Source organism: uncultured Dokdonia sp. (assembly GCF_947492815.1).
Classification (GTDB): Bacteria; Bacteroidota; Bacteroidia; order Flavobacteriales; family Flavobacteriaceae; genus Dokdonia.
On sequence record NZ_CANLOB010000013.1, the window covers coordinates 1 to 57,671 of the forward strand.

Annotated in this window: 59 protein-coding genes (1 of these 59 running past the window's edge); 33 read left to right on the plus strand and 26 right to left on the minus strand. The window is 33.6% G+C overall.

Features of this window, described 5'->3' with window-relative positions:
• Nucleotides 1–706: 706 nt before the first annotated feature.
• A complete protein-coding gene (locus Q1A01_RS12825) occupies nt 707–913 on the minus strand; it encodes a hypothetical protein (RefSeq protein WP_299681344.1) in 207 nt (68 codons plus the stop codon).
• A gap of 240 nt (nt 914–1,153) precedes the next feature.
• Here Q1A01_RS12825 and Q1A01_RS12830 point away from each other — a divergent pair, with 240 nt between their 5' ends.
• Nucleotides 1,154–1,276 carry a hypothetical protein gene (locus Q1A01_RS12830; protein ID WP_299681347.1) on the plus strand — a complete coding sequence of 41 codons (123 nt, stop codon included), beginning with the start codon at nt 1,154–1,156 and terminating at the stop codon, nt 1,274–1,276.
• A gap of 109 nt (nt 1,277–1,385) precedes the next feature.
• Entirely contained in the window at nt 1,386–2,012 is a 627-nt protein-coding gene (locus Q1A01_RS12835; protein ID WP_299681350.1) for a hypothetical protein, read from the plus strand.
• Between the two features lie 84 nt (nt 2,013–2,096).
• Here Q1A01_RS12835 and Q1A01_RS12840 read toward each other — a convergent pair whose 3' ends face one another.
• The 7 genes from Q1A01_RS12840 to Q1A01_RS12870 form a co-directional block, all read right to left on the minus strand.
• A complete protein-coding gene (locus Q1A01_RS12840) occupies nt 2,097–2,471 on the minus strand; it encodes a hypothetical protein (protein WP_299681353.1) in 375 nt (124 codons plus the stop codon).
• Between the two features lie 187 nt (nt 2,472–2,658).
• The gene (locus Q1A01_RS12845) at nt 2,659–2,856 is read right to left on the minus strand and encodes a hypothetical protein (RefSeq protein WP_299681356.1); all 198 of its coding nucleotides are present in this window, start codon (nt 2,854–2,856) and stop codon (nt 2,659–2,661) included.
• Nucleotides 2,857–3,196: 340 nt separating this feature from the next.
• Nucleotides 3,197–3,904, minus strand: a complete 708-nt coding sequence (locus Q1A01_RS12850) for a DUF4369 domain-containing protein (RefSeq protein WP_299681359.1) — start codon at nt 3,902–3,904, stop codon at nt 3,197–3,199.
• 50 nt (nt 3,905–3,954) lie between these two features.
• Nucleotides 3,955–5,256, minus strand: coding sequence for a DUF819 family protein (locus Q1A01_RS12855; RefSeq protein WP_299681361.1), 1,302 nt, complete (start codon nt 5,254–5,256; stop codon nt 3,955–3,957).
• A gap of 59 nt (nt 5,257–5,315) precedes the next feature.
• Nucleotides 5,316–7,508 (minus strand): DUF5916 domain-containing protein, encoded by a 2,193-nt coding sequence (locus Q1A01_RS12860; protein WP_299681364.1) that lies wholly within the window; start codon nt 7,506–7,508, stop codon nt 5,316–5,318.
• A 41-nt stretch (nt 7,509–7,549) separates the two neighbouring features.
• Nucleotides 7,550–9,445 (minus strand): peptidase M61, encoded by a 1,896-nt coding sequence (locus Q1A01_RS12865; RefSeq protein WP_299681367.1) that lies wholly within the window; start codon nt 9,443–9,445, stop codon nt 7,550–7,552.
• Nucleotides 9,446–9,517: 72 nt separating this feature from the next.
• A complete protein-coding gene (locus Q1A01_RS12870) occupies nt 9,518–10,450 on the minus strand; it encodes an alpha/beta hydrolase (RefSeq protein WP_299681370.1) in 933 nt (310 codons plus the stop codon).
• A gap of 128 nt (nt 10,451–10,578) precedes the next feature.
• On the opposite strand from Q1A01_RS12870, the gene Q1A01_RS12875 reads away from it, so the two are divergent.
• Entirely contained in the window at nt 10,579–11,352 is a 774-nt protein-coding gene (locus Q1A01_RS12875; RefSeq protein ID WP_299681373.1) for a S1/P1 nuclease, read from the plus strand.
• 3 nt (nt 11,353–11,355) lie between these two features.
• Here Q1A01_RS12875 and Q1A01_RS12880 read toward each other — a convergent pair whose 3' ends face one another.
• Nucleotides 11,356–12,237, minus strand: coding sequence for an AraC family transcriptional regulator (locus Q1A01_RS12880; protein WP_299681376.1), 882 nt, complete (start codon nt 12,235–12,237; stop codon nt 11,356–11,358).
• Nucleotides 12,238–12,410: 173 nt separating this feature from the next.
• Between Q1A01_RS12880 and Q1A01_RS12885 the strand changes: the two genes are divergently transcribed.
• Nucleotides 12,411–12,812 carry a hypothetical protein gene (locus Q1A01_RS12885; RefSeq protein WP_299681379.1) on the plus strand — a complete coding sequence of 134 codons (402 nt, stop codon included), beginning with the start codon at nt 12,411–12,413 and terminating at the stop codon, nt 12,810–12,812.
• Between the two features lie 138 nt (nt 12,813–12,950).
• Here the strand turns inward: Q1A01_RS12885 and Q1A01_RS12890 are convergent, their stop codons facing one another.
• Both Q1A01_RS12890 and Q1A01_RS12895 read right to left on the minus strand, forming a co-directional pair.
• A complete protein-coding gene (locus tag Q1A01_RS12890) occupies nt 12,951–13,553 on the minus strand; it encodes an alpha-ketoglutarate-dependent dioxygenase AlkB (RefSeq protein WP_299681382.1) in 603 nt (200 codons plus the stop codon).
• A gap of 9 nt (nt 13,554–13,562) precedes the next feature.
• Nucleotides 13,563–13,913, minus strand: a complete 351-nt coding sequence (locus Q1A01_RS12895) for a MauE/DoxX family redox-associated membrane protein (RefSeq protein ID WP_299681385.1) — start codon at nt 13,911–13,913, stop codon at nt 13,563–13,565.
• A gap of 285 nt (nt 13,914–14,198) precedes the next feature.
• Between Q1A01_RS12895 and rpsA the strand changes: the two genes are divergently transcribed.
• A complete protein-coding gene (rpsA, locus tag Q1A01_RS12900; protein ID WP_299681388.1) occupies nt 14,199–16,028 on the plus strand; it encodes a 30S ribosomal protein S1 in 1,830 nt (609 codons plus the stop codon).
• Between the two features lie 520 nt (nt 16,029–16,548).
• Here the strand turns inward: rpsA and Q1A01_RS12905 are convergent.
• Together Q1A01_RS12905 and Q1A01_RS12910 are read right to left on the minus strand one after the other, a co-directional pair.
• Nucleotides 16,549–17,208: a hypothetical protein gene (locus tag Q1A01_RS12905; RefSeq protein ID WP_299681391.1), complete on the minus strand. Its 660-nt coding sequence runs from the start codon at nt 17,206–17,208 to the stop codon at nt 16,549–16,551.
• Nucleotides 17,189–17,941 carry an OmpA family protein gene (locus Q1A01_RS12910; protein WP_299681394.1) on the minus strand — a complete coding sequence of 251 codons (753 nt, stop codon included), beginning with the start codon at nt 17,939–17,941 and terminating at the stop codon, nt 17,189–17,191. Before Q1A01_RS12910 ends, Q1A01_RS12905 begins: the two co-directional genes overlap by 20 nt.
• 287 nt (nt 17,942–18,228) lie before the next feature.
• Here Q1A01_RS12910 and hisG point away from each other — a divergent pair, with 287 nt between their 5' ends.
• The 12 genes from hisG (at nt 18,229) to hisIE (ending at nt 27,350) form a co-directional block, all read left to right on the plus strand.
• A complete protein-coding gene (hisG, locus tag Q1A01_RS12915) occupies nt 18,229–19,089 on the plus strand; it encodes an ATP phosphoribosyltransferase (RefSeq protein WP_299681397.1) in 861 nt (286 codons plus the stop codon).
• On the plus strand, nt 19,089–20,378 hold the full coding sequence (gene hisD, locus Q1A01_RS12920) for a histidinol dehydrogenase (protein WP_299681400.1): 1,290 nt from the start codon (nt 19,089–19,091) through the stop codon (nt 20,376–20,378). The genes hisG and hisD overlap by 1 nt, the downstream gene beginning before the upstream one ends.
• Nucleotides 20,379–20,383: 5 nt before the next feature.
• On the plus strand, nt 20,384–21,430 hold the full coding sequence (gene hisC, locus Q1A01_RS12925) for a histidinol-phosphate transaminase (RefSeq protein WP_299681403.1): 1,047 nt from the start codon (nt 20,384–20,386) through the stop codon (nt 21,428–21,430).
• Nucleotides 21,431–21,486: 56 nt separating this feature from the next.
• Nucleotides 21,487–22,623, plus strand: coding sequence for a bifunctional histidinol-phosphatase/imidazoleglycerol-phosphate dehydratase HisB (gene hisB / locus Q1A01_RS12930; protein WP_299681405.1), 1,137 nt, complete (start codon nt 21,487–21,489; stop codon nt 22,621–22,623).
• A 61-nt stretch (nt 22,624–22,684) separates the two neighbouring features.
• Nucleotides 22,685–22,957: a four helix bundle protein gene (locus tag Q1A01_RS12935; RefSeq protein ID WP_299681408.1), complete on the plus strand. Its 273-nt coding sequence runs from the start codon at nt 22,685–22,687 to the stop codon at nt 22,955–22,957.
• Between the two features lie 142 nt (nt 22,958–23,099).
• Nucleotides 23,100–23,681: an imidazole glycerol phosphate synthase subunit HisH gene (gene hisH, locus Q1A01_RS12940; protein WP_299681411.1), complete on the plus strand. Its 582-nt coding sequence runs from the start codon at nt 23,100–23,102 to the stop codon at nt 23,679–23,681.
• Nucleotides 23,682–23,688: 7 nt separating this feature from the next.
• Nucleotides 23,689–24,027, plus strand: a complete 339-nt coding sequence (locus tag Q1A01_RS12945; RefSeq protein ID WP_299681413.1) for a cupin domain-containing protein — start codon at nt 23,689–23,691, stop codon at nt 24,025–24,027.
• A 41-nt stretch (nt 24,028–24,068) separates the two neighbouring features.
• A complete protein-coding gene (locus Q1A01_RS12950; protein WP_299681416.1) occupies nt 24,069–24,422 on the plus strand; it encodes a four helix bundle protein in 354 nt (117 codons plus the stop codon).
• A gap of 35 nt (nt 24,423–24,457) precedes the next feature.
• Nucleotides 24,458–25,213, plus strand: coding sequence for a 1-(5-phosphoribosyl)-5-[(5-phosphoribosylamino)methylideneamino]imidazole-4-carboxamide isomerase (gene hisA / locus Q1A01_RS12955; RefSeq protein WP_299681419.1), 756 nt, complete (start codon nt 24,458–24,460; stop codon nt 25,211–25,213).
• 2 nt (nt 25,214–25,215) lie between these two features.
• Nucleotides 25,216–25,746: a DinB family protein gene (locus Q1A01_RS12960; RefSeq protein ID WP_299681421.1), complete on the plus strand. Its 531-nt coding sequence runs from the start codon at nt 25,216–25,218 to the stop codon at nt 25,744–25,746.
• A 227-nt stretch (nt 25,747–25,973) separates the two neighbouring features.
• The gene (gene hisF / locus Q1A01_RS12965; RefSeq protein ID WP_299681424.1) at nt 25,974–26,729 is read left to right on the plus strand and encodes an imidazole glycerol phosphate synthase subunit HisF; all 756 of its coding nucleotides are present in this window, start codon (nt 25,974–25,976) and stop codon (nt 26,727–26,729) included.
• An 18-nt stretch (nt 26,730–26,747) separates the two neighbouring features.
• Nucleotides 26,748–27,350, plus strand: a complete 603-nt coding sequence (gene hisIE / locus Q1A01_RS12970) for a bifunctional phosphoribosyl-AMP cyclohydrolase/phosphoribosyl-ATP diphosphatase HisIE (protein ID WP_299681428.1) — start codon at nt 26,748–26,750, stop codon at nt 27,348–27,350.
• A gap of 76 nt (nt 27,351–27,426) precedes the next feature.
• On the opposite strand, the gene Q1A01_RS12975 is transcribed toward hisIE, so the two are convergent.
• The 3 genes from Q1A01_RS12975 to Q1A01_RS12985 all read right to left on the minus strand — a co-directional run bounded on the left by Q1A01_RS12975 (nt 27,427) and on the right by Q1A01_RS12985 (nt 31,095).
• The gene (locus Q1A01_RS12975; protein WP_299681430.1) at nt 27,427–28,725 is read right to left on the minus strand and encodes a S41 family peptidase; all 1,299 of its coding nucleotides are present in this window, start codon (nt 28,723–28,725) and stop codon (nt 27,427–27,429) included.
• Between the two features lie 90 nt (nt 28,726–28,815).
• Complete coding sequence (locus tag Q1A01_RS12980) at nt 28,816–29,610, minus strand: LytTR family DNA-binding domain-containing protein (protein WP_299681432.1); 795 nt, start codon at nt 29,608–29,610, stop codon at nt 28,816–28,818.
• A gap of 45 nt (nt 29,611–29,655) precedes the next feature.
• A complete protein-coding gene (locus tag Q1A01_RS12985; protein WP_299681434.1) occupies nt 29,656–31,095 on the minus strand; it encodes a hypothetical protein in 1,440 nt (479 codons plus the stop codon).
• 176 nt (nt 31,096–31,271) lie between these two features.
• On the opposite strand from Q1A01_RS12985, the gene Q1A01_RS12990 reads away from it, so the two are divergent.
• A complete protein-coding gene (locus Q1A01_RS12990; RefSeq protein ID WP_299681436.1) occupies nt 31,272–32,126 on the plus strand; it encodes an SPFH domain-containing protein in 855 nt (284 codons plus the stop codon).
• Between the two features lie 3 nt (nt 32,127–32,129).
• On the plus strand, nt 32,130–32,309 hold the full coding sequence (locus Q1A01_RS12995; RefSeq protein ID WP_299681438.1) for an Arc family DNA binding domain-containing protein: 180 nt from the start codon (nt 32,130–32,132) through the stop codon (nt 32,307–32,309).
• A gap of 31 nt (nt 32,310–32,340) precedes the next feature.
• On the opposite strand, the gene Q1A01_RS13000 is transcribed toward Q1A01_RS12995, so the two are convergent.
• The 4 genes from Q1A01_RS13000 to Q1A01_RS13015 form a co-directional block, all read right to left on the minus strand.
• Nucleotides 32,341–33,147: a DUF1853 family protein gene (locus Q1A01_RS13000; RefSeq protein ID WP_299681440.1), complete on the minus strand. Its 807-nt coding sequence runs from the start codon at nt 33,145–33,147 to the stop codon at nt 32,341–32,343.
• Between the two features lie 24 nt (nt 33,148–33,171).
• On the minus strand, nt 33,172–33,612 hold the full coding sequence (locus Q1A01_RS13005; RefSeq protein ID WP_299681442.1) for a hypothetical protein: 441 nt from the start codon (nt 33,610–33,612) through the stop codon (nt 33,172–33,174).
• Between the two features lie 107 nt (nt 33,613–33,719).
• Complete coding sequence (locus Q1A01_RS13010; RefSeq protein ID WP_299681444.1) at nt 33,720–34,160, minus strand: hypothetical protein; 441 nt, start codon at nt 34,158–34,160, stop codon at nt 33,720–33,722.
• 164 nt (nt 34,161–34,324) lie between these two features.
• Entirely contained in the window at nt 34,325–35,755 is a 1,431-nt protein-coding gene (locus tag Q1A01_RS13015) for a DNA/RNA non-specific endonuclease (RefSeq protein ID WP_299681446.1), read from the minus strand.
• A gap of 116 nt (nt 35,756–35,871) precedes the next feature.
• Here Q1A01_RS13015 and Q1A01_RS13020 point away from each other — a divergent pair, with 116 nt between their 5' ends.
• Both Q1A01_RS13020 and Q1A01_RS13025 read left to right on the plus strand, forming a co-directional pair.
• Entirely contained in the window at nt 35,872–36,651 is a 780-nt protein-coding gene (locus Q1A01_RS13020) for a tRNA pseudouridine(38-40) synthase TruA (protein WP_299681448.1), read from the plus strand.
• Between the two features lie 61 nt (nt 36,652–36,712).
• A complete protein-coding gene (locus Q1A01_RS13025) occupies nt 36,713–37,396 on the plus strand; it encodes a DUF2461 domain-containing protein (protein WP_366520099.1) in 684 nt (227 codons plus the stop codon).
• Here the strand turns inward: Q1A01_RS13025 and Q1A01_RS13030 are convergent.
• The 5 genes from Q1A01_RS13030 to Q1A01_RS13050 all read right to left on the minus strand — a co-directional run bounded on the left by Q1A01_RS13030 (nt 37,393) and on the right by Q1A01_RS13050 (nt 43,636).
• Nucleotides 37,393–37,536 (minus strand): adenylosuccinate synthetase, encoded by a 144-nt coding sequence (locus tag Q1A01_RS13030; protein ID WP_299681450.1) that lies wholly within the window; start codon nt 37,534–37,536, stop codon nt 37,393–37,395. The two genes, Q1A01_RS13025 and Q1A01_RS13030, sit on opposite strands and share 4 nt — an antisense overlap.
• Nucleotides 37,536–37,955, minus strand: coding sequence for a glyoxalase (locus tag Q1A01_RS13035; RefSeq protein ID WP_299681452.1), 420 nt, complete (start codon nt 37,953–37,955; stop codon nt 37,536–37,538). Before Q1A01_RS13035 ends, Q1A01_RS13030 begins: the two co-directional genes overlap by 1 nt.
• A gap of 241 nt (nt 37,956–38,196) precedes the next feature.
• Nucleotides 38,197–39,480: an OmpA family protein gene (locus tag Q1A01_RS13040; protein ID WP_299681454.1), complete on the minus strand. Its 1,284-nt coding sequence runs from the start codon at nt 39,478–39,480 to the stop codon at nt 38,197–38,199.
• A 224-nt stretch (nt 39,481–39,704) separates the two neighbouring features.
• Nucleotides 39,705–42,776: a hypothetical protein gene (locus tag Q1A01_RS13045; protein WP_299681456.1), complete on the minus strand. Its 3,072-nt coding sequence runs from the start codon at nt 42,774–42,776 to the stop codon at nt 39,705–39,707.
• Between the two features lie 95 nt (nt 42,777–42,871).
• The gene (locus Q1A01_RS13050) at nt 42,872–43,636 is read right to left on the minus strand and encodes an outer membrane lipoprotein-sorting protein (RefSeq protein WP_299681458.1); all 765 of its coding nucleotides are present in this window, start codon (nt 43,634–43,636) and stop codon (nt 42,872–42,874) included.
• A 277-nt stretch (nt 43,637–43,913) separates the two neighbouring features.
• Here Q1A01_RS13050 and Q1A01_RS13055 point away from each other — a divergent pair, with 277 nt between their 5' ends.
• The 11 genes from Q1A01_RS13055 to Q1A01_RS13105 all read left to right on the plus strand — a co-directional run bounded on the left by Q1A01_RS13055 (nt 43,914) and on the right by Q1A01_RS13105 (nt 56,117).
• Nucleotides 43,914–44,816 (plus strand): DUF72 domain-containing protein, encoded by a 903-nt coding sequence (locus Q1A01_RS13055; RefSeq protein WP_299681460.1) that lies wholly within the window; start codon nt 43,914–43,916, stop codon nt 44,814–44,816.
• Entirely contained in the window at nt 44,816–45,304 is a 489-nt protein-coding gene (locus Q1A01_RS13060; protein ID WP_299681462.1) for a gluconokinase, read from the plus strand. Before Q1A01_RS13055 ends, Q1A01_RS13060 begins: the two co-directional genes overlap by 1 nt.
• A 49-nt stretch (nt 45,305–45,353) precedes the next feature.
• Nucleotides 45,354–46,700, plus strand: a complete 1,347-nt coding sequence (locus Q1A01_RS13065; protein ID WP_299681464.1) for a gluconate:H+ symporter — start codon at nt 45,354–45,356, stop codon at nt 46,698–46,700.
• 186 nt (nt 46,701–46,886) lie between these two features.
• Complete coding sequence (locus tag Q1A01_RS13070; protein ID WP_299681466.1) at nt 46,887–47,285, plus strand: hotdog domain-containing protein; 399 nt, start codon at nt 46,887–46,889, stop codon at nt 47,283–47,285.
• 102 nt (nt 47,286–47,387) lie between these two features.
• Nucleotides 47,388–48,344 carry a hypothetical protein gene (locus Q1A01_RS13075; protein ID WP_299681468.1) on the plus strand — a complete coding sequence of 319 codons (957 nt, stop codon included), beginning with the start codon at nt 47,388–47,390 and terminating at the stop codon, nt 48,342–48,344.
• A 93-nt stretch (nt 48,345–48,437) separates the two neighbouring features.
• Nucleotides 48,438–49,418 (plus strand): hypothetical protein, encoded by a 981-nt coding sequence (locus tag Q1A01_RS13080; RefSeq protein ID WP_299681470.1) that lies wholly within the window; start codon nt 48,438–48,440, stop codon nt 49,416–49,418.
• Between the two features lie 85 nt (nt 49,419–49,503).
• On the plus strand, nt 49,504–50,496 hold the full coding sequence (locus Q1A01_RS13085; RefSeq protein WP_299681471.1) for a hypothetical protein: 993 nt from the start codon (nt 49,504–49,506) through the stop codon (nt 50,494–50,496).
• 106 nt (nt 50,497–50,602) lie between these two features.
• Entirely contained in the window at nt 50,603–51,553 is a 951-nt protein-coding gene (locus tag Q1A01_RS13090; RefSeq protein ID WP_299681473.1) for a hypothetical protein, read from the plus strand.
• 18 nt (nt 51,554–51,571) lie between these two features.
• Nucleotides 51,572–52,531 (plus strand): hypothetical protein, encoded by a 960-nt coding sequence (locus Q1A01_RS13095; RefSeq protein ID WP_299681475.1) that lies wholly within the window; start codon nt 51,572–51,574, stop codon nt 52,529–52,531.
• 17 nt (nt 52,532–52,548) lie between these two features.
• Nucleotides 52,549–53,493 (plus strand): hypothetical protein, encoded by a 945-nt coding sequence (locus tag Q1A01_RS13100; protein WP_299681477.1) that lies wholly within the window; start codon nt 52,549–52,551, stop codon nt 53,491–53,493.
• Between the two features lie 113 nt (nt 53,494–53,606).
• Nucleotides 53,607–56,117, plus strand: a complete 2,511-nt coding sequence (locus tag Q1A01_RS13105; protein WP_299681480.1) for a zinc-dependent metalloprotease — start codon at nt 53,607–53,609, stop codon at nt 56,115–56,117.
• A 74-nt stretch (nt 56,118–56,191) separates the two neighbouring features.
• Here Q1A01_RS13105 and Q1A01_RS13110 read toward each other — a convergent pair whose 3' ends face one another.
• Complete coding sequence (locus tag Q1A01_RS13110; protein WP_299681482.1) at nt 56,192–56,806, minus strand: M15 family metallopeptidase; 615 nt, start codon at nt 56,804–56,806, stop codon at nt 56,192–56,194.
• A gap of 78 nt (nt 56,807–56,884) precedes the next feature.
• On the opposite strand from Q1A01_RS13110, the gene Q1A01_RS13115 reads away from it, so the two are divergent.
• Nucleotides 56,885–57,671 carry the 5' portion of a class I SAM-dependent rRNA methyltransferase gene (locus Q1A01_RS13115; protein ID WP_299681485.1) on the plus strand. 425 nt of this gene lie beyond the right edge of the window, so 787 of the gene's 1,212 nt are visible here — the first part of the coding sequence; its start codon is at nt 56,885–56,887; its stop codon lies beyond the right edge, outside the window.

Here is a 57,671-nt window from a genome sequence, read left to right on the forward strand (position 1 = left end):
GACAATTGTAAAATGAGTAATTAATAGCTCAGGTAGAATTAACTTTAATAAGTCTAAGGACAGTTCCATTTTTTTTTTACAAAAATCCAACTTCTATTTTAATTCACACACAACTTTTAGGAATGATCCGTGATCCAATTCTAAAAAGTGTAGCTTCCAGCACACTTTTTAGAATTGGATCGTTCCTACGAACCCTCATCGGCTTCCTTTTGTTTTAGAGTTATATAGTGTTTTTTAGTTTCTAGCACACTTTTTAGAATTGGATCGTTCCTACGAACCCTCATCGGCTTCCTTTTATTTTAGAGTTATATAGTGTTTTTTAGCTTCCAGCACACTTTTTAGAATTGGATCGTTCCTACGAACCCTCATCGGCTTCCTTTTGTTTTAGAGTTATGTAGTGTTTTTTAGTTTCTAGCACACTTTTTAGAATTGGATCGTTCCTAAGCAATAACACAGATTCTTTATAAGAGGCTTCAAAATTAACTAGTTGTCGTCCTGAGCGTGTCGAAGTAGATTTGATAACTAAAATGCTTATAAACTTCGATAGGCTCAGTTTTACAAATAAAAATGACTTTTTAAAACAAGACTAACTCTGCGAATCTCTATGAGCTTCCTGTAATATATAGTTGTATTATTGATTTATAATGAAAATAAATGCGATTGTAACATGAGAGTAATAGAGTTCAATACAAGTGCCTCTAAGAATTTAACTGAAAAGATAAAATATAATTAATAGAATGATGCCAATAATCCAGAATACAAAATGATTCAAACAACTTTGTAATAACACCTCAAAGCACCCATTTCCGTTTCCATCATCAATACTAAGATTGAATACATCAAAAAAATCACCAATTGAAAAAGATGAATCATTTTTTGATGTATTCTTTTTCGGATCATTCTTTTTTTTCATCAAACAAAAATATTAATACTAATACTAGCAGTAGTTAGCGTTTTCTATTTCTTCGAATCAAATAGATAATTAATCCAATGAAACTAATAACTATTAGAAATAAAACGATAAGTATAAGAATTTGCCAAGGACCAATAGTTGAAGACATAGAGAAATATTTTAATTAAATATAAACAAACTAAAATCTGTAGTTATTTATACTTTTTAAATATTGTTCTAATAGCAAGTACAAGTAATAATATGCAAATTGCAATAATAAAAAAGGCACTTGGTGTAGAAAAATCTAGAGTAAACCCTGATGTAGTATTCACAGGACCACTGGTAGGTGTTCCTTTTTGTAAATGTAAAAAAATCATCAATTAAATATAAACAAACTAAGATCTAGAATTAATTTTCCTCTTCAAAAACATATGAGACTAAAAGTCATTTTTTTTTCATTAATTAGCAATTCTTAATATTTAGTTAACCATTTATGAAAAACATACTTTGCACTTTAATCTTCTTGGGAAGTTTTACCATGAGTGCACAACAAAAAGCAGTTACAGAATTAGGAGAAGAAGTATTTTTGTATCAGAATGGGACTTGGAAATATGCAAATGTAGAAGATGAAGCTGCTAGAGTAACCCCTGTTAATCCGGATCCTTTTTTTAAAGATGAAGACGCAACTTTTTTACTTAAAAGTAAAGTTACAAACGTTGGTTTCTGGCTAGATCCAACAGAATGGAGCTTCCAAAAAGCAAAAGATAATCCTGAAGCTGAGTATGAACTTCAATTAAAAGGGGAAGATTTATACGGGATGATCATCACAGAAAAACTAGAAATTCCTATTGAAAACCTAAAAGAAATTGCTTTGGAAAATGGGAGGGAAGCCGCACCAGATTTAGAAGTAATCCAAGAAGAATATAGAACTGTAAATGATCAGAAAGTATTATTTTTACAACTTAACGGTACTTTACAAGGCATTAAGTTTACATATTATGGCTATTATTATTCAAGTCCTGAGGGAACTGTACAATTTATAATGTATACCTCACAAGGACTTTTAAAAGCGTATATTGAAGATTGTGAAAAAGCCTTAAATGGATTTGTAAAAATATAGACATACCAGCATAAATAACCAACCAACCAACTAGAGAATTCCCCATCTTAAGACCATTAGATGGGGAATTTATAATAGAAGGGGTTAATCTAAATAAAGTGTAAAATCATTTACATTTATAGACGTATAATTACATCCTACATTAGAATCTCTATAAGGTCTCGCTATTATTATATTACTTAACGATATATTTAATGGAGTAAGTATAGTAGGTGTTGCAGCCATGTATCCAGTGCATATGGTAATTTTAGGTTTTCCAGGATATATTTTCCATCCAGTTCCTCCAGAAGTTTGATCAGTAAGTGGGTGTGCACCTATAACATATGTAGCAAAATCTATACGGTCATCGTCATTCAGTAAGTATGAAATATTAGGCGAAGGTCCATAATTAATTCCATTTGGAATGAATACCTCAACACAATTTGATCTATATAAAATGTAGTGAAATTTTCTGCCCATTCGTAGTAGACTTCTGATGTTTCAGGGGCTGTTGGAGGCGGAGGATTGTCACTTGTTAATGCATTATTAGGTGGTCGTTGTACTCCAATATTAGGTTTACAGTTTCCTACATAGTATTGGAGAGATTTGTATCTAAATGCCGATCTGAAGTTTGGATAATTAGTACTTACACCTATAATAATTTATTTTAAAATGTAATACATCTATTGGATCCACATCTTCCAAGACAATTATAATTATCTGATGCATAAAAACGTGCTCCATGACCTAAACCAGCACATCCTACTTGGCAAGCAATAGGAATAGGATTTATACCTCCTTTGATTTGTTTTTGCTCTTGAGTATTTAATGTGTTTGCGCCTTTTAAATTCATTAATTTTTTCATGATAATAAGTATTAAATTAATTAGCTCTCGAATAATTTAGAGACATTCAGGTTTATGTCTTTATTTATAGGATGTGTATCGTTATTTTTAAAAATGGTTGCTTTCTATTTTGAATAACTATTTTACAAAGTACTGTAAATAAATAAGTTGAATATATGATAATGAGTGAATGAGGTCATTTATTTATCAAACGTAAGAAGTGATTTCGTAAACGTTTATTAAATTATTTATAAAAAAAATTATCCTTAAATAATTTATTATGCACGGTATTCCATAATAAAAAAATCCTACTAGTTTTTACTAGTAGGATGTAATACTTATAATACCAAAGAAAATTTATTTATTCTTGCTCTTTAGATGTTCGTTCTTCAATCAATTTTTTAAGTTGTTTACCATATTTAGAACGCTGTATTTTATTTGGAAAACGATTATATAATGTATCTAGGTACGTAATATTCGCATCTGGAATTTGGCTTAGTATCAGAAAAGGAGCCATTTCTAGGTTTGCATTTGTAGAAGCAAACTGTCCAGTGTACCTATATTTAGATTTTAATAAACGCTGTAATGAGTCATCATATTTCAAAATATCTTCTTGAATTCCAGATATCTGAGCATCATATGACCCTTTAATAAGGTCAAGATTTTTATCATTAAACTTCTGATTCATTTTTTGAAACTCAGTCCATCTCATCTGATTTTCTGCGCCAATCACAGCTGCAAATCCTTCAAAATTCTTTAGAGAAGTTGTAATATTCATTTCACCAGGTTCTGCAAAAAACATGATACGATCATCATATCCAGATGCATCTACTTTATCTAAGTGTAAATACAATACTTCGGTTTCTTTTAGGTCAAGTGAAAATTCAAATTCTGGATCACCATCTACTACGAGAGAATCTATATTGGTTAATATTGTATCCTGAATACGTTGTAAATATAGGGTTCCTTTCTTAAGACCTTTTACGGTTCCAGAAACAGTAAAGTTTTTTGATTCAGAACAAGAAACTACAACACAAGTTAATACTAAAAGGACAAAAAATCTTCTCATTAATATGGTTTCAATTAAAGCACAAAGATGCTATTAATTTTATTGAAATACTAGCCTACAGATGCCATTTCCATTAAAATTGTACACAATATGGCTCCATAGGTTCCAACAACATATCCAAAAACAGCTAGTAATACACCCACACTCGCTAGTGAAGGATGAAACTCTGCTGCTACAACTGGAGCAGAAGCAGCGCCACCTACATTAGCTTGACTTCCTATAGCTAGGAAAAAATATGGAGCTTTAATTAATTTTGCTACAAGGACTAATAAACCTGCATGAATCGTCATCCATATAAGCCCTATAGCAATAAGGCCAGGGTTTTCAAAAATAGATGCTAAATCCATTTTCATTCCAATTGTCGCTACAAGTATGTAAATAAATACACTTCCTATTTTACTCGCACCAGCACCTTCATAAGTCTTAGCTTTGGTATATGATAAAATAATACCAATAGCTGTAACAATTGTAACCATCCAGAAAAATTTACCTGTTAATGAAGCTAAAGCAGAGTCTTTATTTCCAAATGCTTCAAAAGAAGATAGCCAATTAGACATGCCAGTGGCTCCCCAATGTGCAATGGCAACAGCCCCAAAAGCTAATCCTAGCATAATCATAATGTCAGAAAGCGTTGGGTTACGTTTTATGCTTGCCGCATATGTAGATACTTTTTCTTTTAGAGCTTCTATAGCACTATTATCAGCTTTAAACCACCTATCTATTTTTGCAGATTTTCCTATACCTAATAATAAAATAGCCATCCATAGATTTGCAACAAATATATCTATGAGTACCATTCCTCCATATTTAGCTTGATTGTATTCATATATTTCCAGCATAGCTGTTTGATTGGCGCCACCACCTATCCAACTTCCAGCTACAGTGGCGAGCCCTTTCCAAATAGCATTAATACCTTCGCCTTCCAATGTAGAAGGACTAATCCAGCCTACTATTAGTATGGCAATAGGACCACCAATAATAATACCTACTGTTCCCGTAAAGAACATGATTATAGCTTTAGAACCTAAATTACGAACAGCTTTTATATCTATACTTAATGTCATTAAAAGCAGTGCAGCTGGGAGTAAATATCGTGATGCCACATGATACACCTGAGACCCTTCTTCTATAAAATCACATTCATCAGTACAGTATGACCATTCAGGACTTATAATATTAAAAGAATTTAAAATTGCAGGAAGCAAATAGCACATGAGAAGCGCTGGAACATATTTATAGAATTTTTTCCAGAAACCCTCTTTTTTACTAGAGGTGTAAAAAACAAAAGCTAATATGATTAATAATATTCCAAAGACTATGGCGTCGTTTGTAAATAAAGGTCTTGTATCCATAAAAATTTAGTTAATGTTTTATACGCTTTCGCGAAAGCGTACTCAGCACCACAATATAGTTATAAATATAACCAATACGTTACTTTAAGATTAATAGAGCGCACACGTGGAGCAAAAACATTATCTGTAAAATAGTTGTCATTATACACCAGGAAAAGATCCGAAAGTGGTGCAAAACGCCATTGTAATCTTGAATTAATACCAAGATTGTCTTGCAACGAACTGTATTGAATCAATGTATTCCAGAATAATGATTTATTGAAAGTTACTTCCATACGCGGACTAATGAGCCAGATATCATTATCTGAAAATGGATCGGGTAAATCAATACGGTCATAACGAGCATTTAACCCAAAAACCAAATGTGGTTGTAATCGTAAATTTATGCCTCCTCGCAGTGTGAGTAAATCACCATTAAAAAACTCTCCATAGGTAGTATTTAGATTGTACGAAAAAATACTACGCATGTCTGATCTGTATTCTGCTTCTACACTTTCGTAATAATACTCTGTGCCAGCAGCGAGTTCTAATCCATCTGATCTTGAAGGATCAAAACCATCAAAAAGTAATGTGTATCGAGAACGTGCCGTAATACTAAGATTACTGGTGTTTTTAAATTCTGCTTGCCAACGAGGCGCAAACGTATGGTCTGCTTTTTGAAAATCTAATTCTGGGCGAAAAACAAAGAAAGTTCCTAATGAGAAAATATGTCTGTTTATTTTTCCGCTTTTGGGAAAAATAAGACGTTCCACTCTATTAAAAGATCTAAAAATATCTTTACGAGGGATGAATCCTAAATCAGAATTAAAATTTTCACCAACAAAAATATTAGAAGTAAGGACACGCCAGTTATTACGATTGTATTCTAAGCGTGCTCCGCCAGAAAAATCATTGCTAGTGGTATTGGGTGTAAAGGACTTGTGAATAAAGAATTTTCCATTCCAACTATTGTCTTTATTTGCTAAGTTATAATCTAGTCCTATCAGTCTGTTATATTCTTCATCTGGTGTGACAAAACTTTCGTTACTCGTATTTTGTCGGTTTACAAAAATAACGCCTAGGTTAGAGCGACTAAATACTTTGTGTTGTAACGCTACAACCGTATTGTTATTTCCTGCAATCTCTTGCTGGGCATCATTTGCGGTTTGTATATTAAGTAAGCCTATTCTAAAATTATTATTTAATTTTCCGCTTAATCGAGCACCTGCGAGAATATCATTTTGTGTAGTGTTTCCATCTATATCTGTAGCGATACCTATACGTCTAGAGAAGAAAGGGTTTGCTGCGCGAGAATCTCCAAAATCTGCAAATAGATCATTATTTTCAATAAAGAACTGACGTCGTTCAGGTAAATTTACTTCAAAACGACTCAAATTTGTAATGACGTTATCTACTTCTACCTGAGAGAAATCAGGATTTATAGTGACATCTAAGTTAAGGCTGTTTCCTATCGTGAATTTTGCATCACCACCTACTTTGATATCTGTAGTTTCTTCATCTGTTTCAAAATCTTTCCCAACTAACCCATTTACATATGGAATAACTGATATAGGACTACGCGGACTTCCTAATGGTTTTTCAAAAACCATATCGCCCATATAGGCCAGATTAAAAATAAACTGGCTTTGTGGAATTTGAATCCACGTATTTCGTTCGTTTCCTTGGGTATCAAATTGATAAGAGTTAAAACGCCATCGAGTTTCGCCTTCTCGAAACTTTAATGCAGAAAAGGGGATGGCCCATTCGCATATATAATAACCATCGTATTTCTCAGTTTCTCCTACCCATTTTGTATCCCAACTGGTAGTAAAGCCTCGTAGGTCTGTACCTCCACCAGAAACTAAAGCTTCTCGTAAAACACCTTCTGGATTTGATCCAAAAAGAAAGGCATTGGCACCATCATTAAATGTATCAAACATTAAGGTGATATTATCACTTCCCCCAGCTCTAAAATCACGACGTAATGAAGGAACAATGTAATCATTCCCAGGAGCGTATACTTTAATTCCTACATATAGTTTTTGATCGTCATATAAGAATCTAATTTCTGTTTGGCTTTTAGCTTGAATCGTATCTGTAGGGAAGTACTGCCAGAAATTTTTAGCTGGCTCTACTTGACTCCATACCTTTTCATCTAGTTTGCCATCTATTATTATATCTGAATCAATATATTTTACAAAGACCTCCTTTTCCTGAGAGAAGGATAGAAAAGTCACATGCAAGATGGCTAGCAAGAGTATTTTTTTGCACATGATCGCAAATATATATCTAATGAATAGTTAAAATATCGATTTTAAGAACCTTTTAACCAACTTTTACGGAGTCTTAATTCTGGCCCTTCTACAAAATATTGTAATTCCGTAATAGTTGCTTTACTAATTTCTGCTTTAGTTATCGTTCCTTCTAAAGTTATTTCCTCTCCATCTCTTTCTACTATAAAAGAAATAGCTTCTCCTTCCTTCCAAGAATTAGATTGAGACATCAATGCGTATATATTTGAAAGATCATAGGCAGTTCCATTAATTTTCTTCAGAATATCGCCTCCTTGTATACCTATTTCTTTAAAAAATGAATGAAGCTGAATTCCTTTTCTTATGAAAACAGTATTGTCTACTTGCGATGCATCTATATATGGAGTGCTTGTAGCCATATCAATTAAATATCCAGTAGGAGCAAGTGTTGTATTATATTCTAATCCAACTTTATCAAAGAAAGCACTATAGTTAATAGGAATAGTTCCTATAACATGTTTTTCAAAAAAATCTCCAATGGCTGGATACGTCATTTCTGTTATTTGAGGAATGATTGCAGCATCTTCAAATGGACGATTTGGTCCATAACGTTCTGTAAGTTCTTTCATTAAGCTTAATAAACCTCTTTTACCATTACTATTCTCACGCATTAAGATATCTAAACACATGCCGATCAGTGCTCCTTTTTCATAAACATTTCCGTAATCTGATGCATAAGGCTCTTCTAAAATATTTTGGCTCATTTTAGTAAACGATAAAGAGTCATTATAACTTTTTGAATTAGTAATTTTAGAAACAATCGTATTGTAAAACTCAGCATTATTTACTAAACCTTCGTGTACCTGAAAGTGCTGTGCAAAGTATTCGGTAATACCTTCATACATCCATAAATGCTGACTCATTTCTGGGTCATTGTATTTAAACTTATGAATTTCTGTAGAGTGTAGGTTTAATGGAGTTACAATATGAAAAAACTCATGAGCGACTACATCTATAATAGCAGCATCCATAGCATCTTGAGGTAACATTTCTGGTAAAACAACCACCGTTGATTTATGGTGTTCTAAGGCCCCAAAACCTTGTGCATCTTCTGGTCCAACAGTACTTAGGTATAATAATATGCTATAACGATCTGTTGTATTCATAGCTCCTAAGTATGTTTTTTGTGCCTTCATCATTTTCTCAATATTTGGTTTGAGATTGGATGCTTTTACAACATTATTAGGACTGTATACACTTACTTCTATGGTGATACCTTCTATGTCAAAAACTTCTTTGTTAGGAGCATTGTACATAATAGGATTATCTATAACTTCAAAGTAACGTTTTGCTAGATAACTATCTATCTGTTGTGTGTTTTCAAAAGTTGCTTTAGTATATTCTGTATTACTTTGTGTCGCTAATGATGTTGTTGGCTCTAAAGTTGTCGGTCTATTAATATCTATATAATAAGTATACTCTTCTTGATTTTTAATATAGCCTACTATTCCATGAAGATTAAGCATAAACTGCTCATCTTTTTTAAAATTGGTTCCGGAAGGAGAGAATATATCATGTTCTGATTCTATATCGTAAGTGTCGTTTACTTGATATTGAATGTATCCTAGTTTTAAAGCTCCTTGAATTCCCCATGTGTTTGGAGAGGTTCTCTCTACATTAAGTTTAGCACCTGTCTTAGAATATACTTCTAAGTTGTCTATATAGGTTCCATAATCATCATCAGCGTATGTTCCTGGGACTGTTTCAGGAATATAAAATGTAATGTTGTCAGTAGTTATTGTGCCTGGTTGAATACGTACCGTTACTTTATCGTCTATAACATTTACTAAATCTATAGCGACTTGTACTGTTGTATTTTTTGAAATATTTAGGTTTTGTGTTGAACCACAGGAAAATAAGAACGCCCCGAAGAAGGCGTAAAAAAATATCTTTTTCATATAGGAATTTTCTAAAGATGTAAAAGTAAGAAAACAGATACTTATTTTTCTATATTATAACAAAGTGTTAAGTTACTTTGTTACAAAATCTGTAATCACACGTATAAGTTCTTCTGAAATAGGACGCTTAGGTTCGTTATATGATTTTGTGTTTTCTAAGCTGTCAGTACCTTCTATAATGCGTAGTACATGATTCATGTTTTTTATCAAAATAAGGGAAGCATCTGGTTTAGCTTCCTTTAATGTTTTAGCTTCTTTTGTATCGACTTGAATATCATTAGTTCCTCCTATAACTAAAACAGGAATTTCTAACTTTTTAAGCTCTGCTTTCGGATCATATTGCATCCAACTAGCCATAAATGGTTGTGTTTCTGGTCTAAAGATAGAAGACAATGCAGGGCTGTATTTTTTTACTTTACCGTTTTCTTTTAATTGCATAAAAGCTTCTTTAGCCTTGTCTTTAAGGTCTGGCATTTGTAATGCTATTTGACTTAAAATAGTCTGATCTATGGCTTGTCCAGGACCAGCAAGCGAAATAAAACCAGTAATATTTAATTTTTGAGCAGCAATCATTCCTACTAATGAACCTTGGCTATGACCTATAATATATATGTTTTTATACTTATTTCTACTAGAAAAATAGGTGACTGTAGCTGTAGCGTCATCAACAAAATCATCAAAGCGTAATTTCTCTTCTTGTAACGCTCCTTTCTTTAATAATGTAAGTACACGTTTATCATATCTAAAGGTAGCTATTCCAGCTGCTGTTAACTTTTCTGCAAGAATACGTAACGAATTATTACGTGTTAATTGTTGATTTCCATTTCTATCTGTAGGTCCAGATCCAGGAATGATAATAATTAAATTTTCAGCCCCTTCTTTAGGCTGTAGTAAAGTACCATATACATATGGATTTACTTTTACATCTTTTTCTATAGAAGCATTTTGACTATATATAGCGTTTGAGGTTAAAAAGGCTAGTATAAATAAATGTACGTATTTCATATAACAAATGTTGAGACCTAATTTGTAGGTAAAGGTAATGATTATGTGTGGTTACTAATGAAACGATTCTTACTACTATTATAACAGTATGTCTTCAATTTCATTGTATTTTTGAAAAAAAATAAATAATGAAATATATTTTCATCATACTATTTTTCTCAAGTACTACGATACAAGCGATAGGTTTTGAATGGGGAAAAACGGGACATCGTACTACAGGTGCTATCGCAGAACAATACCTTTCACGAAAAGCAAAAAGAGAAATAGATAAACTATTAGATGGGCAATCTTTAGCATTGGTTTCTACGTTTGCAGATGAGATTAAAAGTGATCAAAAGTATAGATCATTTGGATCTTGGCACTATGTAAATATTCCTTTTGATAAAACATACGATACACATGCCAAAAGTGATAGAGGTGATGTGATACAAGGGGTGACAAAATGTGTCGAAATTATTAAAAATGAAAATAGCACAAAAGAAGAGAAAGCTTTCTATCTTAAAATGTTAGTGCATTTTATAGGAGATTTACACCAACCTTTACATACAGGAATTGGGGAAGATAAAGGAGGAAATGATTTTCAGGTACAGTGGTTTAGAGATGGTACTAACTTACACAGAGTCTGGGATACACAAATGATAGAACATTATAATATGTCGTATTCTGAACTAGCGACTACTATGCCACGTTTATCAAAAAAACAAGTATCGCTTTTGCAAGAAGGCACCGTACTAGATTGGGTAGAAGATAGCAGAATGCTTGTTAAAGATATATATAAGAATACTAAAGTAGGAGAGAAGTTAGGATATAAATATATGTATCAATACTTTGACCCTTTACGATCTCAACTACAAAAAGGCGGGATACGTCTTGCGGGCTTACTAAATGAATTGTTTGGCTAGTCGTTAATCGTTGAGTAGGTTATTACTTTCCTGCAGTACCTTATTTTTATATTGCTTAGGAGTCATATCATTATATTTTTTAAAAATGCGAGTAAGGTGGCTTTCATCAGTAAAACCTAGTTGATATGCAATTTCAGAAACTGTAAAATCAGTGTTTTTTAACCGATACTTTATAAGGTGTAGTTTATACATTAATATATAATGATGAATAGATTCTCCTGTTTTCTTTTTAAAATATAAACTTATAGCGCTATTTGTCATATTAAAATGAGAAGCAAGCGAACTTACCTTCATAAGATCTGTTTCATATACATGCTGTCTTATATAGGATAGTATTTGATCTATAGTAGTAGGTACATCTTTATTCGGAATTTCTTTGACAGGCTGGAAATCTCTTGTAATATTTCTGGCGATTACACTTAAAGTAGTACTGACCATATTAGAAATATTATGTTTATAAAATTCTTTTTCACCTATATACTCTTGATTGATAACATCATGAATATGCCATATAAGCTTTCGATCATATTTTTCTTTTATAATATCTCCAGGTAAAAGGTTCGGGTGATGTATGATTCTTTCTATACGATGTAACCAATAGGATCTATCTGGTAAATTCATTTTACTAGAGAAAAGTAATTCTGTAAACTGAAAGTAACAAAAAGTAGTTTCTTCTTCTATTTCAAAATGATGTTTGTCTTCTGGGGCAACTAAAAATATGTCGCCCTTCTCATATGTCACTATGAATTCATTTATAAAGTGTCTCCCTTTACCTTCTTCTATAAAAATAATTTCAAAATAATTTCTAGGCCCAGGATCTTTGTGAAGTCCAGTTTGTGTAAACTGCTTTATCAGAAATGTGTCATGTAAGCTGAAACTCTTCACAATGATATTTTAATTTTTTACAACTAATTAGAATCTTTTAATACTCACGAAAACGTTATAGTTCTCTTAATAATCAGTAAGTTACGAATTTTGTACAATTTTTAGTGAAAAAAATACAAGAATTACTATGCATGCTTAGTATAATTTTGTCCTCGGTTAATAAAGTGATTTTCATGAGATTAGAGGTGCTGTCACATATTGTTATAAAATTCTTAATAGGATTATTTATGTTAGCGCAATCATTATATCACATTGTAATATATGGTATGTACGTTTCAAATTTAGGAATGTATTTAAGAAGTACTAAGATATTAAACAATGAACTTTTCCAACTGATAGCACCTCTTTTTCCTTTTATAGAATTTGCTTTAGGACTAATGCTTATACTGGAAGTTTATTATAAAGAAACAATGATGATTACTACAATTATATTTTGTAGCGTAACAATTACATACTTCTTTACAGACTATCAAATAAGTAATTCATTATTAATGCTATTAGTTTCGCTACTTTCTATATGGCTTTTTGTAAATAGATCGTATGTGTATAAACATAAGAAATTGAGCTACTTGTAACAACCCCCCAACGTATATGTTTTGATTAGAATATATACACAACGATCTGGGACGAATGTTGACTTTTTTAAATAGAATGCCCCCTAATGTTCTATTTAATAAGCTTCGTTCTAGATCTTTATATAAAACGAATGGCTTTCACCCCTTGATTGTTCGGAACGTAAGATTTATTCTTGGTTCTACAAATTTTGAAGTCTTTGGAATTTGATGTTGCCAGTTATGCTGTGTCTCATCTTTCATAAGTAATAGACTTCCATGTTCTAAAGACATGGAATGTACAGAAGACTTAGCCTTTTTATCCCTTAATTTAAATACTCTACTAGCGCCCAAACTTACCGAGGCGATAGTAGGGTTTTTACCTAGCTCTTTTTCATCATCAGCATGCCAACCATTACTATCTTTGCCGTCTCTATAGAGATTTAATAAGCAGGTTGTAAACGTTGTGTTTGTAATAATTTCTACCTTTTTTTTTATTTCGCTTAAAGCGAAAGTAAACGAATGAGGATGCATTGTTATATTAGAGTAGGAGTAAGGGATGTTATTCGTTGCATATAAAGCTGTAAGACGTGGTTGTGGGTGTACTTTCCCAAATACCTTTATATCATCTTGTTGCCAAGGTGTTTCCTTATATAATGTTGTAAAGTAAAGAGTCGCTTCTTCTGAAGTCAGGAAATCTGGATAATACATCACGTTTGCCCCAGATAATTTTAATTGATACGGTTCTGATGGAAATAACGACATTGTAAAATATTAAAGATAAAAATAAGCCCAATACATCAATCCAAATTGTAGAAAAAATCGAAACCATAATACAGGTTTAGGAAACTTTTTATGAAATTTCTCATCTACAATCATATACCAATGTACTATTAAGAATACAATAAGCATTACTATAATTCCCCAAATTGCATAGGTTCTGGTTGCTTCAAAACATAGGGCAACACCAAGTCCAATTTCTACAAGACCACTTAGATACACCATGGTTAGTCCTGCTGGAATGTATCGAGGCATCACACTTAAAAATGCTTTAGGTTTTATAAAATGCATACATCCTATTAAGATGTACATACCAGCCATTACATATAGATGCCAAGGGGTCATAAAAAGGAGTTTTATATTATTTTTTAAAGTTAAATCTAAATTCTTAAACGATAAAGTATATCAATGTATTTAGTTTCTTTGTTAGAGTCTTTGAAAATCAGAAAACAATACGTACTTTTGCACTCCTTTTTGACAACCTTTAGAAAGCCGTCATGAAAGGAAATAACTAAAACAATAAAAACCACTTTTACGGTTTTGAGGTTGAAAGAGCTTTCGCGAAAGCGTAAAATACAAACCCCATTGGTAATAGAAGCTTATTTCTAATACTAATGTAATTTTTAGCAAATGGCTGAAGAAACAAAAAATCCTGAAGTTCAGGAAGAAGCTGTAACAGCAGCACCAAAAGTTGAGCTATCTCCTGCTCAAGCAAATCCAGAACAATTTCTTAAAGACTTTAACTGGGAAAAATACGAAGAAGGTATTGACGTAGTAGATGATGAGCAACTAGAAGAATTTGAAGCTTTAGTAGCAAAGAATTTTGTTGACACTCTTAATGATGAAGTAGTAGAAGGAACTGTAATTAATATTACAGATCGTGACGCTATCATTGATATCAATGCAAAATCTGAAGGTGTAATCTCTCTTAATGAGTTCCGTTACAATCCAGATCTTAAAGAAGGAGATAAGGTAGAAGTACTTATTGATGTACGTGAAGATGCAACAGGTCAATTAGTATTATCTCACCGTAAAGCTCGTGTAATCAAAGCATGGGATCGTGTAAATGCAGCACATGATGAAGGTACGATTGTAAACGGATTTGTAAAAGCACGTACTAAAGGAGGAATGATCGTTGACGTTTTCGGTATCGAAGCATTCTTACCAGGATCACAAATAGACGTGAAGCCTATCCGTGATTACGATCAGTATGTAAATAAAACAATGGAATTCAAGGTTGTAAAAATCAATCACGAATTTAAAAATGTTGTTGTATCTCACAAAGCGCTTATCGAAGCAGATATCGAAGAGCAGAAAAAAGAGATCATTGGGCAGCTTGAAAAAGGTCAAGTACTTGAAGGAGTTGTTAAAAACGTTACTTCTTACGGGGTATTCGTTGATCTTGGAGGTGTTGATGGACTTATCCATATTACAGATCTTTCTTGGTCTCGTATCAACCATCCAAATGAAATCGTTGAGCTTGATCAGAAATTAAATGTTGTAATCCTTGATTTTGATGAGGATAAAACACGTATCCAATTAGGTCTTAAGCAACTTTCTAAGCACCCATGGGATGCATTAAGTGAAACGCTTAAAATTGGAGATAAAGTAAAAGGTAAAGTTGTTGTAATCGCAGATTACGGTGCATTTATCGAAGTAGAAGAAGGAGTAGAAGGATTAATCCACGTTTCTGAAATGTCTTGGAGTACACACTTACGTAGTGCACAAGATTTTGTAAAAGTAGGTGATGAGGTAGAGGCTGTTGTTCTTACTTTAGACCGTGAAGATCGTAAGATGAGTCTTGGTATCAAGCAACTTGCTCCAGATCCATGGACAGATATTACTTCAAAATATCCAGTTGGTTCACGTCACGAAGGTGTAGTACGTAACTTCACTAACTTTGGAGTATTCTTAGAATTAGAAGAAGGTATTGATGGACTTATCTATATTTCTGATCTTTCTTGGACTAAGAAAGTAAAGCATCCATCTGAATTCTGTGCTGTAGGAGATAAACTAGAAGTAGTTGTTCTTGAGCTAGATGTAGATGGACGTAAATTAAGTCTTGGTCATAAGCAAATAGAAGAAAATCCTTGGGATAAGTATGAAGCTGACTTTGGAGTAGGTACGAAGCATACTGCTAGTATCGCAGAGATCGTAGATAAAGGTGCAACAGTTGCTTTTAACGAAGATATTACTGCTTTTATTCCTACACGTCACTTAGAAAAAGAAGATGGTTCTAAACTAGGTAAAGGTGAAGAAGCTCAATTCCAAGTAATAGAGTTTAATAAAGACTTTAAACGTGTTGTAGCATCTCACATGGTGATCCATAAAGAAGATGAGGCAAGAATTGTTAAGCAACAAGCTAAGAAAGCTAAAGCTCAAGCAGATGAAGCGAAACCTACTTTAGGTGATGCTAATGACGCGCTGGCAGCTCTTAAAGCAAAAATGGAAGGTAAATAATCTGATTCTTTAGTAGAATACAGTTTTACTTATAATTTAAAACCCGTTGTACTTTTGTATAACGGGTTTTTTTATAGACAATGATTTTATTCGTAATCAATATTCATAATGTCTTCATATCTCATATGTGATAAAATACTTTTTGAGCATACCTGATTAAATTCAATTCCTGTTTTTTAAACTCCATTCTCATTTTTATAGATGGTAGAAAAATCTTCCTCTTTACAACGTCTATTTTTAAATATAGAAACGAAAGCATGTTTTTATGAGTAAAAGACTATTTCATAAAGTATATAAGGTGTATCTAAAATAGATAACTGAACTCATCCAGCTGGATCTTGGTTTCGTTTAAGATCCCTATTCCTTGGGTTGATTCTTTTTATTGGGTACAGGTTTTACTTTGGGGTTTACTACCTTTTATTAATTAATTTCAGAGTGATTTAAAATTATTAATAAACTAGACTGGTGCGTTTCTTTTACAAAGAATAAGTAAGTGATAAGTTGTTTCTTAAGGGGGTGATTAGTTAACTCTCGTCATCTTTTTTTTTACATCTTCAGAAGGAGAAGACTTAGCTTGCTGAGCAACTTCATATTTAAGTTGTTGCGCTTTAGATACCCAGCGATCGTTTTTAATGCGATCAGGAAAGAATTTGATAAGCTTTGTGACAGCGATAATGTCATCTTCTGTAAAATTACTGATTTGCTCAAATGTATAAATACCTAAATCATTAAGTTTTGTCTCAGTATAAGGACCTATGCCTGTTATTTTTTGAAGATCATTTTTAATTTCAGTATTAGCGTATCCAATTCGCTCAAAATCAATTTTTGTAGGACTACTGGAGATAGCATTCGTGCCTTTTGATAGAACATCTTCAGAAAAAGCTCGCTTTTGGAAGTTTACTTGCTCGTATTCTTGATCCATTCGATCCTTACGGAAGCTTAATTTTTTATTTTGCTGTTCGTTTTCTTCTTTTAAGTCTTGAATTTCTTTTTTGAGAAGATCTATATCATTATCAATAGCTAATTGTGTCGTTTTATGTCGATAACGCTCGTATAATGTAGCGCCAACATACCCAATAACAAAAGCGCCAAGCATCATCACAAAAGCCTCTATATAGGCTATGGGAATAGCTATGGTTTCTTGAGTTTCAAGTATATTATTAATCAACAATAATCTCAATTCTATTATTTTTTTTACGTCCCCAATTACTTGAATTATCCTCAATAGGGCTAGATTCACCTCTGGATATTGCAGTTATAAGTGATCTTTTTATGCCTCTACGGGTCGTAAGATACCACTTTATTTGTCTTGATTTTTTTAATCCTATTCTAAAATTATCTTCAGCGTTACCTACATTGTCCGTATGTCCAATAATAGTAACCTTTTTATTAGGGTTGTCTTTTAATACTTTTTTTAGCTCCGTTGCATATGAAATTAATTTTTTATCTAATATGAGATCTGTATTTGCATACCTTGGATAAAAAATTTGAGACGATGCATTCGGGTTGTCTGTAACTAAAGGTTCCTTTTTGTACTCAATAGATGGTTCGTCTTTATCTATATCAATAGTGTCACTTATGGCTATTGATTTTTTTATTTCTTCCGCTAATAATTGAGAATCTGAAATACTATTATCGCTTATATATAAGTTATTGTTTTCTATTTCATCAAAAGAGTTATCAGTAGTTGTTGTATCTACAGTAATCTCATTTGATACTGGAGGTATTTCTTTGATTTCAGTTTGTTTTTCAGGCGTAGCTTTTGATACTGTAGTGTTTGCAATCTCGTCTTCTATTGGAGCCTTAATAGCAGTTATATCAATAGTATTGCCTTTTTCTTTTATATGTATATAGTATATTCCAGCCGTAGCCCATAAAAGAAATATTAAAAAAGTGCCCCAAAAACCTTTCATTTACTGTTTTTCCCCAAATTAGTGTAAGTGATTTCGTATCAAATCTACTAAAAACTTTTTATTGTTAAGTGAATATTATTTTGTGTTATACACTTGTTTTTAACAAAAAATACAATACTTTTGTATCAGTTATGAAGAACAACACAATACATCATCATCATTTTACTGTATATCGCTCAAGCGAGGTAAGATGATATGTCTGTATTTTATGATATCAAAACCCGTTTGAGTTATTCAAACGGGTTTTTTGTTTTTGGATAATTCAAGCTATAATTATTAAAAGAAAAATGAGTACAAAAATTAGAATTGCAGTCCAAAAATCAGGACGCCTTAACGAAAAGTCTTTAGCGCTCCTTAAAAGCTGTGGGGTCTCTATAGATAACGGTAAAGATCAATTAAAAACAACCGCTAGGGATTTTCCTTTAGAAGTCTTTTACTTACGTAATGGGGATATTCCTCAATATCTAAGAGATGGAGTTATAGATATCGCTATACTAGGAGAAAATACACTTATAGAAAAAGGAGAAGATCTAAAGATTATAGAGCGTCTTGGCTTTTCAAAATGTAAAGTATCACTAGCAATACCTAAAAATGAAACATATACTTCGGTAAAAGATTTTGAAGGAAAACGTATTGCTACATCATATCCTAATACGGTAAAAAGATATTTAAAAGAAAAAGGAGTAAACTTTGAACTACATATTATCAATGGTTCTGTCGAGATTGCTCCTAATATAGGTCTCGCAGATGGTATTTGTGATATTGTATCTAGTGGAAGTACGTTATTTAAAAATAATTTAAAAGAAGTAGAGGTGATGCTTACCTCTGAAGCAGTATTGACAGTGTCTCCTAAGATATCTGAAGAACGAAAAGAAATCTTAGAGAAATTGCGATTCAGAATTCGTAGTGTTCTCAAAGGACAACGCAGTAGATATGTCCTTATGAATGTACCTGATGAAAAGTTAGACGCTGTTATAGATATTCTGCCAGGAATGCGAAGTCCTACAGTATTGCCCTTAGCAGAAGAAGGATGGAGTAGTGTTCATAGTGTAATAGATAAAAATAGTTTTTGGCAAGTTATCGATCAGCTTAAGTCTGCTGGAGCCGAAGGTATTTTAGTATGTCCAATTGAAAAAATGGTTTTGTAATGAATAAAATATACACACCAGACCCAAAAGATTGGAAAGAGATTCTCAAACGTCCTACACAAACAGTAGAAGATATAGAAGCAACGGTAACAGATATTTTTAAAGAAGTCAAACAAAAAGGAGATATTGCTGTAGCAAAATATACTTCTATCTTTGACGGTGTTACCTTAGATGCAAACATAGTTTCTCCTCAAGAAATAGATGATGCATCTGTATTATTAAGTCAAGATGTAAAAGAAGCAATAGCACTTGCAAAAAGTAATATAGAGAAGTTTCACAAAGCACAACAAACGGAGCGTATTACCATAGAGACAACACCAGGAGTCTCTTGTTGGCAAGAAAAACGACCTATCCAAAAAGTAGGTTTGTATATTCCAGGAGGTACAGCTCCTTTGTTCTCCACGATATTAATGTTAGCTATACCTGCTAAAATTGCAGGTTGTAAAGAGATTGTACTCTGTACACCTCCTTCAAAAGAAGGGGCTGTAAACCCTGCGATTATTTATGCAGCACAAGTATGTGGTGTTACTAAAATTTATAAAGTAGGTGGAATTCAGGCAATTGCAGCAATGACTTTTGGAACAGAAACCATTCCTCAGGTGTATAAAATATTTGGACCTGGAAATCAATTTGTAACTGTAGCAAAACAACTAGCTACAAAGTATGGTGTCGCTATAGATATGCCGGCTGGTCCCTCAGAACTTCTAGTTGTAGCAGATGACACAGCTGACGCCGCTTTTGTAGCCTCCGATTTATTAAGTCAGGCAGAACACGGTACAGATAGCCAAGTGATTTTAGTGACGACGTCTCGTACGCTGATAACAGCAGTAGAAAAAGAAATTCAAATGCAGATGAGTACGCTTTCGCGAAAGCGTATAGCTCAAAAAGCAATTGATAATAGTAAGCTCATTTACGTAGAAGATGATGCAACGGCACTAGCACTCATTGATGAATATGGCCCAGAACACTTTATTATTTGCATGGAAAATGAAGGTTTTTATATAAATGGTATTCAAAATGCAGGCTCTGTGTTTATAGGAAATTATACACCAGAAAGTGCAGGTGATTATGCTTCAGGAACCAACCACACGCTTCCTACTAATGGGTACGCAAAGCAATATAGTGGTGTCAATCTGGATAGTTTCTTGAAAAGCATGACTTTTCAGAAAATTTCAGAGCAAGGAATTAAGAATATAGGGACAGCTATCGAAGTAATGGCAGCAGCAGAAGGCTTAGAAGCTCATAAAAATGCAGTGACACTTCGATTAAGTAAACTTACTAAAGCTTAATTGATATGGAACAGCAATTTGATATCAATAAACTTGTACGACCTAATATTGCAAAAATGAAGGCGTATAGTTCTGCGAGAGATGAGTTTACAGATTTTGATAAAGACATGGTGTTTTTGGATGCCAATGAAAACCCTTTTGATAATGGTGTAAATCGATATCCAGATCCGCAACAGGGCGCATTACGTAGGTTAATAGCGTCTCAGAAGGAAATTAATGAAGATTGTATACTCTTCGGAAATGGAAGTGATGAGGTATTAGATCTTATTTTCAGAGCTTTTTGTATTCCTGGGAAAGATAATGTGATGAGTTTGCCACCTACGTATGGGATGTATAAAGTGTTATCAAATACAAATGATGTTGAAAATAGGGAGGTGTTACTCAATGAAGATTTTCAACCAGACATCGAGGCGATATTTAAACATGTAGATGCACATACCAAATTACTTTTTCTTTGCTCGCCTAATAATCCTACTGGAAATCTTATTGAAGAAGAGAAGATAGAAATGATTCTTAAACGGTTTCATGGAGTGGTGGTTATCGATGAAGCTTATATTGATTTTGCTACTGCTCCAAGTTGGATTACACGATTGGAAAAACACCCTAATTTGATCGTTACACAGACGCTTTCTAAGGCGTATGGAATGGCAGGAATTCGACTAGGAATGGCATTTGCTTCTATAGCTATTATTGATATTCTGAAAAAAATAAAACCACCGTATAATGTGAATGGACTTACGCAACAAAAGGCAGTAAAACATATTACAAAAACAGATGTATATAATAATGAAACTAACTCAATACTAGTTAATAAGGGTATTTTATGTAAATCTTTAGTTGATATATTTTTTATTGAAAAAATATACCCTTCAGATGCCAATTTTTTACTAGTAAAAGTGGATGATGCCAACAAAAGATACCAACAATTAATAGAAAAAGGGATTGTTATTCGTAACAGAAGTACTCAGCCGCTTTGTGAAAATACCTTACGATTTACAATAGGTACTTCTCAGGAAAATGAACAGTTAATTGAGGCCTTAAAATCTATTTAAATATTAAAAAAAACAGAGAAGATTCTTATGTATAAAGAGTCAAAAATGATATCACTATGAAGAAGAAAGTTTTATTTATAGACCGTGACGGAACCATCATTAAAGAAACAGCAGATGAACAAATAGATGCTTTTGAAAAGATGATTTTTTATCCTAAAGCATTTACGTGGTTAGGTAAAATTGCGCAAGAACTCGACTACGAACTTGTGATGATAACCAATCAAGATGGATTAGGAACTGATGTATTTCCGGAAGATACCTTTTGGCCGGTGCATAACTTCATCCTAAAATCTTTTGAAAACGAAGGTGTCGTATTTGATAAGGTATTTCTAGATCGCACATTTCCACATGAGAATGCCGATACACGTAAACCTGGTACAGGCTTACTAACCGAATACTTCTCTGAAGATTATGACCTTGCTAATTCCTTTGTAATAGGCGATAGACTTACAGATATGCAATTGGCAACAAACCTAGGGGCTAAAGGTATTTATATCAATGATGAGACGCATTTAGGAACTGGAGAAATCACTATTGAGCGTTCAGAATTGGATAAAGACATTGCTTTAGAAAGTAATGATTGGCAAAAAATCTATGAGTTTTTAAAATTAGAAGATAGGGTTCGTACGCTTTCGCGAAAAACAAATGAGACCGACATCCAGATTACACTAAACCTTGATGGTACTGGAAAATCGTCTATCCATACAGGAATTGCTTTTTTTGATCATATGCTTGATCAACTAGCGAGACATGGCGCAATGGATTTGGATATCCAAGTAAAAGGAGACTTAGAAGTAGATGAACATCATACTATAGAAGACACTGCGATTGCATTAGGAGAAGTATTTGCAGATGCCTTAGGAAGTAAACTAGGAATAGAGCGTTATGGTTTTTGCTTACCGATGGATGATTGTCTAGCACAAGTAGCTATTGACTTTGGCGGCCGTAACTGGCTCGTTTGGGAAGCCGATTTTAAACGCGAAATGATTGGTAAAATGCCTACAGAGATGTTTTATCATTTCTTTAAATCATTTACAGATGGTGCTAAAGCAAATCTTAATATAAAAGCCAAAGGTACCAATGAGCATCATAAGATAGAAGCTATTTTTAAAGCCTTTGCAAAAGCCATTAAAGTAGCCATCAAAAGAGATCCAAATAAAATGATTTTACCATCTACAAAAGGAATGTTGTAGATAATAAAATCCAAAGTACAAAGTATAAAGTGCGAATTGAACATATTTATAGATTATAGAAATGCAGGATCTGAAGAAAAGAACAAAACAATTTGCATATGATTGTTGGGAATTTTGTGAAGGAATACCAAAATCAAGAGAATTTAATGCTTGGGTAAATCAATTAATAAGATCGTCCAGCTCTGTCGGTGCAAATTATAGAGCTTCTCAAAGAGCAAAATCAACTGCCGACTTTATCAATAAATTAAAAATTGTAGAAGAAGAAACAGATGAGAGTATGTATTGGCTTGAACTTTTTAATATGGCACTACCTTCAAAAAATATCGAAAATTGAAAAATTACACATAGAAGCAAAAGAATTATTAGCAATTACGGTTGCTTCTATAAAGACCTCAAGAAAGAATAGTAAATAAAATGGAGAAACTTTTTTTAAATCTTAACCTTGTACTTCGTACTTCTAACCTTGTATTTAACTTATGAATATAGTAATCATAGATTATGGTGCCGGGAATATTCAGAGCATTAAGTTTGCGATAGAGCGCTTAGGGTTTACGGCTACTTTAAGTCATGATCCCGAAGAAATAAGAAATGCTGATAAGGTGATATTTCCAGGGGTAGGCGAAGCAAGTAGTGCGATGCAAAAACTTAAAGAAAGTAAATTAGATACTTTAATTCCTACATTACAACAACCTGTTTTAGGAATTTGTTTGGGCATGCAACTCATGTGTAATTCTTCGGAAGAAGGAAATACGGAGGGATTAAGGATTTTTGATGTAAATGTGGTACGCTTTCGCGAAAGCGTAAAAATTCCGCAAATCCAATGGAATAGTATTTCAAGCCTTAAAGGGCCGTTGTTTGAAAATGTAGAAAATGATGAATTTATCTATATGGTACATAGCTATTACGCGCCAGTGACAAATGAAACCATTGCGGTGTGTGAATATGGAATTCCGTATGGTGCTGCTTTCGCGAAAGCGAACTTCTATGGAACGCAATTCCACCCAGAAAAGAGTAGTAGTACTGGAGAGCAGATTTTGAAGAATTTTCTAGAAATGTAGTTCGGTAATGAGTAATCAAAAACAAGATATAGTAGCACTTACAGAAAATATCACTGATGATTGGAAAAACTTTCCAGTGTGTGAAATTAATGACCATGTGGTAAGAGTAAGTGTATTGCAAAAGGATTTTTATTGGCATTCGCATAGTAAAAGCGACGAATTTTTCTTTGTAGTAGAAGGGGAGTTGTTTGTAGATTTTGAAAACCGAACAGAAACTCTTACGAAAGGGCAAATGATTAAAGTGCCTAAAAATGTATTACATAGAACGCGATCTAATATGAGAACGACTATTTTGTGTTTTGAAAGTACAGATAATGATGTGACGGGAGATGTGACTGAAAAGTAGAAAGTAGAAAGTAGAAAAACGAAATTTGGAAATTGGATAGTATGGTAGACATGAAAATAAGAACTAAAAAATTTGCAGTTGATTGCTGGAATCTTTGTTCGCAATTACCAAAATCTCGTGAATATAATAACCTTGTTTTTCAATTATTAAAGAGTTCAAGTTCTGTAGCTGCAAATTGGAGAGCTTCTCAACGACCAAAATCTGAAGCAGATTTTATTAATAAGCTTAAAATTGTAGAAGAAGAAGCGGATGAAACCTGTTTTTGGTTAGAATTAATTATAGAAATTAGAAATGAAGATACGACTGAAGTAAAACGCCTTTGGAAAGAGTGTGATGAATTGTTAAGAATCACAGTAGCTTCAATTAAAACAACAAAAAATAAACAAATAAAGTAGTTCGATTTTCGTTTTTCTACTTTCAATTTTTGAATATGAGAATAATACCAGCCATAGATATCATAGATGGGAAGTGTGTACGCCTTTCGAAAGGAGATTATGATACCAAAAAAATATATAATGAGAACCCATTAGAAGTTGCAAAAAACTTTGAAGCGCATGGAATCAAACATCTACATTTAGTAGATCTAGATGGTGCAAAAAGCAAGCATATTGTAAATCATAAGATTTTAGAGCAAATAGCGTCTAAAACAAGTTTACATATTGATTTTGGGGGTGGTTTAAAAACAGATCAGGATCTACATATCGCTTTTGAAAGTGGCGCTTCTCAAATTACAGGAGGGAGTATTGCAGTAAAAGATCCTGAAGTTTTTGAAAACTGGATAACTACGTATGGAGCAGAAAAGATTATTTTAGGAGCTGATGCTCAAAATGAGAAAATTGCTATTAATGGTTGGCAGGAAGAAAGTACAAAAGATCTGATACCTTTTATTACATCATATATGAAAAAAGGGATTTGTTATGTGATTTGTACTGATATCAGTAAAGATGGTATGTTAGAAGGACCTTCGTTTGATTTGTACGCTAAAATAATAAATCAAGGAACAATCATCACAGATGATCGTGATATAACAAGAACGATTAAACTTATTGCCTCTGGCGGTATCTCAACCTTTGATGAATTACCAAAACTGGCCGAATTAGGCTGTGAAGGTACCATTATAGGGAAAGCTATTTATGAGAATCGTATCACTTTGAAACAATTAGAACACTTTATTTTAAATCAGTAAGTATGGAGTCACCTTGGGTAACAGATTTTAAAGAAAACGCGCTTTATCGCATAGATGAGAGTACACGTATGATTACTATTGCCTTTCAGAAAATTGATGATACACAAGTTTGGCAACGTCCTAATCATTCAAGTAATAGTCTTGGGAATCAAATTTTACACCTATGTGGTAATATGACTCAATATGTCATTTCAAGCCTTGGAGAGAAAGAGGATGCTCGTGATCGAGATGCAGAGTTTGATGCTATAGATGGATATACGAAAGAAATGCTCTTAGAACAAATAACAGTTACAGTAAAGGAAGTTAAGAATACGATCCAAAATGCAACAGAAGGGCAACTTTTAAAAAAACGAAATGTACAAGGATTTCATTTCTCAGGAATGGGGGGTGTGATTCATGCCGTAGAGCATTATAGTTACCACACAGGACAAATAGCTTTTTGGATAAAAACACTTGTAAATAGTCCTTTAGGGTTTTATGATGGACTGGATTTAACCGTGAAAAATGATGAAGATTTTAAAAATAATATTTGAGATTACTGTTATTATATTTCTAATTTTTGAGTTAGTAATATTATTTCATTTAATTAGGAATGATAATTTTTTTGAAGATGATAATCCTATTTTGTTTTTAATGTTTATCGGATTAAGTTTATTTATCTCTGGCTTTAACTGTTTTATAAATAAAAACTTTAGAAATAAAATATGGATTGGTTTAATATTTTTACTAGGTATTATCTCTATAATTTTAATATTTACTTATGATCACTAAACGTATTATTCCGTGCCTTGATATAAAAAACGGTAGAACTGTAAAGGGAACCAATTTTGTAAACCTCAGAGATGCTGGAGATCCAGTAGCACTTGCTAAAGTATATTCAGATACTGGAGCAGATGAACTTGTGTTTCTTGATATATCTGCCACCGAAGAGCGTAGGAAGACCTTATCTGATCTTGTATTGCGAGTGGCTTCACAAGTAAACATTCCATTTACGGTAGGAGGTGGAATCTCATCTGTAGAAGATGTAGATATACTTCTTAAAAATGGAGCAGATAAAGTATCGATCAACTCTAGTGCTGTAAAACGACCTGATTTGATTAATGAATTGGTAGCTAAATTTGGCTCACAATGCATTGTCGTGGCTATAGACGCTAAATGTATTGATGGCGATTGGATTGTGCATCTAGTAGGAGGAAAAGTGCCTACAACGCTCAATTTATTTGACTGGGCAAAAGAGGTAGCGCAACGAGGTGCTGGAGAAATCTTATTTACTTCGATGGATAACGATGGAACGAAAGATGGTTTTGCAAATGAAGCATTAGCCAAACTTTCTAACGAATTAAATATACCTATTATCGCAAGTGGTGGAGCAGGGAATAAACAACATTTTAAAGATGCATTTACAGAAGGAAAGGCAGATGCAGCATTAGCTGCTAGTGTTTTTCACTTTGGAGAAATACCGATACCAGAATTAAAAAAAGAATTAAAAGCACAAGGGATTACTGTGCGTATCTAACCTCAAAATAAATAAATTATGACAATTGATTTTTCAAAATTTGCAGATGGTTTAGTTCCTGCCATTGTACAAGATGTAAGAACTAAAAATGTACTCATGCTGGGATATATGAATGAGGAAGCATACTCAAAAACCGTAGAGTCTAAAAGAGTGACATTTTATAGCAGAAGTAAAGAACGTTTGTGGACAAAAGGAGAAGAGTCTAACAATTATCTCGATTTAGTAGATATTAAGATAGATTGTGATCAAGATAGTTTGTTAGTTTTTGCAGAACCTACAGGACCTGTATGTCATAAAGGAACAGACACTTGTTGGGGAGATCGAAATTCGCCTAATTATGGATTCTTTTCGCATTTAGAAGAGGTTATAAGAGATCGTAAAGATAATCCAGAAGATAATCCAGATTCTTATGTAGCAAGCTTATTTAAAAAAGGAATCAATAAAGTAGCTCAAAAAGTAGGAGAAGAGGCTGTTGAGGTAGTTATTGAAGCAAAAGATGATAATGACCTATTGTTTTTGAATGAAAGTGCAGACTTAATCTTTCATCTTATGGTGTTATTACGAGCAAAAGGATTTGGTCTTCGTAGTGTAGAGAAAACATTGATTGCTAGGCATAAATAAATAAAGAAAAAAAGCCATTGCGATTCGAGAAGTCAAACTCGAGTGCAATGGCCTCTGCAAAATATGTTTTTAGTGTTTATGGAAGTTGTCCTTCTATAATTTCTTGTGTTTGTGCAATCCAATCTCTAGAAAAATCTAACTTTATTTCTGGTTGTATTCCTACCATTTCGTATTGAATAAACTTATGAAAGTTCATATCAGTAGGTGTGAAAGAAAAGTTTCCAGTAGGTGAATCATAGCTAGTTCCATAGTTCATACCGTATGCTATAATCCCGTTGGTACGCTGCCCCAAATGAACAGTATTATTAAGTTTCTTTAGTTTTAAAGTAAACTGCTCTCCATTGCTTCCTGTAAAGTAATTAGTAATCACATATACTTTTGCACCAGATTTCTTTAATATTTTCACAAAAGGGTCACTATACTTAGAATTACCGCCCCCATTATTACGAAGATCTACAATAACATTAGGTGCATTGATATTGTCTTTATGTTCAGCATAGAATTTTTTGAAGGCTTCTACATTACTTTTTCTATTTGAGAAAGAACCAAAATATAGATACTGTGTATCATTAGTAAGCTGCTTAAATTCCCAATCTCCATTTTCAGAAGGTGCTTCAGCATGGTTAGGACCTTGTAATTCTTTTTGAAGACCCCATAATTTCCCATTATATGCTAACATTGATTTTTGAAACCATAGTTTACGAGAGTATGGGTGATAACGCAATACTTGGTATTCGTCTCCTTCTATTTTATTGATCTGGTATGCTATTTGACCAGTTCCCCAAAAATCTGATGTAGCTTCTAAAACAACAGCAATATAATTCCCTTTTGTTGTTGTTTCATACACTCCAATTTCACCTACATATCTATCTGTGTAAACACCTTCTATGTTTTCAAAAGGCATCTGTGATAATCTAGTGCGTAATTCCGTTAGGTTGATTGCCGCGGTAGGATGCTCTTTAAAAATAGCTGTTTGCTTAAAATTCATTCTATATATAGAATCTTGATATTGTTCTTTTGTAATTATGTCACTAGTTGAAGCAATGCTAGCATGCTTATCTTTTACAACACTTAATAGCGTATTTAATTTAAACAAGCAATCTACTTTACTGATAGATGATTTCATTTCTTCTGAAAGTGAATGGTATGTTTTTTGAAATTCGGATACCATATCGCCTTTGATTTGTTTTTTATAAGAGACCATATCTTGCATTTTAGTAGCAAGAAAATCAAGATCTGTTTTACAATCACATAATGGAGATGTTTGCGCTCCTGCCTGTCGTGCTATATTTTGCGCACTAGCGGCAGACAGGTTTCCGAAAGCGAATATCATAAGAAATAAAGCGGTAAGTACTGTAGTTAATTTAGTTTTCATAATTGATTTTTTACGTTTGACTTCTGGTTCAAAAGTATTTTACAAAAATCAACCAGCCTATTATATATGAGGCTTTGGGGTGAAATGCATCTAGTTTGTGGTGGAATTTATGGTTGTTTTTACCGCTGTGGCGTAGGTCTTTGATATTGGGATGAAAATAGCATTAGATGCTACGATGCCTAGCTTCCCATTTTCGGTTTTCCAAGATTGAAAATGATAAGGATTCATTAAAAATGAACGATGCGTTCGTATAAGTTCGGGGAAATTGGTTTCAACAACCGATAGCTTATTTCGAATCAATTGTTTTTTTAAGATGTTGTTGTCTAAAAAAGAAACTTCTACATAATTATCTGAAGATTGTATACAGATTAAATCATTGAGTAGTAAGCGTAAGCTTTCGTAATTACCTTCTCCTTTTATTTCAATTTTAGATTCTTCCAGACGTTTGTTTTTATATTTTCCTAAAGCCCATCTTCCTGCGAGTACAATAGGAAGTATGGTTACAATGGCCGGGATAAATATACTTGTAGTATAATACCATAGCGTGTAAGGGTTTGATTCTCCATATACAATTACGTATACATAATACGTGCGAGCTAATACAAAAGAAAAAGCGATAAAAGCAAGGTTGAATATGATTTCGTTTTTTAGTGACCATTGTTTCTGAGAACGCTTATATAAAAAGTTTTGAAGTGGAAGCATAATGATATAGCACAAAGCTCCAATAAGTCCATAAAATGGCAGATATATAATTTTTTCACGATCACCAAATTCGTTCACATCCAAGGGTTCTGTAAAGTATAGGAATATAAAAATCCATATAGCGAGTGCTAGTCCAACAAGTAAATGATGTTTTAAAGAAGCATCAAAAGGGTATTTTTTCAAAAGCTATCTATTTGAAGAATTTGAGTTAAATATACTATTTCTAGTTTATTTTAACCTCAATATTTTGCCATAGGTAATATATTTTTCTGCTTTCAATTGATCCATTAACGGAGCATAATCTTCTTGTTTTAGACAGTTTGCTATAACAATCGTGCTTTGTGTTTTGGTATCGTAAAAACTTGTAACAAAGGAAGTGTTTGGATGTATGTTTTTAGGAAGTGTAGGAAACTGCTTTTGTAATACAGCAACGATATGATCTTGATCTTTATCTATTACAATAAGCTTTGTTCTATTGTTTTCGCGTAAGCGTGTAAAAGATTCCTCACTATCAATAGGGCTAGAGAAATAAGCAGAATGCATTCTAAAACGTTCTCTCACGCCTGCAAAATAGACATCTATCAAAGTTTCGTCTTCTGTTTGTGAAAAGATGTTGAGGTTATTCATGAGAATATCTAAGTCTGTAGTTGCTTTTGGAAATGCTTCTCCAAAAAGAACAATAGCTTTCTCTATAAATGCTTTATCAATTGTTTTATTCGTCTCCATGTATGTTTTTACGAGTGGGTATAATTTTTTCCCATAGCCATTTATATATTCAAAACTGTACCACTCGCCAGGGTCTAATGTACCGTTAAGTTGCTCATGCGCCCAACCATTACCAACTGCAGTTGCAAGCCCTTCATCAAAAAAATCATATGCTAAGGCTGCGTATGGATTGCTAGAGGTGGTGAACCAAGTATCTATATCTTGTTGTAGTTCTAAGGGTTGTGCGTCAAATAAAATATGATTCATTTCATGAATCGCGATCCCTATAATATCTTCACCTTCTTTCTCTCTTTCAGATAAATAGGAACAAATTAAATTATTTCCCTTAGGAATCGCCGTAGTACCTCCACTTTTTAGAGGAATAGGGTAGAGCATGATATTAAAGGGTGTTGTCTTAGACCAATTACTTCCAAGAAAGACATTTACCTTATTAAATAAAGTTTCTATCTGAGGTACATAGTTTTGTATGGATTGTTCTAATTGCGCTCTTTGGGTAGTCGTGGTAGCCCATACATGTTTTCTATAATAGGGGAGTACTTTGTGCATGATTGCAACAAGTTCTGTATGTTCATTAGGTGGTAAATAACCAATGGTACGCGTAGCAAAATCATCAATACTTGTTGAGTTAGCACTAGCAATCCACAATAAGTCCATCGTACTTGTAAAAGGATGCCTTTTTTCTGGATAGTGCTCTCTGTGTATACTGGTTTCTACATCTATGGCACTAAAACGCTCTGTAAGTAGTGTGAAATCAGTGTCATTTCCAATAGCATTCTTAATATATTTTTGGTAAGAAGGAGCACTTCCAGGCTGATTACTAGCGGTTGCTATAAACGTTAACGTACCCAGTACCTCATTATGCGCTACTTTAATAAAATCTTGTTGGGCGTATGCTGATGCATATGTGCATAGAAAAAATGTGATTAAATGAAGGAGTTTCATGAGTGATTATAATTGATTGATATTACAAAAGACGAAAAAAATAATGAGATGTTACCACTTAATGATTTTAATAGCTCTCTTTTAACTTTTATAAACTGTTTTCCAAGTTACCTCGTAATATCATTTTTAAAATTAAAAAATTATTAGTATTATTGTGATATCAAAATGATACTATTATGAAAAACGAAATACAAATAAAACCTGCAAGTGGATACTTTATGTTACTGGTATTATTCATTTTAATCGTTAGTATGATCGCAAGTATTGTACTAACTGGTAATCCCGAATTTGTATTATGTATACCTATTCTTATCTTACTTATAAGAGGATTCTTTATTGTAAATCCTAATAGTTCTAAGGTGTTAGTCTTATTTGGGGCATATAAAGGAACAGTTAGAGATAACGGATTCTTTTGGGCAAATCCATTTTATACAAGACAGAAAATTTCTTTAAGAGCAAGAAATTTTGATAGTGAGCGTGTGAAAGTAAATGATAAGATTGGAAATCCAATTATGATTAATGTGATTTTGGTATGGCAAGTAAGTGATACGTATAAATCTGCTTTTGATGTAGATAATTATGAGGAATTTGTAAGAGTACAAACAGATGCGGCAGTACGAAAATTGGCAGGTTCTTATCCTTATGATAACTTTGATGATGCGCAAGCAGAGTTAACCTTACGATCAGGTATGGATGAGGTAAACGAGGCGTTGGAAAATGAAATCACGGAACGTTTGGCAATTGCAGGGATACGCGTAATGGAAGCAAGGATAGGTTATTTAGCCTATGCTCCAGAAATTGCAAGTGCGATGCTTAAAAGACAACAAGCAGTTGCTATTGTTGCAGCACGTAAGAAAATTGTAGAAGGAGCTGTTGGAATGGTAGAAGATGCTTTAGAACAATTATCTGCAGATAATATCATCGATTTTGATGATGATAAAAAAGCTTCTATGGTAAGTAATTTAATGGTTGTACTTTGCGGAGATAAAGAAGCAATACCTATTGTAAATGCAGGTACTCTAAATGCTTAAAAAGTGAGTAAAAGAAAATCATTTGTCCTTCGAATTGACCCAGAGACGTTTAAGCAAATTGAAAAATGGGCAGATGACGAGTTTCGTAGCGTTAATGGGCAACTTGAATGGATGATTCATAAAACATTAAAAGAGGCGAAAAGATTGCCTAAACCTAAAAAGAAACAAGACGATCAAGAATAGCAACTAGCGGTATGACTAAACTTTCTTAAACTTAGGATGACCACCAAACCACAAAACACTTTTCTATAGAATCATCTGGTTTTTTAATCCAAACAATAGGTGCTCGTTTTTGTGAATGCTTTAATTGTATTTCTTGTAGTATCTTAAGGTGTGAAGACCATACTACATCTAGGTGTGGTGTATGAATCCACTCGTTTTTATGTGTGATATAATAGTTGTAGTTACTAAAAACTTCAGATTCAAAATCATCCATACGAATCCAGAAACCAACAATACAAGCTGTGTTTAAAGGTGTGATCGAGGGAGTTTGTAAATCATAAGGGGTAAATAATTGACCCATAAATACTACTTGTTGTTCGAGTTCAGAAGCTTTTATTCCTATCTTTTTAAGCGTTTCTATTCCCTCTTTTGTATAAATGAGAGGTAATTGTTTCTGTTTTGTTTTTTCCAGTTTTGTAAAAAATAGGTCCTTTCTATTTGGTCCCATTAATCGATGGATAGGTTCGGTAATGGTTGGATCTAGAATATAAAATTTATAGGTAAGCTCTATGTGGAGTAATTTTCCGCTTTCGCGAAAGCGTATAATGAAATCTAGTTCTCCTGTAGTATCATTTCCTTTTTTAACCTGAATATTATGTGCTAGCACTTCATAGTCATCTGAATGTGAGAGTATCTGATGGAATATATGTTCTATCTGATGTCCTAATCGAAGTCTTTCTGGTATAGGTTGTGGCGTAAACGTAGAAAGATCTATTGCTGGTATTGTAAACTGTTCAAGCCCAAATTGTGTATTTTCCCATAGGGGAGGAGACGCTAAAAAACCATGTATATGTTTCAAGAGACGAAGATACTTTTATTCTACTTAATTATTTCTACGTCCCCTTGCGTGGCAATAAAGGCCTAGTATTATAAGTAAGGGATCTTCTTGTTTTGTTGTTTTTATATACCCTCTAAGTTTTGAAGCATCATAGGTATATATACTTTTATTCTGATGATATATATCAAAATGATTGTGGAAGATAGAGCGATATACCATTTCGTATATCGTATGATTATATATTATTTTGGTAGATGAACCCCAGAAATTAAACTGAAGTGTAGCAATAGGTGTTTTTTCTTCATTTTTATAAACTCCAAAATTGTTAGCCCAAATGCTAGGCATTTTGACGGTATAGGTATTTCCTAAAAGTTCTATATACGTTTTCATAAATATACCCATTGCAAAATTCCCTATAATGGCGTTATCTAGGTATAGATTGGTTGTCGAACTAAAAAACTTTTTTTTCCATGAATATTGATGCATAAAATAAGGTATAAGTAGCTTACACCTTATTTCTGTTACATTATATTAGCTTAATATACCTTTTATGTATTACATCACAGGGAAGAATATATTTTACTTCTTCATATTTAAGATAACCATCCTTTACTAGTAGATCGTTTACAATACCAGTACAGGAAAAAGCCTATGATTATAATCATAATTGGGAAGTAAATGGATTGCATCGTTCCAAAGACTTCTAAATGGTTTGTTGCAGTAAGACCATAGGCTGTTGTAAATACAACAGCTAATGTGGAAATTAAAAATAATAATGCAGCAATTTTCTTTCGCATTAACATAGCAATAGCTGCTATAAGTCCTCCTATTGTAGCAACTCCGTATAATACTATTTCCCAAGATGCTATTCCTTTTATGTATTCGAGTTGTTCTTCAGTATACATACTTGCGAGTATTTCTTCTCCACCAAAATTATCTAAATAAAAGGCAGATACTCCCATTAAATTCCAAAGTAAGCCTAGTACAATTGCAATAATCCAAAATGCAATGTTTGGTTTGTTAGTTGTTGTCATTATCAGTCTATTTTTTGGTTGTTAGTACTAACAATGTACAAATTTTTTGTAAACACTTTTTTGGTGATGTCTTCCATGCATTGGGGTTAAGAGCTTTTTAATTTGAAAAAAGCCATCTAAGTTAGATTATAGATGACTCTTTTTGCATTTGTATTTTGGCTATATTAATTAAATGGTCCGTTATAAATATTTGATTCTATTACAGCTTCGATTCCATTAGGGATATTTTCAAAAAGATCATACCCTGTTAAGCTTTCAATAGTATTTACTGTAGTCCTGAATTGTGACCAATCACTAGAAATTCCTTGATCATTAGGGACATTAATTGCGATTACTTCTGTACTTGTAGTAACTCTGTTTATGTCATTAGAACCGTTAGGAAGTATTAATGCTACTTTCCAAAAAGAATCTGGTACTGTAATATTTCCATTATCGATAGTAGTTGCAAATCCATTTCTCCCTGTTCCGCCAGAGCCTATAACGCCAGAAACAACATATATTTCCTTTCCTTCTGTAGTTAGAGAGCGTAAAAACCTTTCAAAATTAGCCCAACTACGTTGATTGTTATCTGGAGCTTGCGGTGCTACATTGGTCATGTAATATGTATTTTCATTTGCATCATCTGTATAAGTTCTATCTGCCGATGGACACATGTGGCCTCTATCAAATCCAGATCCTGTATAATCGCTAGAAGTAGCTCTAAAGAAATTGCTTGGTAACGCAGTATCTCTTTTAAAACAGTTACATCTTGGAGCATCACCCGTCCAAGCTTCACTTAAATGCCAACTTACCCAGTTTGCAGTACCTTTATTATTATTGTAAGAAAGAGCGTAATCGGGTTTTGGTAAATAATAATTAGTAGCGCTCGTACCTGCATTAGATGGATTTCCAAATGTAATATTACTATCTCTAGTAGCAGTACCCGTTGGATCATCGCCACCACCAGTAGTGGTTGTGATAATTTCTACATTATCAATGTTTATTCGATTTGAGCCTCCGCCAGTTTTGTAAATCCCATAACGAACATTTTGTGTTTCATTTACAGTATAAGAAACAGTATTAAGAGAAGTAGAATTTGTAGTCACTGTGCCTCCTACATAAAACCATGAACTCCCATTATCTGTAGAAGCAATAAGACGCCATGTAGAATTTCCATCATTTCCATATTTTGCATGACGTATGTGTATTTCTTCAGCACCATTGTCAAGGTTAAAACTCATAATTGCATATCCCGTATTTCTAATACGAACAGATTTTGAGCCAAATTTTCTATCGTTTGATAAGGAGCCTAACAATGCATCAGATAAAAACCAAGACCCACTACTTAAGTTTACACTAGCGGCTGCATAACTCCCTTTTGACCCTGATTCAAAAGTTTCCGTAAAACCAGCAGTGATACGTGTGCTATGATTATGATGATGAGGACCTTCATTATCGTAGTAATGGATGATAGTTTCCATACTACCATTCATAGTAATTGAGTTATCTACTGTAAGTAATGTATCTTCATAAGAATCGTCATCATTACTACAACTTAGAAAGAATAATAGTGCAAATGTAATTGCCCATAACTGTTTTAGATTAAAAAATTTCATAAAAAATGTGTTTTAGTTAGTATTTTAGAATTAAAAAATGTTTTTTTAGTTCTTTAAAATTAAGAGGCTCTTGTTATGTAGAAGTCACTTAAATGTTAGTAAACTATTATAGCTTCATGTTTGACAAACGATTCTATTACTTGCTGAAAATCCAATACTTAGGGTTTAGATATCATGGTTGGCAGAAACAACCAGATGTGCTTACAGTAGAGCGTATGGTAGAACGCACTCTCTCTTATGTATTAGAGCGTAAAAACTTTAAACTACTCGCCTCAGGGCGTACAGATGCAAAAGTGTCTGCAAATGTGGCCTATGTAGAGTTGTTTTTAAAAGACGCTCCGCTACCTGAGGAAGGTTTTTTTGAGTTGTTTAATGCAAACCTACCTCAAGATATACGCTGTCTGGAGATAACAGAAGTAGATAAAGCGTTTAATGTGATGGATGCTCCCAAAGGAAAAGAATATATCTATCTCTTTTCTCATGGAGCAAAGAACCATCCATTTGCAGCTCCCTATATGGTGAATATCAATGCGAAGTTGGATATCGCACTTATGAAAGAAGCAGCACGTCTTTTTGAAGGAACGCACGATTTTAGAACTTATGCGTATAAAGCAAATCCTGAAACTAAAACTATTAGTACATTGGAGGTAAGTGAGATCATTACAAACAAATTGTATACAGCTAGTTTTTTTCCTGATGAGAGTTATATGTTTAGAGTTTGTGGTAAAGGATTTAAAAGACATCAAATACGTTTAATGATGGGGGCTCTGTTTGACCTTGGTCAAGGAAAAATAGATATAAATTTTATCAAAGAAACTTTAGTACCAGGAAATTCTATAAAATTAGAACACATAGCACAACCTAGCGGCTTGATGCTTCACAATGTGCAACTATAAATTTTTAATTCAGAATTGGTATCACAAAATACTATCTTTAGTTCTTTAAATATCCTAGATTATGCATACAGTACCAACATCATCTTTTACCTTCTTAAAATCACTTAAAAAGAACAATCATCGGGATTGGATGACAGAACATAAAAAGGAGTATCAGGCTAGCGAAAAAGAACTAAAAGCCTTTTATGCAGCTATTCAGATGGGGCTCAATGAAGAAGATGAAATAGAAAAACTAAAGGTATTTCGTATTAATAGAGATGTTCGTTTTAGTAAAGATAAAACACCTTATAATGTGCACCGTAGTGTGAGTTTTAGTAGGGCAGGAGCACACCGTAGAGGTGGGTATTACCTCCGATTAGAGCCGGGAGGGAAATCTGTGGTTGCTGGAGGTTTCTTTAGTCCGGAGCCAAAAGATTTGCTACGTATACGTACGGAGTTTCAAATGGATAGTAGTGAGATACGTGCTATTCTTGCTGAGTCCGCTTTCGCGAAAGCGTATGGAGGAAAATTTGACGCATGGAATCCAGTAAAAACTGCACCTAAAGGGTTTAGTAAAGATGATCCTAATATTGATTTAATACGTCTTAAGAATTTTGTTGTCACACACTCTTTTACAGATGCTGAGGTACACGCACCAGATTTTGGTGAACAGGTGCTTTATCATTATAGACTTTTACGTCCTTTCTTTGATCTAATGAGTGATGTGTTAACTACCGATTTAAACGGGGTTTCCTTGATAGATTAAACGTCTTTATTCTTACGTTGTCGTCTTCTTGCAATAAAATACACCACTATTAATAATATAGGTAGTGCTATAAAAACAATCAACTCTACTGGAGATGATGGGTCTATAGGCGCATTATTCTGACTTTTTGGAAGTTGCATTAACTAGCTTTTGTGAGAGCAATTGGTCGTTCAAATACTTGAATATTACTGAGAAGGCGTTCTTTTGTGATATTCATCATCCTTTTGTTTAATGCAGATGAGTTTTGGATATATGTAAGATATTCGTCTACAGTAAATTGCCCAATAATAATTCCTTTAAGACCATTGCGAAACTTCATGTCTTTATGAATAGCATTTTCGATATAATCGGTTCTTTTTTCAATAGACAAGTCATAAAATACATTTTTATGCTTTGTGATATAGTTTCGAAAAACTTCAATTAATAGTGGGCTTTGTAGTTTAAGAATGGGTCGAATCGTTTCGTTTTGAAACCGTTCTTCAGTACTCATTTGATCGTGTACCCTCGCTGAAGGAATTTCTGGTCGTATACGCTTAATGTCATTAGGCCTGTCATTCATAATTTTAGAGTTTTATTGGCACTACCAAAAGGTAAGATACCTTATGGCTTGCCTCGAAATTAAAATTTAGCTACCTATAAATTCCTCGTGGATTTTCCACCGAGGTAGTTTACTAAAAATACGAATACAGTATATGCTTTCGCGAAAGCGAGGATAGAGTTTATCAACTACTTATTAACTAACAAAGCCTCTGTAAAACAGAGGCTTTGAGAGAATTAACACTATAAGTAAAAGTATGTGATTACTTAAGTTTGAAAGTTACTCTACGTACTAGTTGTCTAGCATCTGCAGCAGTTATTCCAGTATCTTCACCAGCACCAGTAATTGATAATCTGTTTGCATCTATACCTGATGCTACAAGAATATCAAATACTCTTTTTGCTCTTTTTTCTGAAAGCTGTTGGTTATATGCAGCATTTCCTACTTCATCTGCATATCCGATAAGTTCTGCATTTTTACTTGGATTTTCAGAAAGATATTTAATAAGGTAATTGATAGCATCTAAGCTGTAAAGTTCAGGTTTTGTACTATTAAATTGGAAGTATACATTAACATATCCATCGTTAAGTAGTTTTGCAATAACATCATTACTACTTGCAACACTATTTTTTAGATCGCTCTTTTTAGCGTAACGTGCTTCTAATTCTGCTTCTAATTCATCAGGAATACCATTTTTGTTTACATCTACAGCATATCCTTTTGTATCTACAGCAACACCAGAAACTGTGTTCTTTTCACGATCTAAGTAATCTGCTACACCATCTTGATCTGTATCGATAAGATCAGTTTCAATTTTGGTAAGACGCTCTTCTAAGTCATCTACTTTATCTGCATCAACAGTATCTTCTACATACCAATCTGCATGTACTTCATTTTTACCTAATGCAATATTAATACCTACCGTTCCTGTTACATAAAAACCATCAAATCCTCTAAGTGTTCTATTGGTAACGCTACCATCAAAAGTTAAGTTTTGTCTTATGTTTCCTACTGCGGTAAGATCTCCAAATAGAGAAACTCTATTTGATAAGCGTACTTGAGGAGAGATACCAACAATAGCACTTAATACTTGATCTGCATCTCCAAAACTTCTGTCTACTGGAGTTTTTGAAGTTAGTCTTCCATATCCTAAACCTCCATGGGCAAGAATACTAAAATCTCTTGTCCATTCTTTAAAGTCAAGTACATTTCCTAAATTGATAACCCCTTCTAAAGAAAAAGTATATAAAGTACTCTCAAATTCTACAGCAGCGCCTCCTTCATTAAAACTATTATATCCTAAACCAGCTCTTAATCCTGCTTTTGTATTAAACATGTAACGAGCACCTAGGTTTACTGTAAATGGTGATGGTGTGTCAGAAAAAGCTCCACTTAATACAGGTCTAACTGGTTTGTTTAATCCTGCACTTATATCTATAGACCATTTGTTATAAAGAGCTTCTGTAGTTGTGTTTTCTTCTTGAGAAAAAGAATTAAAAGAAATTACAATGCCTACTATTAATGTTAAGAGTAATTGTTTTTTCATTAGGTATAGTTTTTTAAATTTTAATGCGCGAAAATAGTATCATTTTTCTGATACTACTTGCTTTTTAACAAGATTTTTTAACTTGAAAATCAAATATATCTTCACTTAAAATAAGTGATATTCAATGAGTGCTGTTTAAAATAAATTTTATGCAATAAAACAGTTAATTAATAAATAAAAAAGCCTCCAAATGGAGGCTTTTTTGCATATTCTACAAAAGTGACTTAAGACTTTAAAAAATCTTTTTTACTTTTTAATTCTATAGCAGATAGTCCTGCTTTTTCTATAAACTTAGTGTACTTAGCTAATTGTTTACTTTTAATTTTTTCATAATCAGCTTTCGCTTTTGAAAAACGATCAGAAAGTAATGTAAGATTATCTATTTGTGCTTGTGAAGGAGCTTCAAAATTTGCAGCAACATCACTGTATAATTGCGCTAGTTTTTCTCTTAGTTGAGGAGGAGCAGAATCTACATAGTTATCACCAGAAGTAATTACTAATGTTTCTTTTAATCCATTAAGAGCGCTTATGAGTGGTTGTGCAGTCTTTTTAGCTTTTGCATTTGCTGCGATTGCTTTTTCACCATTATTAATCATCTCATCCATTTCATACACCATGTATGCTAAATCCTCTTGTATATCAAAAAGTTTTTTAGCTGTAGTTTGCTGTGCTTTTCTTTCTTTAGTAGTGATAAATGACTTTGGATCATTTTTGATCTCAAAAGTAGTTTCATAGGTGTCTTTTCCTTTCTTAAGTACTGCTTTATATGTACCTGCTTCTGCTCTTAAGGATTGGAATGCTCCAAAGCTTAACGTTTTTCCAGCAGCATTCTTAGGAGCTTTCGTATTGTAATTCCAACGTACAATATTAATTCCTTTTGACTTTCCTGGGGTAAGTGTTCTTAGAGTATTTCCTTCCATATCTTGGATTTCTAAAGTCATTTTTCCAAACGTATGCCTTTTCTTAAGATAATACTTTAACTGTACAGAAGTTCCAGGATTTGGACCTACAAATTCTAATTCTGTACTACCGCCACCAAAACCACCTTCTTCTACCATGGTTCCTGGCTTTGTATCAAAAAAGTGAACTTTTTTTGATAAAACATCTTGTGTTACTTCACGTAGTGTACTAATATCATCTACAATAATAACTCCACGTCCATGTGTGCCAGCTACTAAATCATTTGTTTTCTTTTGAAGATCAAGAAAATGTATAGCTGTATGTGGAAAATTATTGGTGAAATGAGACCAGTTTCTACCTCCATTTACAGTAATATATAAACCATCTTCAGCTCCTAAAAATAATAAATCTTCATTTTCATAATCTTCCTGAATATTACGAGCAAATAAAGGAATATCATCTGTTACAATATTTGTCCATGTTGCTCCATAGTCTTTTGTTTTGTATACATATGGTTTCATGTCGCCACGTGCATGACCATCAAATACGGCATAAGCTGTTCCTTTTCCGTGAACACTTGCTTCAATATGGTATACCCAAGTATTTGCAGGAAGTCCTTGGATATTTGATGTAACATTCGTCCAGTTTTTACCGCCGTCTTTCGTAATTTGTACATTCCCATCATCGGTTCCTACCCATAGTACATTTTCATCCATAGGAGATTCAGCAATTGTAAAGATGGTTGTGTGCTTTTCAGCTCCAGAAGTATCATTAGAGAGTCCCCCAGATTTTGTAGGTTGCTTTGCAGGATCATTTGTAGTTAAATCTGGTGATATAATCTTCCAAGTATCTCCCATATTATCACTCACATGCAAGTATTGACTTCCCATATAAAAGCGATCAGGTTGGTGAGCGCTTACTGCCATAGGAGCATTCCAGTTAAAACGTAAATCATCATACCCAGCAACAGGAAGTGGTTTTACATTCTTTGTGTAATTACGTTCCATATCATAACGCCATACATTATCGGCACCTTGCATTTCTGAATATAGTACTTCTTTGGTAGGATGTTTTAGCACTCTAAAACCATCACCTACACCTACACGTACCCAGTCACGCGCTTCTACACCTCCAGGAGAGGAAGAAGGGCCATACCAAGAACCATTATCTTGTAATCCTCCATATATTCTGTATGGCTCAGCGTCATCTACACTGATATGGTAGAATTGTGATAAAGGTAAATTACTTACTATTTCCATAGTTGTACCTTGATTCCATGAACGATACACACCTCCGTCAGTTCCTACATGCATCATATCTGAATTATTAATATCAAAAACAATATCATGAATATCTGAGTGCATATTTCCTAAAGGAACAAATGTTTCTCCTCCATCTTTAGAAATAGAACCGCTTAATCCTCCTTTTACAACTACATCTGAATCTTTTGGATCTACCACAATTCTAGAGAAGTAAAATGGACGAACCGTTAAAGAAAAGTCACTATTGGTAAGTTCCCAAGATGCTCCTGCATCATTAGAACGATATAATCCCTTATCTTTTTCAGACTCTATTACAGCATATACTCTATTAGAATCTGATGGAGAAACAGCAATACCAATACGTCCTAAGATACCTTCTGGAAACCCTTTATGTATTTTATTCCAAGTAGCACCTCCGTCTGTAGATTTATATAATGCACTTCCAGGTCCTCCAGAATTAAAGTCCCAAGCCGTACGACGGTGTTCCCACATAGCAGCATATAACACATCTGGATTGTTTGGGTCCATCATAAAATCTGCCGCACCTGTGTTCTCATCTACATATAAGATATTATTCCATGTTTTTCCACCATCGGTTGTTTTATAAATACCACGTTCTGTACTCTCGCTCCAAAGCGATCCTAATACAGAGACATAAACTACATCACTATTTTCAGGGTGGATTTCAATACCAGAAATACGCTCAGAGTTGTCAAACCCCATTTTATCCCAGTTTACACCACCATCTTTAGACCTATATAATCCGTCTCCTATAGAAACAGAGTTACGAGTCCATATTTCCCCAGTACCTACCCAAACTGTTTTATCAGGATCATTAGGATCAATAGCTACTTGCCCAATAGATTGGATATGTTCTTCAAAAATAGGGGCATAGGTTGCACCGCCATCATTAGATTTCCAAACACCACCTCCGGCAGTACCTGTATATATAATTTGTGAATTAGTTGGATGCACTTCCATATCGATAATACGACCGCTCATTAAAGCAGGCCCTATTTGTCTAGCGGTGATATCTCCAAAAAGTTCTTTTCCTTTAAGAACAATTTCTTGAGCAGTACCCACTAAAGCAAAGGATGCAAAAAGGCACCCTAAAAAAATGTTTTTAGTTTTCATGAGAATTCTGATTGATTATTATTGGTGTGTTATTTCGCTTAAAGCGAAATAAAAAACCTCAATCTTTACGATTGAGGTTTGTATATAGTCTTAAATTATTCTTGCGTTGGAAATGCAAACATATCATCAGTTACTTTTGGATTAAGATCAATACTTTTAATTTCTAAAGCTTGACCTCCAAAAACAGTTCTCGCAAGTGCAAAATATAGCCCTTCTCCTTCTGATTGTCCTTCCATTAGTACTTCTGTGTAATCACTGTATGTATCTTTAGAGATTTGTCCTTTGCTTGGACCAGCTTGTACTTCAGAAGCAGTTTGAATAGGTACAAAGTTTTCATCTTCAAAGTAATATGTAATTTTGTTGTCTACCATTTCTCCATCAGCTTTTACAGGGTCCATAGTAATTTCTACTTTATATGTATTTGTACCATCAATAAGCTCTTCTCCTAAAAGCTCAACGCTGAATCCTTTTTCTTTGTAATTCAAAAATGGGCTAGGGAAACTTTTTCCAGCAAGTGTCTTAAAGTTCTCTAACGTTTCAGAATCTACCTTTTCTGATTTCATGGACTGGAAATTTGTAGTCCATGCTACTTCACCGTCAAAAGCTAATTGTGTAATCTCTTGACCTTGTAGGTTAATCTTGATCATTTGACGACCATCTTTCATTTCGATGATTGTTACAGGAATATCAAATCCTTGATTTACTACAGCATTGATCTGAATTCCTTCCAATTTACCCCAAGCTTCTTCACCACCTGTATTTTCAAAATAATTAGCGATAATCTCATCAGCAGTTTGTGCATGTGTAGGGAAAGCAACAGCTATAAGTACTACTGCAATTAATAGTTTAATCGTTTTCATAAAAGTATAATTTGTGTATTTGTTGTTTGATGTCTAGCCATAAGACTATAGAGCGTCCTTTTTGTTACAGATTTTTCGATTTTTTTTTCTTTTTTTTCTATTGTTTTTTGATGACTAAAAATATTTTTAATATCTCATCTGTAAATGATCTTGATAAAGATACTAATACTTCTGAAAAATATACTTGGTTTACGCTAACGTTGTAGTTGATTTTATATGCTAAACATAGTAAGTAAAGATCGATTCTTTTATCTTTATCATTTTACAATAAGTTAACATGAAATTTGGAAAAGTAGAACAGCCAGAAGCTATAGATTTTACATTACCTCAGGATCATATAGATACAGAAAGAGTCTTAAGTAAGAGTGATGTATCAGATCCACTTCAAGTGTATGTAGGTTGTGCAAAATGGAATAAACAAGATTTAAAAAACTTTTACCCTAGAGGTACTAAGGATGAATTAGGTTACTATTCAAATCAATTTAATTGTATAGAACTCAATGCTACATTTTATAGACTTTTTCCAAAAGAACAGTATGAAAAATGGTATCATAAAACGCCTGAAGGATTTAAGTTTTTCCCTAAAATAACCAATAACATAAGCCATCTAAAAAGACTTATAGACTCCGAACAGTATATTCCAGAATATGTGGATCATACGCTAGCTTTAAAAGAAAAATTAGGAACGATTTTCTTACAAATGCATAATAATTTCCAGCCTAAAAATTTTGATAGGGTAGATAACTTTATCAATAACTGGCCTTCTCATGTACCTATAGCATTAGAGTTTAGACATACAGATTGGTTTAATGACCCTCAGGTAGCAGATCGTTTATACCATACTCTGGAAGAACATAATATGGCTAATGTCCTTGTTGATACAGCAGGTAGACGTGATATCATGCATATGCGATTAACAAATAATGAAGCATTTATTCGTTTTGTAGGTGCAAATCATGAAAGTGATTATACACGATTAGATGATTGGATTATACGATTACAAAAATGGGTATCTCAAGGACTAAAGAATATTCATTTTTTTATACATCAAAATGTAGAGGTAGAATCCCCTTTATTATCAGCCTATTTTATAGAAAAACTAAATAGTGCTTTGTCTTTAAATTTAAAAATACCAGAAACATTATCACAAAATAACACCAATACACCTACTTTATTTTAATGGGAACGATTTACATAGTGATGGGCGTTTCTGGAGTAGGGAAAACTACCCTAGGACAAGCCATAGCAAAACAGCTTGATATTCCTTTTTATGATGCAGATGATTTTCATCCTCAAGAAAACAAAGATAAAATGGCTTCAGGAATTCCGTTACAAGATGAGGATAGGTGGCCTTGGTTAGATCGTATTGTCACCCAATATGATCAATGGAAGATAAAGGGAGCGGTTTTAGCATGTTCAGCCCTAAAAGAAAGCTATCGTACAAGGCTTAAAGTTGATCAGTCACTGGTAAAGACCATTTACCTTTCGGCTAGCTTTGACATGATATCACAACGCTTGGAAGTTCGTAAAAACCATTTTTTCAATCCTAATTTATTACAATCTCAATTTGATACGTTAGAAGCACCTACATCGGGTATTATTTGCGATGCAGGATTACAAAAAGATAGATTACTTAAACATATTATACATACTATTGATAAACAATAGAACCTATTATAATAGGGCTTATCAATATAACTAATAACTAAAATACAACATGGACATACAATTACTTGCAGCAGTGTTTATAGGCGTTAGTGTCTTATTATTTTTAATACTTCGTTTAAAGTTTCAAGCATTTATAGCGTTGTTGATTACCTGTATAGTGGTAGGTGTGGTTGCTGGTATGGATCCCAAAACCATTCTAGATAGTGTTAAGAATGGGATGGGAGGGACTTTAGGTTTTGTTGCAACAGTAGTGGGCCTTGGTGCTTTGTTTGGAGCGATACTGGAACGATCAGGAGGAGCACAACAACTTGCCCAATCTATGTTGAAACTCTTTGGTGTTAAAAGTGCACATTGGGCTGTAATGCTTACGGGCTTTTTAGTAGCAATTCCTGTGTTTTTTGATGTTGCCTTTATTATCCTAGTTCCATTGATTTATGCATTACAAAAACAAACAAAAAAATCATTGCTTTTATATGCGATTCCGTTGTTAGCTGGACTTGCTATTACGCATACGTTTATTCCTCCCACTCCAGGACCTATTGCTGTCGCAGATATATTAGGGGCTGATCTTGGATACGTTATTATATTTGGTTTTTTAGCAGGACTACCTGCGGCTATTGTTGCAGGACCTATGCTTGCAAAACGTTTATCAAAAACAATGCATATAGAAACTCCAGAGGATATGATCACAACCACGGAGATTCCAGAAAATGCGCCTTCTGCAGTAACTATCTTATTAATTATAGCGATTCCTATTTTTTTGATTGTATGTAATACTGTATTGGGGAGTCCATTATTTGATCAAGATAGTTTACCTACATGGCTTACCTATGTAGCTGGATTACTTGGACATCCCTTTGTTGCTCTTATTATTGCAAATATTGTGGCTTGGTATGTCTTGGGAATAAGGAAGGGGTTTTCAAAACAACAATTATTAGATATTTCTACAAAATCACTATACCCTGCTGGTGTGATTATATTACTTACTGGAGCAGGTGGTGCATTTAAACAAATACTTATAGACACGGGTTCTGGTAAAATGATTGCCGAAGGACTGAATACAGATTTCTTCCCACCTGTTGTCTTTGGATTTATTGTAGCAGCAATTGTACGTATATTACAAGGATCTGCTACAGTGGCAATGATTACTGCAGCTGGTATTACGGCACCTCTTCTTGGTCTTACAGAAACGAGTGCTCCTCAACTTGCAGTACTTGTGATTGCTATTGCATCTGGGGCAACAGTATTTTCCCATGTGAATGATAGTGGTTTTTGGTTGGTAAAACAATATTTAGGACTTACCGAAAAAGAAACATTCCGATCGTGGACAGTAATGACCTCCCTAATTGCAATCATAGGCTTAGTCGTTTCAACAGTTCTTTGGTATTTAGTGTAAGTACGCTTTAATCTTCCTTATGGTTGTAAATCTCATAAGTTTGCTTTCGCGAAAGCATATATACCAGTATAAGAATTTGATATCATAATAACAGTTATTATTGTCATGAAGTGCACTAAATTTGCCCTAAATTACTAATTATAGGAGTTGGATGAGGTTTCTGACTTCTCAGAAATATATTATAGAATGAACTTTCACACACGTAAATGGATAAAACCTGAAGATTTAAATCCAAATGGGACACTTTTTGGAGGTAGGTTATTAGAATGGATAGATGAAGAAGCTGCATTGTATGCTATTATTCAGTTAGAAAATCCACGTACGGTCACTAAGTATATGAGTGAAATTGATTTTCGCGCAAGCGCAAAAAAAGGTGATATCATAGAAATAGGACTTGAAGTTGTAAAATTTGGAACAGCTTCTTTAACACTCAAATGTGAAGTACGTAATAAGATGACACGAGAAGTTATTATTACGATAGAACGTATTGTAATGGTTGGCCTTGGCGATGATGGAAAGGCAAAACCTCATGGTAAAAAAGAGGTTGAATATGTAAAAGATCGTCTTGAAAACTCTAAAAATTAATTCGTTTTATAATGTGTTATGGAGGTAATTATTATCGGTTGTGACTCACTAGTATAAGTATCCTAATTATCTTAGGCATTACTAAACCAACCTTACCAAGTTATGACTTCATTTATACGAGTATCTGTACTTCTTTGCTTTTTTATATTATCATGTGATAATGACGATAAAGTGGCTCTTACAAATGCCGATGATAGAGAAATAGGCGCATATGTGCGTACTACCGAAACTGTAAATTCAGATTTTTCTATTAATAATCCCAATGATATTTTTAGAGTAGAACTAGAAGCTCATGATGAGCAAAATGGAGGATTGCTAGACGCTATAGAAGTATATCTTACCTATAAACAATCAGGAGGAGTACCATCTAATGAGGTGTTATTAAAAACACTAGAACGAGATGTTTTTACAATAGGACAATTTGGAAAACCTGTAAGTCCGCTCACGGTTTCTTTTGAAGAAGCACTAGATGTTTTTAATTTAACCATGGCTGATATGTCATGTAAAGACCAATTTGAAGTTAGAATTAATCAAAAACTTACAGATGGTCGTTCATTTACAACGGGACAATCAAGCTCTAAAATACTTGCGGCTGATGATTTCTGGAGTTCGCCATTTTGTTATACAATTAACGTTATTGAACCTATAGCTGAAGATATGTTTACAGGAATATATCAATTGGAAAGTGTATTAAACGGACCTCTAGGACCTACATTTGGTGATGGGCCTCAACTTGTAGAAGTGTATAAAGGACACTCTACAAATGTGCGCGAAATGCGATTACGCCATAGATTATCTATAGAGCAAGAGCTCCCTCGTATTTTTAGATTTACGATTGTTTGTAATGAATCGGTGTTTAGTAAAGACTTACTGTCTAGTAAAATAGGTTTTTGTGGTATTGATCCAGCAATTTTATTGGGTCCAGATACTGTAAATGCTACTATAGATCCTAATGATGATACGGTTTTTGAATTATGGTTTGTAGAGGGATATCTAGGCTTTGATGGGAATTGTGGTTTCGGAACAGCTCCTTCTAGAATAAGACTTTCTAAACAATAATATCGTTATCATTTTTCAGGACACACGTTCAAATAGTATGTATATAATGCATACTATTTTTTACTAATGTTTTTTTAAATAAACACACTTGTTATGATTAAAAAATACTTGATACTACTGTGTCTAGTGGTGTATATATCCTGTAATGATGATGAAAAGGCGGTCGATATTGTTTTTTCTGATGCTCAGGTAGGGGCAGTACTCCGTACACAATCTATAGATAATTTAACGTTTGACACTTCACAGCCAGAGCTTCCTATTCAGTTTACATTAGAATACCAAGATGGCCAAGAAACAGCATTACTTTCGGATGTTGATTTTTTCATTTCATTTATAGATAATACACCTGATAACGGTGATAATTCTAGCACTTCTGAATTCTTTAGAAATATAACAACTACAGATTTTACAACAGGAGTTAATGGATTACCTGTTACGACAGTTACCATTACAACCCAAGAATTATTAGAAGCTTTAAATGTAGAGGGTTCTCAAATAAGTTGTACAGATCAATTTGTAATTGATTTGACGCTTAACTTGACAGATGGTAGAAGTTTTTCAAATGCAAATACAAATGGTCCTATTATAGGTTTTGGAAGTGCGCTAAATTCTCCTTTTACGTATGATGTAATTGTAGTAGATGGTATAGATGATGATTTATTTACGGGTACATACTCTTATACGAGTATAGAAGATGGCTTTAATGGCCCTACCATTATATCTCCTGACCTTTTAGAATTGACTAGAACAAGACCTAATGCAAGGAGTTTTGAGATTTTTAGAGATGCTCAACAAACAACTACAGGTGGTGTTTTAGTGCGATCTGAAGTAGAGTTTACCATTGCGTGTGATCAAATTATATTAACAAGATATGTGCGATCTTCTATTGTTTGCGGAGCAGGAGTAGAGGGAGATGTACATGTATTATTAGGTCCTGCAACTAATTTATCAGGCACAGCCGATCCAAATGATGATACTGTTTTTGATATCCGTTTTATAGAAGCTTTTGAAGGGTTTGACGGTTTTTGTGGTTGGCCTACAACATCTTCTGCTGTTAGATTATCAAAACAATAGGCTTTAAAAAGATAGGGTTAATTATTATCGGTACGTACGTTTGATCTAGCATATAGCATTACTTTTAAATAAATAACCAACTCTTATGAAAAATAAATACTTTTCTCTCCTAATCTTAGGGGCCTTATTCTCTTGTAATAGCGATGAAAAATCTATAGAAGTCGTCTTAGAAGAAGTAGAACGCGGGGCTGTAGTTAGGACATTGGCAGTAAATAATCTTGATTTTGATATTAATAACCTTCAAAGTACATTTAGTATTGACGTAGAAGAAATGGATGTTGAAGAAGGGGGATTATTAAATGAGGTTGAGGTGTTAGTTCAATTTAAAGACAATACACCTAGTAATGGAAATAACTCTGTTGCCGCTACGTTAATAGAAACAATTCCTGCTTCAGAATGGGTGACAGGATCAAACAATCTACCTACAACATCTCTTCTATATACTTTTGAAGAACTTTTAGCTATTACAGGTCTTACAGCTGCAGATGTTGCTGTTAAAGATCAATTTTTAATAAGTTTAAATTTAAACCTTATAGACGGTCGTGTATTTAATGCTTCTAATGCGAGTTCTATTATCATCGCATTTGACACCTTTTTTAGTTCACCATTTTGTTACACTATAAATATTGTATCACCCATCGCTGAAGATCTTTTTACAGGAAACTATTTGATGGAATCTATCGTAGACGGTCCCAATGGACAAACTTTTGTAGATGAGTTAAGACAGCCTTTTCCAGATGGCACTATTATCGAGGTCGTAAAAGGACATTCTTCAAACACAAGAGAGTTTAGAGCATTTCATAATTTACATCATGTAGGTTTAGAGCAACCAAGACGTTGGGAATTTACGGTAGTAAGTGACATCATTGTAATGGGTAAAAATCAATTATCTTCTCCAGAAGGGTATTGTCGATTTAATGCCGCTCCTACGTTATTAGGACCTGATACCGTACCCGGTTTAGCAGACCCCAATGATGATACTGTTTTTGAATTATGGTTTGTAGAAGGCTATTTAGGTTTTGATGGCGAATGTGGCTATCAGACAGCACCTTCTAGATACCGTTTTTCTAAGCAATAATACGCTTTCGCGAAAGCGTGTAAAGAAAATATACATGCTAAAAATTTCCTCACCTTCTCAAGAGGTGAAACTGTTACATAACCATTAACTAACCAAATAGATTCTTATGAAAAAAATTACATTTATTATCCTCAGTCTCTTTGTATGTATTTCCTGTAATGATGAAGATAAAGCCATAGAAACAGTGCTCGAAGAAGTAGATAGAGGTGCTGTTTTACGGACATTGCAATTTAATAATGGAGAATTTGAAGCAAATAATCCTGCCAGTACGTTTAGTGTTGATTTGCAAGAACAAGATATAGAAGATGGCGGATTGTTGAGTACTGTTGATGTCTATGTTTCCTTTATAGATAATACACCTTCAGGAAATTCAGTTTCGACACAAAGAATACTTTTAGAAACGCTTACTCCAGAAAATTTTACGGTTGGTGATTTTGCATTGCCAGCAATTACATTAGAATATAGTTTTGCAGAATTACTGGATGCTACAGGGTTAACCATAGATCAAACAGCTTGTAAAGATCAATTTCGTATTGATATGGATCTTAATTTATCTGATGGATTAACATTTAATGTGACAAACTCTTCAGGTACAGTCGTAAATGCCAACGGATTTTTTAAATCCCCATTTACCTATTTAATCAATATTGTAGAGCCTATTCCTTTAGATGACTTTACAGGAGTGTATCAATTAATGAATATTCAAGATGGTTTTTTCGGACCTACCTTTGGAGAAGAAGGTCTTGTAACTGTTAGAAATGGACATTCTAATAATTTTAGAATTATTGATATAGATGTACCAGGAGCTACACTAGAGATTGAATTTAGTGTTGTATGTGATGTCACTGTTGTTACTAGATATCAAAGACTTAGTCTTGGGTGTACACAAGAAGACCTATCTGATAGAATTCTGATTGGTCCAGATACAGTACCTGCAACTATCGATACCAATGATGATAGTGTTTTTGAACTACACTTCTTAGAAGCATTTGAAGGGTTTGATGCAAGATGTAATTTTTCTAATGTTCCCTCTAAAGTGAGGTTTTCAAAACAATAATTACAAAAAAAGTATACGATGAAAATATTCCGCTTAGTAGTTGTTTTTAGTTTTATTTGTATACTGTCTTGTAGTGAAGATGATAAAGTAATAGATGAAGTTGTACAAGAAATAGAAAGAGGAGCGATACTACGTAATGTCAATAAAATTCGTAAAGATTTTATACATAATGATTTTGAAAGTGCTTTTGAATTAGAGATAGAAGCACAAGATATTGAAGATGGAGCGCTTCTTGATTTTGTTCGTTTATACATAGATTTCAGAGATCAAACGGACAGTGATGTTAATTTAGATACACAAGAGGTTATGTTAAGAGATGTTCCAGCGAGTGTATTTGAAATTGGCCCCAACGGCTTACCTAGAACAACCGTGCTTGTTTCTTACCAAGAAGCGGTAACCGCACTTTCAGTAAATACTTCATTAATCACTCCAGGAGACCAATTTGGTTTACGCATGGAAATTCATCTTATAGATGGACGTACTTTTAGTAATTCAAATAATAGTGCTTCTATTCTTACAGATGCCTGTTTTTTTAAATCTCCATTGCGTTATGAGATCAATGTTTTAGAAGTTATTCCAAATGAACTGTTTACAGGAACATATTCTTATGAAGTCGTAAATGGAGCAGATGAATTTAGTTTTCATATTTCAAATCAAGGTATTGTTTCTATATTTGAAAGCAACCTTCCTAATGTTAGGACGACTAGTATTATAGGTGAAGGCCTAGAAGTTACAATAGCAGGTGAAAATATCTTTCCAAAGATTTATCAATCAGTAAATCTTTTTTGTAGAGAATCTGCTCCTCATATTTTATCAGGACCAGATGATACTAGTTTTGGAGCAATAGATTTAAATGATGATAGCACCTTTTTTGTAGATCTAATTGTTGGCTTTGAGGGGTGGGATGGAACATTAGATTTTAACGATAATATGCCTGGTATACCTGTTTTATATACATTTAAATTTACGAAACAATAACTTTAAAATAGTACACAATGAGATTATATCAATTAGCATACTTACTAGTAATTATCTTTATAGTATCCTGTAGCAGTGATGATAAAGCTATAGATGTTGTACTTGAGGAGGTAGAACGTGGTGCAATTTTGCGTAATATCGATAGAGTTTCTCCTAATTTTGAACGTACAGATTTAGAAAGTGCTTTTACAGTGGTGTTAGAAGAACAAGATCTTGAAGAAGGTGGAATTTTTGATTTTGTAAGACTCTATATTCAGTATACAGATAGAGATATTTCTAATGGAGACAACAGTAGTGCTGAAATTACGTTACGTGATGTTCCTAGTTCTGATTTTCAAACAGGAGGTAATGGATTACCTGTAGGCACTATAGAAGTTGTGTACCAAGAAGCTATCGATGCTTTAAGCCTTAATTCAGGCACAATACAAGCTGGAGATCAATTTGATTTGCGTATGGAAATACATCTTACAGATGGTCGTACGTTTAGTTCTGAAAACGGAAGTGCCTCTATACTTACAGATGCTTGCTTTTTTAAATCGCCCTATAGATATGTTATTAACGTCATAGACACTATTGAAAACGACTTATTTACAGGAACCTATAATTATGAGATAGTAGCAGGATCTTCTCCATCTTTTTTCAGTGTGGGAGATCAAGGAATTGTCTCTATTACAGCAGGAAGTACACCTAATGTAAGAAATACAGGACTTATAGGTGAAGGGTTAGAGTTTACAATTGCTGGAACAAATGTATATCCAAAAATCTATCAATCTGTTAATCTTTTTTGTAGAGATTCTGCATTTCATAGTCTTACAGGACCTGATGAAGAAAATTTTGGAATTGTAGACCTTAATGATGATACTGTTTTTGAATTAAACTTAGTATTTGGTTATGAAGGTTGGGGAGGATCAGGTGATCTCACAACTCCACAAACTATTCGATTTCGTTTTTCAAAACAATAAACACAAGCGATTTATCTTATTAAAATGTTAATGTTGATCTAAATTATTGTTAAGTATTTTGTTATTCTTATTTTGCTAAGTACTTAATATCATCACATCAACAAACCCAACCAATGAGAAGAATTTTAACGCTTAGTTTACTATGTGTATTCTGTTTTACTACCACTATACATGCTCAAAAAAGGAATAAGAGAAAAAAGAAAGGAATTCCTGAGAAAGTAGAAAAATCAGAGCAAAAGAAAGAAAAGAAAGAAAAGAAAGATAAAAATTCTATTAAAGACTATAAAGAGGTTGTTACTAAAGAAGCAATAACAGATAGTGGTCTTTTTCAAGTACATCGTGTCAAAAAATCATATCTCTATGAAATTCCCTTTTCTGTATTAGAAAAAGACATGCTTTGGGTAAGTCGTATTGCTCAAATACCTTCTGGACTAGGAGGAGGTTTTTTTAATGCAGGTACAAAAACGAATGAACAAGTTGTTCATTGGCAACGTTTTCAAGATAAAATATTACTCAAAGTAAAATCGTATAGAAATATTGCAGATAGTACAAAAGCAATTAGTAATTCTGTACGTGTAAATAATTATGAGCCTACATTATATGCTTTTGATATAAAAGCATTTAATAAAGACTCTACGGCGGTTGTTATAGATGTTACAAAGCTATTTTCTACAGATGTAAAAGCAATTAGTGGTTTACCTTCTCGTTTACGTAAACAATACAAAGTAAAAAAACTAGACGCTTCTCGTAGTTTTATAAACAGTGTTAAAAGTTTTCCATTGAATATTGAGGTAAAACAAGACTTTACCTATGATGCTTCAGAACCACCTACAGCTCGAAGTACAGAATCTATTAGTCTTCAAATGAATCAATCTATGATTCTATTACCAGAAGAACCGATGCAACCTAGGATTTCAGATCCTAGAGTTGGCTTTTTTACAGTAAGTCAATATGATTATGGAAGCGATGCGTTAAAAGCTGATGAAAAGACATACATAAGAAGATGGCGATTAGAACCTAAAGATCCAGAAGCATATGCAAGAGGAGAGTTGGTAGAACCTGTAAAGCCTATTGTATATTATTTAGATCCAGGAACCCCTGAAAATTTACAGAAGTATATTAAGCAAGGAATAGAAGATTGGCAAAAACCTTTTGAAACTGCAGGATTCAAAAATGCCATTATAGCTAAGGATGCACCCACTCCAGAAGAAGATCCTGAATTTAGTCCTGAAGATATACGATATTCTGTGGTACGTTATGTTGCTAGTACTACTCGTAATGCAGTAGGACCAAGTGTGTCAGACCCTCGTAGTGGAGAGATTATAGAAAGTGATATCATTTGGTATCATAATCATTTACGTAGTTATAGAAATCGCTATTTATTAGAAACTGGTGCTGCAAACCCTAGCGCTCGAACCTTAAATACACCCGACGATGAGATAGGGGAGATGATGCGTATGGTAATTGCTCATGAAGTAGGTCATGCTTTAGGATTCCCTCATAATATGGCAGCTAGTTATGCATATGATGTAGAATCTTATAGAGACGGTACGTTTACTCAAAAAAATGGAATTGCTGCAAGCCTTATGGATTATGCGAGATATAATTATATCGCACAACCAGGAGACCAAAATATACGTTTTGTACGTCAGATGGGACCTTATGATCACTATGCTGTAAATTGGGGATATAGATGGTTACCCAACACAACAACCGAAGGAGAACTGCCTACATTAAATAAGTGGATTGTAGAGAAAGCAAATGATCCTATTTATAAATATGGACGTCAGTCTAGCCGTTTTGACCCGCAATCACAAACAGAAGGTATTGGAGATGATCCTATCAAAGCTAGTACATATGGTATTAAAAATTTGAAATATGTAATAAAGAACTTACCATCTTGGACCTCTGATCAAACCAATAACTACCAAGATTTAGAAGAACTTTATGGTGAATTATTAGGAGTTTATAGCAGATATGTTGGTCATGTGGTAACGAATATAGGTGGTGTATATGAAAATCTCAAAAATCCTGATCAATCTGGAATAGTATATACACATTTGGATAAAAATGCACAACAGGAGTCTATGAAGTGGCTTCAAGATAACTTATTTAAAACACAAGATTGGTTAGCAGACGCTTCTATATTACAAAATATAGATCATGCAGGTTATTTTGAACGTATGCGCAACGTACAATCTCGCTATTTAAATGGTCTTTTAAGTTTTGATCGTATAGGAAGACTCATAGATGCAGAAACTGTAAATGATGAATATTACAGTGCTTATGAGATGTTCTCTCAATTGCGTAAAGGACTGTGGTCTGAAGCTTCACGAGGACAAAGTGTAGATATATACAGACGTAATTTACAGAAGTCATACATAGATAGAATGCAGTTTTTAATGACAAACGATGGACCTGCGAGAAGAAGAGGAAGACCTGGTTTTGAAAGTACGTTTGTATACAATACCAGTACTTCAGATATTAAATCATTGGTGCGAGGCGAACTAACAACTTTGCGTTCTACACTAAGAAATGCTAAAAATGGAAACATTAATAGAATTACAAAATACCATTACCAAGATGTAATTGCTAGAATAGATGCTTTATTAGATCCTAAATAACCAATAAACTATAAATTTAAAAGCTCTTAAATAGAATTATTTAAGAGCTTTTTTATGTACATATCTAATTATTGCTATTCCGAACAGTCAAAATCGATATCTAGTACTTTTAGACCATAATTTTTTGCATCATAATTAAAATGCCACCACTCTGTTCTAATCACAGAAAATCCATTCTTTTTCATCACATCCCATAACAACTTTCTATTTGCTTTTACAGTATCGGTATGATGTGGATGATCTATATGGGCTTCTTTTCCAAAATGATCATAATCACTTCCCATATCTAGAGGAGTTCCATCCAGTTTTACAATAGTCATATCAATAGCAGCACCTCTATTATGAATAGAACCACTCTTATAAGGATTTCCTACATACGAAGGGTTAGGGTAAATTGCCCACATTTTCTTTTGAACAGAAAGCGGTCTATAACAATCAAAAAATTGAATTTTATAACCTAATTCACAAAAATCATGATTGGCAGCAGCAATAGCTTCGGCGACTTCTGGAAGTAGTAAGCATTGCACACAATCATACACCGTTGTTTTTAAGAAATTATCATCTGTAGCATATTTTACATCATATGCATACGTACCTCCATAGGTTTCGATGTTTACTAGTGGCGATTCCTGTGCATTACTTATATAAGAAAACAGCATAATGCCTATTAAAAAATGATATATCTTCATACCGTTAAAATACAAAAAATGATGATGAGGTTGTATACGCTTTCGCGAAAGCGTATAATTGCTTAATCTTAGTAAATTATGATCCAATTTCCACATATAAAAACGCAGCGTCTGGCTATTAAATTAAAACCTAAAGCTGAAAAACTTGTAAAACAAGGACATCCGTGGATTTTTGAAGATAGTATCGCCAAACAAAATAAAGCAGGAAACGCAGGAGATATTGCAATTTTATTTGATCAACGTAAGGATAAGGTATTTGCAATTGGTTTGTATGATCCAGATTCTCCTATTAGAATTAAAGTAATTAGCGCATCTCCAACAACTCTAGATACGTTGTTTTTTCAACAAAGAATAGCTACAGCATTTTCTAAACGAACTGAATTATTAAAAACAGCTACTAATAGTTATCGCTTACTTTTTGGAGAAAATGATGGATTCCCGGGCTTCATCGCCGATGTTTATAAAGATGTTTTAGTCGTCAAATTGTATACAGGAATCTGGTTTCCATATCTAGAAATGATCCTACCAGAACTCGTCTCTATTTCTAAAGTAAACACTGTAGTTGTGAGATTAAGCCGCAATTTACAGAAATCAAATGCACATGGATTTAAAGACGGACAAGTCATTCATGGTACATTACCTTCTGAAGTTATTTATTTTAAAGAACATGGAATACGTTTTTCAGCTAATGTAATTCATGGTCATAAAACAGGCTATTTTTTAGATCATAGACATAATAGAAAACGTGTTGGTGAACTATCTAAAGGAAATAGAGTTTTAGATATATTTAGTTATGCTGGCGGATTTTCAGTACACGCACTTGCAGGTGGTGCTACCGAAGTCGTGAGTCTAGATATAAGCGCAC

Excerpts from the sequence above, each read along its gene's own strand:
- Q1A01_RS12825 (WP_299681344.1), bottom strand. The coding sequence starts at position 913 with ATGAAAAAAAAGAATGATCCGAAAAAGAATACATCAAAAAATGATTCA.
- Q1A01_RS12830 (WP_299681347.1), top strand. The coding sequence starts at position 1,154 with ATGCAAATTGCAATAATAAAAAAGGCACTTGGTGTAGAAAAATCTAGA.
- Q1A01_RS12835 (WP_299681350.1), top strand. The coding sequence starts at position 1,386 with ATGAAAAACATACTTTGCACTTTAATCTTCTTGGGAAGTTTTACCATG.
- Q1A01_RS12840 (WP_299681353.1), bottom strand. The coding sequence starts at position 2,471 with ATGGGCAGAAAATTTCACTACATTTTATATAGATCAAATTGTGTTGAG.
- Q1A01_RS12845 (WP_299681356.1), bottom strand. The coding sequence starts at position 2,856 with ATGAAAAAATTAATGAATTTAAAAGGCGCAAACACATTAAATACTCAA.
- Q1A01_RS12850 (WP_299681359.1), bottom strand. The coding sequence starts at position 3,904 with ATGAGAAGATTTTTTGTCCTTTTAGTATTAACTTGTGTTGTAGTTTCT.
- Q1A01_RS12855 (WP_299681361.1), bottom strand. The coding sequence starts at position 5,256 with ATGGATACAAGACCTTTATTTACAAACGACGCCATAGTCTTTGGAATA.
- Q1A01_RS12860 (WP_299681364.1), bottom strand. The coding sequence starts at position 7,508 with ATGTGCAAAAAAATACTCTTGCTAGCCATCTTGCATGTGACTTTTCTA.
- Q1A01_RS12865 (WP_299681367.1), bottom strand. The coding sequence starts at position 9,445 with ATGAAAAAGATATTTTTTTACGCCTTCTTCGGGGCGTTCTTATTTTCC.
- Q1A01_RS12870 (WP_299681370.1), bottom strand. The coding sequence starts at position 10,450 with ATGAAATACGTACATTTATTTATACTAGCCTTTTTAACCTCAAACGCT.
- Q1A01_RS12875 (WP_299681373.1), top strand. The coding sequence starts at position 10,579 with ATGAAATATATTTTCATCATACTATTTTTCTCAAGTACTACGATACAA.
- Q1A01_RS12885 (WP_299681379.1), top strand. The coding sequence starts at position 12,411 with ATGAGATTAGAGGTGCTGTCACATATTGTTATAAAATTCTTAATAGGA.
- Q1A01_RS12890 (WP_299681382.1), bottom strand. The coding sequence starts at position 13,553 with ATGTCGTTATTTCCATCAGAACCGTATCAATTAAAATTATCTGGGGCA.
- Q1A01_RS12895 (WP_299681385.1), bottom strand. The coding sequence starts at position 13,913 with ATGACCCCTTGGCATCTATATGTAATGGCTGGTATGTACATCTTAATA.
- rpsA (WP_299681388.1), top strand. The coding sequence starts at position 14,199 with ATGGCTGAAGAAACAAAAAATCCTGAAGTTCAGGAAGAAGCTGTAACA.
- Q1A01_RS12910 (WP_299681394.1), bottom strand. The coding sequence starts at position 17,941 with ATGAAAGGTTTTTGGGGCACTTTTTTAATATTTCTTTTATGGGCTACG.
- hisG (WP_299681397.1), top strand. The coding sequence starts at position 18,229 with ATGAGTACAAAAATTAGAATTGCAGTCCAAAAATCAGGACGCCTTAAC.
- hisD (WP_299681400.1), top strand. The coding sequence starts at position 19,089 with ATGAATAAAATATACACACCAGACCCAAAAGATTGGAAAGAGATTCTC.
- hisC (WP_299681403.1), top strand. The coding sequence starts at position 20,384 with ATGGAACAGCAATTTGATATCAATAAACTTGTACGACCTAATATTGCA.
- hisB (WP_299681405.1), top strand. The coding sequence starts at position 21,487 with ATGAAGAAGAAAGTTTTATTTATAGACCGTGACGGAACCATCATTAAA.
- Q1A01_RS12935 (WP_299681408.1), top strand. The coding sequence starts at position 22,685 with ATGCAGGATCTGAAGAAAAGAACAAAACAATTTGCATATGATTGTTGG.
- hisH (WP_299681411.1), top strand. The coding sequence starts at position 23,100 with ATGAATATAGTAATCATAGATTATGGTGCCGGGAATATTCAGAGCATT.
- Q1A01_RS12945 (WP_299681413.1), top strand. The coding sequence starts at position 23,689 with ATGAGTAATCAAAAACAAGATATAGTAGCACTTACAGAAAATATCACT.
- Q1A01_RS12950 (WP_299681416.1), top strand. The coding sequence starts at position 24,069 with ATGGTAGACATGAAAATAAGAACTAAAAAATTTGCAGTTGATTGCTGG.
- hisA (WP_299681419.1), top strand. The coding sequence starts at position 24,458 with ATGAGAATAATACCAGCCATAGATATCATAGATGGGAAGTGTGTACGC.
- Q1A01_RS12960 (WP_299681421.1), top strand. The coding sequence starts at position 25,216 with ATGGAGTCACCTTGGGTAACAGATTTTAAAGAAAACGCGCTTTATCGC.
- hisF (WP_299681424.1), top strand. The coding sequence starts at position 25,974 with ATGATCACTAAACGTATTATTCCGTGCCTTGATATAAAAAACGGTAGA.
- hisIE (WP_299681428.1), top strand. The coding sequence starts at position 26,748 with ATGACAATTGATTTTTCAAAATTTGCAGATGGTTTAGTTCCTGCCATT.
- Q1A01_RS12975 (WP_299681430.1), bottom strand. The coding sequence starts at position 28,725 with ATGAAAACTAAATTAACTACAGTACTTACCGCTTTATTTCTTATGATA.
- Q1A01_RS12985 (WP_299681434.1), bottom strand. The coding sequence starts at position 31,095 with ATGAAACTCCTTCATTTAATCACATTTTTTCTATGCACATATGCATCA.
- Q1A01_RS12990 (WP_299681436.1), top strand. The coding sequence starts at position 31,272 with ATGAAAAACGAAATACAAATAAAACCTGCAAGTGGATACTTTATGTTA.
- Q1A01_RS13005 (WP_299681442.1), bottom strand. The coding sequence starts at position 33,612 with ATGCATCAATATTCATGGAAAAAAAAGTTTTTTAGTTCGACAACCAAT.
- Q1A01_RS13010 (WP_299681444.1), bottom strand. The coding sequence starts at position 34,160 with ATGACAACAACTAACAAACCAAACATTGCATTTTGGATTATTGCAATT.
- Q1A01_RS13015 (WP_299681446.1), bottom strand. The coding sequence starts at position 35,755 with ATGAAATTTTTTAATCTAAAACAGTTATGGGCAATTACATTTGCACTA.
- Q1A01_RS13020 (WP_299681448.1), top strand. The coding sequence starts at position 35,872 with ATGTTTGACAAACGATTCTATTACTTGCTGAAAATCCAATACTTAGGG.
- Q1A01_RS13025 (WP_366520099.1), top strand. The coding sequence starts at position 36,713 with ATGCATACAGTACCAACATCATCTTTTACCTTCTTAAAATCACTTAAA.
- Q1A01_RS13030 (WP_299681450.1), bottom strand. The coding sequence starts at position 37,536 with ATGCAACTTCCAAAAAGTCAGAATAATGCGCCTATAGACCCATCATCT.
- Q1A01_RS13035 (WP_299681452.1), bottom strand. The coding sequence starts at position 37,955 with ATGAATGACAGGCCTAATGACATTAAGCGTATACGACCAGAAATTCCT.
- Q1A01_RS13040 (WP_299681454.1), bottom strand. The coding sequence starts at position 39,480 with ATGAAAAAACAATTACTCTTAACATTAATAGTAGGCATTGTAATTTCT.
- Q1A01_RS13045 (WP_299681456.1), bottom strand. The coding sequence starts at position 42,776 with ATGAAAACTAAAAACATTTTTTTAGGGTGCCTTTTTGCATCCTTTGCT.
- Q1A01_RS13050 (WP_299681458.1), bottom strand. The coding sequence starts at position 43,636 with ATGAAAACGATTAAACTATTAATTGCAGTAGTACTTATAGCTGTTGCT.
- Q1A01_RS13055 (WP_299681460.1), top strand. The coding sequence starts at position 43,914 with ATGAAATTTGGAAAAGTAGAACAGCCAGAAGCTATAGATTTTACATTA.
- Q1A01_RS13060 (WP_299681462.1), top strand. The coding sequence starts at position 44,816 with ATGGGAACGATTTACATAGTGATGGGCGTTTCTGGAGTAGGGAAAACT.
- Q1A01_RS13065 (WP_299681464.1), top strand. The coding sequence starts at position 45,354 with ATGGACATACAATTACTTGCAGCAGTGTTTATAGGCGTTAGTGTCTTA.
- Q1A01_RS13070 (WP_299681466.1), top strand. The coding sequence starts at position 46,887 with ATGAACTTTCACACACGTAAATGGATAAAACCTGAAGATTTAAATCCA.
- Q1A01_RS13075 (WP_299681468.1), top strand. The coding sequence starts at position 47,388 with ATGACTTCATTTATACGAGTATCTGTACTTCTTTGCTTTTTTATATTA.
- Q1A01_RS13080 (WP_299681470.1), top strand. The coding sequence starts at position 48,438 with ATGATTAAAAAATACTTGATACTACTGTGTCTAGTGGTGTATATATCC.
- Q1A01_RS13085 (WP_299681471.1), top strand. The coding sequence starts at position 49,504 with ATGAAAAATAAATACTTTTCTCTCCTAATCTTAGGGGCCTTATTCTCT.
- Q1A01_RS13090 (WP_299681473.1), top strand. The coding sequence starts at position 50,603 with ATGAAAAAAATTACATTTATTATCCTCAGTCTCTTTGTATGTATTTCC.
- Q1A01_RS13095 (WP_299681475.1), top strand. The coding sequence starts at position 51,572 with ATGAAAATATTCCGCTTAGTAGTTGTTTTTAGTTTTATTTGTATACTG.
- Q1A01_RS13100 (WP_299681477.1), top strand. The coding sequence starts at position 52,549 with ATGAGATTATATCAATTAGCATACTTACTAGTAATTATCTTTATAGTA.
- Q1A01_RS13105 (WP_299681480.1), top strand. The coding sequence starts at position 53,607 with ATGAGAAGAATTTTAACGCTTAGTTTACTATGTGTATTCTGTTTTACT.
- Q1A01_RS13110 (WP_299681482.1), bottom strand. The coding sequence starts at position 56,806 with ATGAAGATATATCATTTTTTAATAGGCATTATGCTGTTTTCTTATATA.